At 38.2% G+C, this 41,865-nt stretch carries 37 protein-coding genes and 1 pseudogene (1 of these 38 only partly in view); 28 read left to right on the top strand and 10 right to left on the bottom strand.

The window, feature by feature from the left end; genetic code table 11:
- Window positions 1–254, top strand: a pseudogene (locus AC07VK_RS12120) (hypothetical protein); the annotation flags it as partial.
- A gap of 39 nt (window positions 255–293) precedes the next feature.
- Here the strand turns inward: AC07VK_RS12120 and AC07VK_RS12115 are convergent.
- Both AC07VK_RS12115 and AC07VK_RS12110 read right to left on the bottom strand, forming a co-directional pair.
- Window positions 294–446, bottom strand: a complete 153-nt coding sequence (locus AC07VK_RS12115) for a hypothetical protein (RefSeq protein ID WP_492960642.1) — start codon at window positions 444–446, stop codon at window positions 294–296.
- 3 nt (window positions 447–449) lie between these two features.
- Window positions 450–2,408 carry a KUP/HAK/KT family potassium transporter gene (locus AC07VK_RS12110; protein ID WP_492960640.1) on the bottom strand — a complete coding sequence of 653 codons (1,959 nt, stop codon included), beginning with the start codon at window positions 2,406–2,408 and terminating at the stop codon, window positions 450–452.
- 180 nt (window positions 2,409–2,588) lie between these two features.
- On the opposite strand from AC07VK_RS12110, the gene AC07VK_RS12105 reads away from it, so the two are divergent.
- The 13 genes from AC07VK_RS12105 to AC07VK_RS12045 all read left to right on the top strand — a co-directional run bounded on the left by AC07VK_RS12105 (window position 2,589) and on the right by AC07VK_RS12045 (window position 13,905).
- Complete coding sequence (locus AC07VK_RS12105) at window positions 2,589–3,119, top strand: T9SS type A sorting domain-containing protein (protein WP_492954900.1); 531 nt, start codon at window positions 2,589–2,591, stop codon at window positions 3,117–3,119.
- A gap of 75 nt (window positions 3,120–3,194) precedes the next feature.
- Complete coding sequence (locus AC07VK_RS12100; protein WP_492960638.1) at window positions 3,195–3,806, top strand: fumarylacetoacetate hydrolase family protein; 612 nt, start codon at window positions 3,195–3,197, stop codon at window positions 3,804–3,806.
- 3 nt (window positions 3,807–3,809) lie between these two features.
- Window positions 3,810–5,543, top strand: a complete 1,734-nt coding sequence (locus AC07VK_RS12095) for a M23 family metallopeptidase (protein WP_492960636.1) — start codon at window positions 3,810–3,812, stop codon at window positions 5,541–5,543.
- 180 nt (window positions 5,544–5,723) lie between these two features.
- Window positions 5,724–6,188, top strand: a complete 465-nt coding sequence (gene bcp / locus AC07VK_RS12090) for a thioredoxin-dependent thiol peroxidase (RefSeq protein ID WP_029274070.1) — start codon at window positions 5,724–5,726, stop codon at window positions 6,186–6,188.
- Window positions 6,189–6,245: 57 nt separating this feature from the next.
- A complete protein-coding gene (locus AC07VK_RS12085; RefSeq protein WP_492954897.1) occupies window positions 6,246–7,091 on the top strand; it encodes a transketolase in 846 nt (281 codons plus the stop codon).
- 88 nt (window positions 7,092–7,179) lie between these two features.
- Complete coding sequence (locus AC07VK_RS12080) at window positions 7,180–8,136, top strand: transketolase family protein (protein WP_057932755.1); 957 nt, start codon at window positions 7,180–7,182, stop codon at window positions 8,134–8,136.
- 91 nt (window positions 8,137–8,227) lie between these two features.
- Complete coding sequence (locus AC07VK_RS12075) at window positions 8,228–8,788, top strand: RNA polymerase sigma factor (RefSeq protein WP_025145705.1); 561 nt, start codon at window positions 8,228–8,230, stop codon at window positions 8,786–8,788.
- A gap of 33 nt (window positions 8,789–8,821) precedes the next feature.
- Complete coding sequence (locus AC07VK_RS12070; RefSeq protein ID WP_492960634.1) at window positions 8,822–9,478, top strand: hypothetical protein; 657 nt, start codon at window positions 8,822–8,824, stop codon at window positions 9,476–9,478.
- 7 nt (window positions 9,479–9,485) lie between these two features.
- Entirely contained in the window at window positions 9,486–9,926 is a 441-nt protein-coding gene (locus AC07VK_RS12065; RefSeq protein ID WP_477585859.1) for a hypothetical protein, read from the top strand.
- A 70-nt stretch (window positions 9,927–9,996) separates the two neighbouring features.
- Window positions 9,997–11,196, top strand: a complete 1,200-nt coding sequence (locus tag AC07VK_RS12060) for an aspartate aminotransferase family protein (protein ID WP_492960632.1) — start codon at window positions 9,997–9,999, stop codon at window positions 11,194–11,196.
- Between the two features lie 34 nt (window positions 11,197–11,230).
- Window positions 11,231–11,908, top strand: coding sequence for a response regulator transcription factor (locus tag AC07VK_RS12055; RefSeq protein ID WP_492954894.1), 678 nt, complete (start codon window positions 11,231–11,233; stop codon window positions 11,906–11,908).
- Window positions 11,909–11,993: 85 nt separating this feature from the next.
- Window positions 11,994–13,313, top strand: a complete 1,320-nt coding sequence (locus AC07VK_RS12050; protein WP_492954893.1) for a sensor histidine kinase — start codon at window positions 11,994–11,996, stop codon at window positions 13,311–13,313.
- Window positions 13,314–13,431: 118 nt separating this feature from the next.
- The gene (locus AC07VK_RS12045) at window positions 13,432–13,905 is read left to right on the top strand and encodes a hypothetical protein (RefSeq protein WP_492960630.1); all 474 of its coding nucleotides are present in this window, start codon (window positions 13,432–13,434) and stop codon (window positions 13,903–13,905) included.
- A 139-nt stretch (window positions 13,906–14,044) separates the two neighbouring features.
- On the opposite strand, the gene AC07VK_RS12040 is transcribed toward AC07VK_RS12045, so the two are convergent.
- From AC07VK_RS12040 to AC07VK_RS12025, 4 genes are all read right to left on the bottom strand, one after another.
- Entirely contained in the window at window positions 14,045–14,470 is a 426-nt protein-coding gene (locus AC07VK_RS12040) for a hypothetical protein (RefSeq protein WP_492954891.1), read from the bottom strand.
- Window positions 14,471–14,585: 115 nt separating this feature from the next.
- Window positions 14,586–15,272, bottom strand: a complete 687-nt coding sequence (locus AC07VK_RS12035; RefSeq protein ID WP_492960628.1) for an RluA family pseudouridine synthase — start codon at window positions 15,270–15,272, stop codon at window positions 14,586–14,588.
- 129 nt (window positions 15,273–15,401) lie between these two features.
- Entirely contained in the window at window positions 15,402–16,217 is an 816-nt protein-coding gene (gene panB, locus AC07VK_RS12030) for a 3-methyl-2-oxobutanoate hydroxymethyltransferase (protein ID WP_057932746.1), read from the bottom strand.
- A 92-nt stretch (window positions 16,218–16,309) separates the two neighbouring features.
- Complete coding sequence (locus AC07VK_RS12025) at window positions 16,310–16,504, bottom strand: hypothetical protein (RefSeq protein ID WP_492954890.1); 195 nt, start codon at window positions 16,502–16,504, stop codon at window positions 16,310–16,312.
- 35 nt (window positions 16,505–16,539) lie between these two features.
- On the opposite strand from AC07VK_RS12025, the gene carA reads away from it, so the two are divergent.
- The 5 genes from carA to AC07VK_RS12000 all read left to right on the top strand — a co-directional run bounded on the left by carA (window position 16,540) and on the right by AC07VK_RS12000 (window position 21,652).
- Window positions 16,540–17,652, top strand: coding sequence for a glutamine-hydrolyzing carbamoyl-phosphate synthase small subunit (gene carA, locus AC07VK_RS12020; RefSeq protein WP_492960626.1), 1,113 nt, complete (start codon window positions 16,540–16,542; stop codon window positions 17,650–17,652).
- A 225-nt stretch (window positions 17,653–17,877) separates the two neighbouring features.
- Window positions 17,878–18,642, top strand: a complete 765-nt coding sequence (locus tag AC07VK_RS12015) for an ABC transporter ATP-binding protein (RefSeq protein ID WP_116251357.1) — start codon at window positions 17,878–17,880, stop codon at window positions 18,640–18,642.
- Between the two features lie 77 nt (window positions 18,643–18,719).
- Entirely contained in the window at window positions 18,720–19,841 is a 1,122-nt protein-coding gene (locus tag AC07VK_RS12010) for an ABC transporter permease (protein ID WP_492954888.1), read from the top strand.
- Window positions 19,842–19,956: 115 nt separating this feature from the next.
- Window positions 19,957–20,913, top strand: a complete 957-nt coding sequence (locus AC07VK_RS12005; RefSeq protein ID WP_492960624.1) for a Fic family protein — start codon at window positions 19,957–19,959, stop codon at window positions 20,911–20,913.
- A gap of 55 nt (window positions 20,914–20,968) precedes the next feature.
- Window positions 20,969–21,652: an XAC2610-related protein gene (locus AC07VK_RS12000; protein WP_492960622.1), complete on the top strand. Its 684-nt coding sequence runs from the start codon at window positions 20,969–20,971 to the stop codon at window positions 21,650–21,652.
- Between the two features lie 286 nt (window positions 21,653–21,938).
- On the opposite strand, the gene AC07VK_RS11995 is transcribed toward AC07VK_RS12000, so the two are convergent.
- The 4 genes from AC07VK_RS11995 to kbl all read right to left on the bottom strand — a co-directional run bounded on the left by AC07VK_RS11995 (window position 21,939) and on the right by kbl (window position 25,301).
- On the bottom strand, window positions 21,939–22,514 hold the full coding sequence (locus tag AC07VK_RS11995) for a TetR/AcrR family transcriptional regulator (RefSeq protein WP_029274048.1): 576 nt from the start codon (window positions 22,512–22,514) through the stop codon (window positions 21,939–21,941).
- A 1-nt stretch (window position 22,515) separates the two neighbouring features.
- Window positions 22,516–22,926 (bottom strand): Rieske (2Fe-2S) protein, encoded by a 411-nt coding sequence (locus tag AC07VK_RS11990; protein ID WP_492954885.1) that lies wholly within the window; start codon window positions 22,924–22,926, stop codon window positions 22,516–22,518.
- A complete protein-coding gene (pheS, locus tag AC07VK_RS11985; RefSeq protein ID WP_029274046.1) occupies window positions 22,926–23,966 on the bottom strand; it encodes a phenylalanine--tRNA ligase subunit alpha in 1,041 nt (346 codons plus the stop codon). The genes AC07VK_RS11990 and pheS overlap by 1 nt, the downstream gene beginning before the upstream one ends.
- A 147-nt stretch (window positions 23,967–24,113) precedes the next feature.
- A complete protein-coding gene (gene kbl, locus AC07VK_RS11980; RefSeq protein ID WP_492954884.1) occupies window positions 24,114–25,301 on the bottom strand; it encodes a glycine C-acetyltransferase in 1,188 nt (395 codons plus the stop codon).
- A gap of 248 nt (window positions 25,302–25,549) precedes the next feature.
- On the opposite strand from kbl, the gene AC07VK_RS11975 reads away from it, so the two are divergent.
- The 9 genes from AC07VK_RS11975 to AC07VK_RS11935 form a co-directional block, all read left to right on the top strand.
- Window positions 25,550–27,997 (top strand): DUF5686 and carboxypeptidase regulatory-like domain-containing protein, encoded by a 2,448-nt coding sequence (locus AC07VK_RS11975; RefSeq protein ID WP_492960620.1) that lies wholly within the window; start codon window positions 25,550–25,552, stop codon window positions 27,995–27,997.
- 125 nt (window positions 27,998–28,122) lie between these two features.
- Complete coding sequence (trhO, locus tag AC07VK_RS11970; protein ID WP_492954882.1) at window positions 28,123–29,058, top strand: oxygen-dependent tRNA uridine(34) hydroxylase TrhO; 936 nt, start codon at window positions 28,123–28,125, stop codon at window positions 29,056–29,058.
- Between the two features lie 394 nt (window positions 29,059–29,452).
- Window positions 29,453–32,356, top strand: coding sequence for a triple tyrosine motif-containing protein (locus AC07VK_RS11965; protein ID WP_493046864.1), 2,904 nt, complete (start codon window positions 29,453–29,455; stop codon window positions 32,354–32,356).
- Between the two features lie 365 nt (window positions 32,357–32,721).
- On the top strand, window positions 32,722–35,745 hold the full coding sequence (locus AC07VK_RS11960) for a SusC/RagA family TonB-linked outer membrane protein (RefSeq protein WP_492960618.1): 3,024 nt from the start codon (window positions 32,722–32,724) through the stop codon (window positions 35,743–35,745).
- A 13-nt stretch (window positions 35,746–35,758) separates the two neighbouring features.
- Window positions 35,759–37,243: a RagB/SusD family nutrient uptake outer membrane protein gene (locus tag AC07VK_RS11955; RefSeq protein ID WP_492954879.1), complete on the top strand. Its 1,485-nt coding sequence runs from the start codon at window positions 35,759–35,761 to the stop codon at window positions 37,241–37,243.
- A gap of 20 nt (window positions 37,244–37,263) precedes the next feature.
- Window positions 37,264–38,088 carry a LamG domain-containing protein gene (locus AC07VK_RS11950; protein WP_492954878.1) on the top strand — a complete coding sequence of 275 codons (825 nt, stop codon included), beginning with the start codon at window positions 37,264–37,266 and terminating at the stop codon, window positions 38,086–38,088.
- A 66-nt stretch (window positions 38,089–38,154) separates the two neighbouring features.
- Window positions 38,155–39,819 carry a glucoamylase family protein gene (locus AC07VK_RS11945; protein ID WP_492954877.1) on the top strand — a complete coding sequence of 555 codons (1,665 nt, stop codon included), beginning with the start codon at window positions 38,155–38,157 and terminating at the stop codon, window positions 39,817–39,819.
- A gap of 14 nt (window positions 39,820–39,833) precedes the next feature.
- Window positions 39,834–41,201 carry a glucoamylase family protein gene (locus tag AC07VK_RS11940; protein WP_492960616.1) on the top strand — a complete coding sequence of 456 codons (1,368 nt, stop codon included), beginning with the start codon at window positions 39,834–39,836 and terminating at the stop codon, window positions 41,199–41,201.
- A 1-nt stretch (window position 41,202) separates the two neighbouring features.
- On the top strand, window positions 41,203–41,865 hold the beginning of the coding sequence (locus AC07VK_RS11935) for a discoidin domain-containing protein (RefSeq protein WP_492960614.1). It continues 1,083 nt past the right edge of the window; only the first 663 of its 1,746 coding nucleotides appear in the window; it begins with the start codon at window positions 41,203–41,205; the stop codon falls past the right edge of the window.

Genomic DNA, 41,865 nt, shown 5'->3' with positions numbered 1-41,865 from the left:
CCCAAGAAGAAGATACATTAAACAGGGCGACCGCAAGGGGCGCCCCGACAATTCCCGATATTGTTGGCGCATATAAATCAATAGTTTCTAATGCGTGCCTGCAATTATTTAAATCGCAAAACAAAACAATGGGAAAGCTATGGCAAAGGAACTACTATGAACACATTATTCGCGATGAAAGCGCATACAATAACATCTCGAACTATATTATAAATAATCCCACTAAGTGGGATGAAGACAAATTCCATCTATAAAACAAAAAATCCCCTTTCTTTAACAGAAAGAGGAATTGTTTATTTCTTCTTTATAAAGGCTAGTGCAGTAATCATCACCAGCCCCAATCCAGATGCAATCATATAGTTATTGGCATGATCGAGATGGTATAGCTTGGCTACAGGCCCGGCTATAAACAAACTCATTGCCAATATTAGAATCGCAGTTCTCATTAATTAAACCGGTAATCTATTTAATTCAATATCATCTGGAGTAACGAAAATTAACGGCACTTTCTCTACATCAACATAACTGCTATCCAGGCCAAAACTCCGCTCTTCTGATAAGCTTAATTTTTTAAGGATAAAGTAATAATCCATAATCTGTCTTTCATAGAAACTCAATTTGGTAAACTTAGATAAATGTTTTTCTAAAAGAACAAACCTGAAATCGCCTGCAATTTTATGTTTGTTTAATGAAGTGTATTGACTGGTAATGTCGATTTCTCCATTTTTCACGAGCTCTTCAACTACTTTACGATACAATAAATTTACACGTTGCTCAATCCTGAAACCTAATCTAAAATCAATCCTGATTAGTTTTCCTGGGATCAGGAACTCAACTTTATAATCTAAGGTATAAGGCTCGTCCATTACATCAACGTGCACTAACCAGTACACATCAGCACGTTTTGGTTCCTTTTGTATAATGGAATAAATAATTTTCGATTCGATCTCCGTTTTAAAGTTCGCACTGGTTAAATAAACCAGCTGAGACGAGTATTTCGGAACTGATTCATCTCCGCTCAGTTCAGTTAAAATCTCATAATAATCTTCAATTTCGACATATTTAACAAAGCGGTTTTTGATTTTGCGGGCTACAAACCAACTCCACATCACTGTAAACAATAACGAACCGATTAATACGGTTACCCAACCACCATGCAAGAATTTGGTTAAATTACTGATCAAAAATGTGCCTTCAATAATTACATAGGTAAAAAAGAATATCGCAACTAAATATTTCGGAAAACGTCTGCTTCTCAAGTAAAAGCTAACCAGAATGGTGGTCATTAACATGGCTATGGTGATCGATAAGCCATAGGCCGCATCCATTTTTTCTGCCTTTTGGAACAACAGTACAATACCACAGCAACCAATCCATAACATCCAGTTAATAGAGGGAACATATAACTGGCCTTTAGAAACCGATGGGTAAACAATTTTAATTTTAGGCCAAAGGTTTAAACGTACCGCCTCAGCAATTAGGGTAAAAGAACCACTAATTAAAGCCTGACTGGCAATTACTGCCGCCATCGTGGCCAGTATAACCATCGGAATTTGAAACTGATCTGGAACGATCTGGAAAAACGGATTCATTTTTGCACCTGGGACATAACTTCCACTGTTCTGCAAAATCCAAACGCCTTGCCCTAAATAGTTTAGAATAAGCGTTAATTTCACAAAAATCCAACTGATTCTGATGTTATTTCTACCGCAGTGGCCTAAGTCGGAATATAAAGCCTCAGCTCCTGTTGTACATAAAAATACGCCGCCCAGAATTAAAAACGCTAGTTTATTGGTAACCAGTAAATGAATGGCATAATAAGGGTTAAATGCCTTTAGGATAGTGAGATCTTTAACAATAAAAGACATACCCAATATACCCAAAACAGCAAACCAAACAAACATTACCGGCCCAAAAAGCTTTCCGACCAAATTGGTTCCAAACTGCTGGATAATAAATAGAACCGTTAAAATGCTTAATACAATAGGGATAACCCGCACATCGAACTTACTGGTTAAACCCTCAATTGCCGATGTTACGGTAATACTGGGGGTAATAATTCCATCTGCCAGTAATGCACAACCGCCTACCACAGCCGGAACCACCAGCCACTTCGCCTTTTTCCGAACCAACGAGAATAAAGAGAAAATACCACCCTCACCTTTGTTATCGGCCCTTAGGGTAATAATAACATACTTAATGGTGGTTTGTAGTGTTAGCGTCCAAATAATGCAGGATAATACCCCAAGAACATTTGTGGGGTTTATATCCTGTTTACCGCCTAAAATGGTTGTAAAAATTGCATTTAAGGTATATAATGGGGATGTACCAATGTCACCGAACACAATTCCTAAACTAATTAGAACCCCGCCGGCGGTTAACGCGTTGACATTTTTATGATTTGACACTTCGTTGATTATTTTAGTGCGGCAAAAGTAAACTAACTATAACAATTTAACAACCAAATTATTGTGTATTTTTAACACTATGAAATTTAAATTTTATTGTTAAATTGTGTTAAATTATGGGTTTTAAACAAAATGTTTAATTTCTTTGTTTTAAATTAATACATTTGCTATACCAATTTGATGAAACTCTACGCTAAGATAACGTTCCTCACAAAACTTGCATGCACATTATGCATCGTTTTACTGTGCGGCGTAAATTCTTGGGCGCAACAAGCTGATAGTATTCGCATTAGCTTAAAAAACAGAACAAAAAAAGTAAGCAGAATTCCTGAAATTAAAGCCAACATTACACCTTACAAACCACTTTATATGACAGTTAGTGGCTCTGGAATGTTCAATGCTTACTCCACAACTCCAAAAAATACAACGGTTGTAGCAAAAGATAAATTGTTAACCATCGTAAAAATATATCCAAATCCTGTAGAAGATCAATTAAATATTATCTTATCTATCGGAAAAGATGGCACGCAGACTACGATCAAAATCATCGATTTATTGGGAAATGAAGTGGCAACACTTTCAAATGAACGCTTAAATGCCGGTGAACAGACCAAAAGTTTCGTTATTCCAAGCAGGATTAATCCTGGTATTTACTTTTTAAGGGTTATTGCCGGTTCCGAAAGCCAGGTAAAACGGATCTCAGTTTTATAACACCATTTTCTTTTCTATTTTTGATTGATGTGGATTTAATTCCCGTCTATTTTATCATATTTCATATTCTTAAGAATGAAGATCATCGCCATTGGCCGAAATTATGCCGAACATGCAAAAGAACTGAACAATCCGGTTCCAACCACACCCGTAATTTTTCTGAAACCCGATACAGCTGTTTTAAAAGACAATAAGCCTTTTTACCTACCTGATTTTTCTGATGATGTACATTACGAATTAGAAGTAGTATTAAAAATCTGTAAAGAAGGAAAACACATCGCAGAAAAATTTGCCGCTAACTATTATGATGAAGTGGGATTAGGTATCGATTTTACCGCCCGTGATATCCAGGCCAAACATAAAGAAAAAGGATTGCCCTGGGAACTTGCCAAAGCTTTTGATAACTCGGCCCCCATCAGCACCTTTCATCCTAAAAGTGATTTTGAGGATCTTTACAACCTAAATTTCGAGTTGAAGGTAAATGGCGAAAGCCGCCAGGTAGGCCATACTAAAGATTTGTTATTCTCGTTCGAGAAGATAATCAGCTTTGTTTCTCAATATATTACTTTAAAAAAAGGCGATTTAATTTTTACCGGAACACCGCAGGGTGTCGGAAAAATAAATAAAGGCGATAAACTGGAAGCCTGGTTAGAAGGCAAGCAACTTTTAAATTTTGATGTAAAGTAACGAATGATTATAAACCCGATCCAGTACAAGTTAAAATTTTTAGTTTCGATCTGCCTTTTATTTGCTTCAACTTTTGTTCAGGCGCAACAGATTTACAGTACGAATAAATACCCGATTACAGATTTCAGACAACCTTTGGATATTAATCCTCCTGCCCTTGCGGGCTCTTTTGGCGAAATCCGCGGTAATCACTTCCATTCCGGAATTGATTTCAGGACCAATCAGCGCGAGGGCTACCCTGTTTATGCCGTTGCAGATGGATATATTTCGAGGTTAAGAGTTCAGAACAGTGGCTTCGGACAGGCACTGTACATCAATCATCCTAATGGTTTCACTACCGTATACGGCCACCTTCAACGGTTTGCGCCCAAGATTGCAAGCATTGTTAAAAACCTTGAATACGAAAAAAAATCATTTGAGATTGATGAGTTTCCCGATGCCACATTAATTCCGGTACATAAAGGCGAGATTATTGCCTGGTCTGGTAACCGTGGTAGTTCTGGCGGTCCGCATCTGCATTTCGAAATCAGAGATACCAAAACAGAAGAGACCATAAACCCGCAATTTTTCGGAATCATTATACCCGATAACATTCCGCCTGTTATTCATGGTTTGTATGTATACCGTTTAAATGGCAAAACCTTTAACGAAAATACACCTAAACAAGCCATCGGCATTAGTGGAGCAAACGGCAATTATAAAACCACTGCCCCTATCAGCTTAACTGGTGAGGTTGGTTTTGGCATCGTGGTAACCGATCGGCATAATGGTTTATCGGGCACCAACGGGGTATATTCGATCCAACTGGAGGTTGACGGCAAGAAAATATATACTTCTGCCCTCGAACGCTTTGCGTTTGAAGACAGTAAGGCCATCAACTCGCACATCGATTACCCAACTTATTTAAATACCAAAAGAAGTATTCAGAAAAGTTTTGTTGAACCCGGTAATCCTTTAAAAATTTACAGTAGTTTAGTCAATAGTGGTAGAATTAATTTCAACGATGGTGCTTCGCATCAGTTACGCTACATTATAACCGATTCGAAAGGTAACTCTTCTGTTCTGCCTTTTACTGTAAATGCCGGTTCAGCGCCTATTGCAGTACCAGTTATTCCCGCTGGTATAATTTATCCATACAATAGGGTAAATGAGTTTAATACCGATGATATTAAAGTGGTTTTCCCGCTGCGAACATTGTACGGCGATTTAAATTTCACTTATAAAAAGTTGCCTAAACCAACGGGAAATGCATGGTCGGCTGTACATCAGATTCACAATAAGTACACGCCCTTGCATATTGGTTTCGATATCTCGATCAAGGCTGATAATCTTCCGGAAAACTTAAGAAGCAAAGCCCTAATTGTAAACAGCAACGGTTCATCCCAGGGCGGGTTTTTCGAGAATGGCTATGTTAAGGCTACGCCAAAAAACTTCGGCAGTTTTTATATTGCTACTGATACCCTTGCGCCAAGGATAGTACCTGTAAATATTGCCGAAGGGAAAAACATGGCCGGTTTATCTAAAATATTTTTCAGGATCAGTGATAATTTATCAGGGATAAAAAGTTTTAATGGCTTTATCGACGGCAAATGGGCATTAATGGAATTTGACACCAAAACAGCAACGCTTTGGCATAGTTTTGACGAAAGAACAGCTCCCGGAAAGCATACATTGGAACTGATAGTAGTGGACATGAAGGAGAACACCCGAAAATACACGGTAACATTTTTTAGATAGGGACAAGATGTATAGCATTATTGGATTTCATGACCATATTAATATCAATTTTTCACAATTTAGACCAAGAAATGTTTTCTTTTAACATAAATTGAACAGTATAATAAGTTAAACTGTTTAAATTGCATGCACTATTAAGCATTCAATCATTATAACATTCAAAATTCAATCATTATACATATGGCAGCGTTAAAAGAAGGTGATCAGGCACCGGCAATTACATCAAAGGATCAAAACGGCATTGAAGTTTCTTTAAGCGATTATCAGGGCAAAACGGTTGTTCTGTATTTCTACCCTAAAGATGATACACCAGGCTGTACCGCCGAGGCTTGCGATTTCAGGGATAACTATCAGGGCTTACAAGCAAAAGGCATTGTGGTTTTAGGCGTTAGTGTTGATGATGAAAAATCGCACCAGAAGTTTGTTACCAAGCATAACTTACCTTTTACCCTGCTTGCCGATACCGATCAGAAAATTGTAAACGACTATGGTGTTTGGGCAGAAAAAAACATGTACGGCAAAAAATATATGGGTACGGTACGCACCACTTTCATTATAGATGGCGATGGAAAAATCACCCATATCATCAAAAAAGTTGACACCAAAAACTCAACGCAACAAGTACTCGATTTAATTAATAACTAATTATGATATAGCGGGTAAAATATTACCTTTGCTATGTAACAACAACCTCTTATTTTAATGAAACATACAATTAAAGAGCTAGAAGATATTGCCTCTCAAATTAGAAGAGATATCGTAAGAATGGTTCACGGATGTCAATCAGGTCACCCAGGCGCTTCGCTTGGTTGCACAGATTTTTTTACAGCTTTATATTTTGAAGTATTGAACCACAAAACAGACTTCACAATGGAAGGTGCTGGCGAAGATCTTTTCTTCCTTTCGAACGGACACATTTCTCCGGTATGGTACAGTACATTAGCTCATGCTGGTTATTTCGATAAAAGTGAACTGGCAACTTTCCGTAAACTAGATTCTAGGTTACAAGGCCATCCCACTACCCATGAGCATTTACCAGGTATACGTATTGCTTCAGGATCTTTAGGCCAAGGCTTATCGGTTGCCATTGGTGCAGCGTTGGCTAAAAGGCTAAATGGCGATAAATCTCTCATCTTCGCCTTATTGGGTGATGGAGAATTACAGGAAGGCCAAAACTGGGAAGCAGCAATGTTCGCTCCTTTTAATAAAGTAGATCATTTAATTGCATCTGTTGATTATAACGGACAGCAAATTGATGGTCCTACAAGTAAAGTTCTTGCCTTAGATGATTTACAAGCTAAATTCGAAGCTTTTGGCTGGCATGTAATCAATACCGACGGTAACGATATGCAAGCAATTGTTGAAGGCTTACATTATGCTAAAACACTAACCGGGAAAGGTAAACCAATCTTAAATTTAATGAGTACGCAGATGGGTGCTGGTGTAGATTACATGATGGGCACACATAAATGGCATGGTACAGCACCTAATGATGAGCAGTTGGCCGCAGCGTTAGCGCAATTACCAGAAACTTTAGGGGACTATTAAACTAGATTTGAGACAATAGATATGAGATTTGAGACAAATTGTCGCTGAATCTCACATCTAAAATCTCACATCTCATATCTAAGAAATAATGAAAAAATATACATATACAGAAAAAAAAGATACACGTTCGGGTTTTGGAGCTGGCCTACATGAGGCTGGAAAGAAAAACGAAAATGTGGTTGCCTTATGTGCCGATTTAGTTGGATCGCTTAAAATGGATGCTTTTATTAAAGATTTTCCTGAGCGTTTTACACAGGTTGGTATTGCAGAAGCAAACATGATCGGTATTGCAGCAGGAATGACTATTGGCGGTAAAATTCCTTTCACAGGTACTTTTGCCAACTTTTCTACAGGCCGTGTTTACGACCAGATCCGTCAATCAGTAGCTTATTCTAATAAAAACGTTAAAATCTGTGCATCACACGCAGGTTTAACCTTAGGCGAAGATGGTGCAACCCACCAAATTTTAGAAGATATAGGTTTAATGAAAATGTTGCCAGGCATGGTAGTAATCAACCCTTGCGATTACAACCAGACTAAAGCCGCAACTATAGCCATTGCAGAATACGAAGGTCCGGTTTATTTACGTTTTGGCCGTCCGGTTATCCCTGTATTTACAGATCCAGATCAAAAATTTGAGATCGGTAAAGCATGGATGGTTAATGAAGGAACAGATGTTACCATTATCGCTACAGGCCATATGGTTTGGAAAGCAATCGAAGCTGGTGAAAAATTAGCTGAATTGGGCATCGATGCTGAAATTATTAATATCCATACTATTAAACCATTAGATGACGAAGCCATCTTAAAATCAGTTAAAAAAACTGGTTGTGTGGTTACCTGCGAAGAACATAACAAATTTGGTGGTTTAGGTGAAAGTGTTGCACGTTTGCTAACTACCGAATTACCAACGCCACAAGAGTTTGTAGCCACTAACGATACTTTTGGCGAAAGCGGAACACCAGATCAATTAATGTCTAAATATGGCTTAGATGCCGTAAACATTGTTGAAGCTGTTCAAAAAGTAATTGGCAGAAAAAAATAGATTTTAAATTTAACCACAAAGACACCAAGAACACTAAGTATAACCAAACCTTTGTGTACTTAGTGTCTTTGTGGTTTTGTAATTATCATAAATGAAACAAGTTGAAGATTCGGAAATTCTCGCCATGTTCGCTGTCGAGCGCACGCGTAATGAAGCCTTTAACCTGTTGCTAAAAAAATACCAGCAAAAAATATACTGGCACATCCGTAGGCTGGTTTTAAACCACGATGATTGCGACGATCTTTTACAAGAAGTATTTGTTAAAGTTTGGAAAAACCTCGATAAATTTAGGAGCGATTCTCAACTTTATACCTGGATTTACCGTATCGCGACCAACGAATCCATCACTTTCTTAAACAAGCAAAAACAGCGGAACAATACACCTTTAGACGAAGTATCATCCGAGCTTGCCGATAACTTGGTTGCCTCATCTTATTTTAACGGCGATAAACTTGAGCTTAAACTGCAAAAAGCAATCCTTACCCTGCCTGAAAAACAACGGATTATCTTCAACATGAAATATTTCGACGATATGAAATATGAAGAGATTTCGGAAGTGTTAGGTACCTCTGTAGGCGCTTTAAAAGCATCATTTCACATCGCTGCAAAAAAAATTGAAGCTTTTATTACAAATGATGAAATAGACTATTAAACCTTTTCACTTTAATTGTATCATATATCTGTGATGAACGAAAATATAGAAAATAACGATTGGATAAACGAAGCCCCTGCACTTGCGGCAATGGGGAAACGCAATCCTTTCTCCGTTCCTGATGGATATTTCGAAAATTGTGATGAGGACATTTTTTCTGCTGTCTTTTTAGATGGATTGAAACAGAAAACCAGTGAAAATAATTTTGAAGTTCCGCAGCATTATTTTGAACATCTAACGGAACGCATTCAAACCCAAATTTCGCTGTCCGAATTGCCTAAAGCAGAACAGGCCTTTGCAGTACCTGAAAATTATTTCGATACGCTGCAGCATAGAATTACCGATACGATTGCAGCATCGGAGCCTAAAAGGGAGGCCAAAGTTATTCCTTTATGGAGGCGCAACATTGTTAAATACGCAAGCGCGGCCTGTTTCTTATTAATGGCTTCGTTTGGTGTTTATTTTTACCAGAATGGCTCAACTAGTGCTGTTCAGCAAACACAATCTGCAGAAGCAATAAACGAACAACTATTATATGATATTGACGAAAGTACGATCATCGATCATTTAGAAACGCAAAATACTACATCATCTAATATAAAAACTACTTCTGCGTCAGATACAGAAATGGAAAACTACATCTTGAGTAATTTCTCGTCAAGTGATTTATCTCAGGAACTAAATAATTAATACAGAAATGAAGAATTTACTTTTTGTTGCTTTAATGTTTTTATTACCCACAACCCTGTTGGCACAAAAGCCAAAGGGAGAAGAAATAGAATCACTTAAAATAGCTTTTTTCACTCAAAAACTGGATTTATCGCCAGAAGAGGCTAAGATTTTCTGGCCGATTTATAACGACATGCAGGCAGAACAAAATGCCTTGCGCAAAGAACGCATGCAGAAAATGATCTCTTTCAGAAAAACAACTGAGATAGATAATCTAACCGATGCGCAGGTGCAAAGTTTAATTACCAGCGAATTCGACTTCAAGCAAAAAGACCTTAATCTCGATAAAAAATATTACAACAAACTTAAAGCGGTATTGCCGATAAAAATTGTTGGAAAGTTTTACCGGGCGCAGGAAGGTTTTAAACGCGAGTTACTCAATAGATTTAAAGGCGGCCAAAGGCAATAAAGAAAAAGACTTACAGTAATGTAGGTCTTTTTTGTTTTAAAGCACTCTTTCATTTCCGTACTTTTGCACCATGCTTACCCAACGTCAGTTGTTTTTACAACACAATGCACAAACCTCTCCAGAGCCGCTTATGCTCGAATTTGTAAGGGCAAAAGGAATCTACATTTACGATGCGCAAAACAAAAAACACATCGATCTTATTGCCGGTATCGGCGTGAGTAATGTTGGTCATTGCCATCCTGCGGTGGTGAAGGCCATTCAAGAGCAGGCGGAAACCTATATGCACCTGATGGTTTATGGCGAATATGTGCAAACGCCTCAGGTAAATTTTGCCAAAGCCCTTGCCGATATCCTGCCCGACAGCTTAAGCTGCACCTACTTTTTAAATTCAGGAACTGAAGCGGTAGAAGGCGCCATGAAACTGGCGAAACGTTATACTGGCCGTAAAGGATTTATTGCCTGCAAAAATGCTTACCACGGCAGCACACAAGGTGCAGAAAGTTTAATGGAAAGTGATTTCTATTCTTCTGGCTACGGTCCTTTCCTGCCCCACGTAAGCTTTATTGAACATAACAACGTTGCTGATCTCGAAAAAATCACTTCAGAAATTGCCGCTGTTTTTATTGAGCCGATACAAGGTGAAGCCGGAATCCGGGTGGCAGATTTAAGCTATATGCAGGCTTTACGGGCAAAATGTACAGAAACCGGAACATTGTTAATCTTCGACGAAATACAATCTGGTTTTGGCCGTAGCGGTAAAATGTTTGCCTTTGAGCATTATAATGTTGTGCCCGATGTGCTGCTCCTGGCGAAAGGAATTGGTGGTGGAATGCCAATTGGCGCTTTTATCAGCTCGCTGAAAATTATGTCAGTTTTATCGCATACCCCAATTTTGGGTCACATGACTACTTTTGGGGGGCATCCGGTTTGCTGTGCTGCCGGATTGGCTACCTTACGTACTTTAGTTGATGATCATATTGTTGATGAAGTAGAAGAAAAAGGGCAATTGTTTAAACAGCTCCTTCAACATCCTGCCATTAAAGAAATTAGGGGAAAAGGTTTAATGTTGGCGGCTGAATTTGAAAATTTCGAGATCAATAAAAAAATCATTGATGCCTGCATTTTAGACGGTGTATTATCAGACTGGTTTTTACATTGCAGCAATTCTATGCGCATTGCCCCTCCTTTAATTATAACCAAAGAAGAAATTGAAGAAGCTTGTACGATCATCTTAAAAAATATTAACTTAGTTTTAGAGACTAAATCATAAAGCTGAAAGACTAAAGAACATTAACTAAATTAAAATGAACGTACTCATAGTTGAAGATGAAAAAAGCCTGGCGCTTGAAATGGATGAATTCTTGAGCAAAGAAGGATTTATTGTAGAGCATGCCTGGAAAAAATCTTCTGCGGAAGAAAAAATATTTGTAAACAATTATGATTTTATTTTATTAGACCTGGGTTTGCCCGATGGCGATGGCTTCGATATTTTGAAACAGTTGAAAGCCATGAAAGATCGTGATGATGCTGTAATTATCTTAACCGCCCGTAGTGCCGTTGATGACCGGATTAAAGGTCTTGATGAAGGTGCAGATGATTATTTACCCAAACCATTTTCGTTAAATGAACTTTTAGCGCGTATGCATGCCATTACCCGTAGAAAACACAAGTTGGAGAAAAATGAGGTAAACATTCATGATTTTTTGCTCAATATTCAGAATAGGACCGTTTCATTTGGTGATGAGAGATTAAATCTAACCAAAAAGGAATTCGAAATATTCAACTATCTGGTATTGAACAAAAACCGCGTAGTATCGAGAATGAGTTTAACTGAACACGTTTGGGGCGATATTTTAGAAGTCAATTCTGATTCTAACTTTGTTGATGTCCATGTTAAAAACCTGCGAAAAAAACTCGCAGCGGTGAGTCCAACGGATTGGTTCGAAACCGTAAGGAGTATTGGCTACAGGATTAATTGTTAGAGCGTCGGGAGTCGAAGGTCCGGAGTCAGAAGTTAAGATTCGATCTATCAATGAACCCAATTGAACCAATGAACCATTAAACAAAATGAAGTTACAGGTTAAGTTTTCTTTATACAATGCAGTAACAAAAATTGCCATTATTCTGGTATTGGGGGCTATCATTCTATTTTCGTTGGATAAACTTGCTTACAACCAATTTGACAACCGTTTAACCAAAAAGAAAAACAAAATCATTAAAAACTTAAACGATAATGAGATCGACAGCCTTTTAAACAAAGAACAATCCTTTACCGATTACAATATTTTAAAGGAAGAATTTATCGTTTTAACAGATATACCCGATAACCAGAAAGACTCTACAGCAAAAGTATTTACAGAAAAGCGGGAAATCGAAGGCGATATTGAGGTATATAGAATCCTCAATTATAAATTTTCTTATCATACAAACTGGTACAACCTGGAGATTGGAGAAACGATGACAGCGCTTCAATCCATTAAAAATTCGATCCGTTTTTACATGCTGATTGTGTTGGTTGCCGCCTTACTTATTACTTTGGTAGCAGATTTTACCTTCTCAAACTTTTTATTAAGGCCTTTTTATCTCATTATCGACAAAAAGATCAATCTGGTTGATGATCCTTCACATTACAATTACCAGAATATACCAACTACCACCAACGATTTTAAAATCCTCGATAATAGCATAAACTCTTTGATGCGTAAAATAAATACGCTTTTCGCTTTAGAAAAGCAGTTTATTGCTAACGTTTCGCACGAGCTGCTTACCCCCATTTCAATTTTAAGTACGCGCTTCGAAAATATGCTCAACACACCAGATATTCCGGTTGAGCACGAAAACAAAATCTACGCCTCTCTAAAAACCTTAAACCGCTTAAAGGTAATTATCAACAGCTTGTTGCTCATTTCTAAGGTAGAAAACAATCAGTACCTAAAAACCGAAGAAATTAGCCTCAAACAGGAAATCGATGATATATATGAAGATCTGGAAGATCGAATAGCAGATAAAAACATCAGTTATAACGCCCACCTTTCAAAGGATTTTCATTTTACCGGGAATAAAGCACTGATACATACCCTTTTAATCAACATTATCAACAATGCAATAAAGTATAATACTGAGGGAGGCACTATTACCATAACAGATAAAACCGAAGCTGAAAAATATATCCTCAGCATCAGCGATACCGGATCAGGTATGAGCGCGGCACTGGTAGAAAATGCTTTCGATCGGTTTAAAAGGGGAAATACCGAAGAAAACGGCTTTGGCCTGGGGCTGGCCATTGTGCAAAGTATTGCCCGATTCCATAAAATAGATGTTGATATTAAATCTGAAGAACACAAAGGAACCAGCATTTCGTTAATTTTTTTAAAATTCCCCTCATAAGCTTATTACATAGTGCATTATCTGGAATAAACTTAATTCCGATGTAAAGATCGGCACAGGGTGCCAAATCTTTTTGGCAAGGGCTTTGCTTAATAATAAAAAATTAATCTTTAAGAAAATGAAAAGCATCTTTCCGGTATTAGGCCTTACTGCTTTATTAATGGCATCATGCCAGGGTGGAACGGCAAAAAAAACACAGGCCAAAATAGATTCTACTATAGTAACCAATGCAACGGCAAGCCCCGATTCTATTCGGTGCTACCAGTACATTAAAAACCGGGATACGGCCACCATATCGTTAAAGACTGAAGAAAATAAAGTAACTGGGACTTTAGGTTATAATTTATACGAAAAAGATAAAAATGCGGGCACCATAGCCGGAATTGTTAAAGGCGATACGATAATTGCTAACTATACTTTTCAGTCTGAAGGCAAAACATCAATTAGGGAAGTGGCTTTTTTAAAAAAGGGTGATCAGCTAACAGAGGGATTTGGCGATGTACAGGAAGTAAAAGGAGAAACCAAGTTCAAAGACCTAAACAAACTAAAGTTTGATGGATCGATGACTTTTGACAAAATTGACTGTAAATAAAAGAGGGTGCATACTTAAGAAAGAATTGTCATCCTGAGCCTGTCGAAGGACACTTTAAAATATATTTAAGACGTTTCGACAGGCTCAACGTGACAGTTTCTAGTCTGCATTATGACCCAGTTTTCTTATTACTTTAAAATTACTTTAAAGCATCCTTAGCCGCTGTACTCCATTCTTCGCTTAACTTAAGCATATAATCAGAGTATTTTTGTATTTCATCTGGCTTAAGCTTACTTGCCCAGCCTGTTGCCTGGTTTGCCCAAGCCGTGTATTTATCGCTTAATGCTTTAATTTCTGTAGCATTTTTACTTTTCACTGCTGCAACATATTCGTCTTTAAGTTTAGCATATTCAGCAAGGCCTTTGTTTACCTCTTCACTTGAGAAAGTTGGAACTTCGGTTTTAACGGTTTCAGTTGTTTTTGTCGTTATTTTAGTAATGGTGTCTCCATTAGCAGAAATTTCGCTTGAATCTTTGGTTGTTTCCGTTTTTTTAGTGCTATCGCACGAAACCAATGTAGAAGCCAGTAAGCCTGCTGCAGCGATAGATAAGATGGTGTTTTTCATGACAAATTTGGTTTTAAGTCTTTAATAGACGAAATATGATGCCAAATCATAAAAAATCCGATCGAATACTTAAATATTGTGACCGGATATCTTAATTATATTAAATATTGTTGTGCTATAAGTTTTCGAAGCGTTCCCAAAAACCATCAACAGGTAATTTGGCAAATATATTTACAGGTTCTTTTTTAACCGGGTGTATAAACTGTAAACGGCGGGCATGTAGGCAAATGCTTCCTTTTCTGCTTCCGCGGGGATAGCCATATTTATTATCGCCCATAATCGGGCATCCCATTGATGAGAGCTGAACCCTGATCTGGTGCGAACGTCCGGTTAAGGGATCTACCTCCAAGAGGTAATAATCGCCAACCTTCGCCTTTACTTTGTAAGAAAGCTCGGCACGCTGACTGCCCGTAACCTCTGTATTGTAATAGGAAACCACATTTTTCTGCGGGTTTTTAACCAGCCAATGGATCAAAGTTGCCGACTCTTTCTCTGGCTTGTTCTTCACCACTGCCCAATAGGTTTTCTTTACTTCCCTATTTTTAAAAACGGCATTCATCCGTTCCAAAGCCTTACTCGTTTTAGCAAACAAGATTACGCCACTTACCGGCCGATCTAATCGGTGTACTACACCCAAAAAAGCACCATTGGGTTTATTGTACTTTTTAGCAATATACTTTTTTACCTGTTCATCCAAAGGTTCATCGCCGGTTTCATCAACCTGTACAATATCACCTGCCCTTTTATTTATGGCGATTAAATGATTGTCTTCAAAAAGGATGTCGTTATCGGTAATTGGCATCGGTTAGTTTATTGGTTCATTCGTCATTAGTTCATTGGACAAAGCAAATCGTCTATTGCTAAAGTCTATTGGTTAATTGTTTAAAGTTGGATGGTTTATCTACGTTTGAAAAAACTCCAAACTCCAAACTTAATACTGTTCTTTTTCGTTCGGGAAATCGTTGGCTTTTACATCACGGATGTACGATTGTGCTGCGCCTAAAATTTCATCGTATAAATTAATATACTGACGTAAAAAACGTGGTTTAAATCCTTTTGTTAAGCCAATCATATCATTTACAACCAAAACCTGCCCATCGCAGTCTTGTCCGGCACCAATACCGATAGTTGGAATATTCAGGCTTTCTGTAACTTCTTTACCTAAAGCAGCAGGAATTTTTTCTAATACGATTGCGAAACAGCCCGCAGCCTGTAAAGCCAAAACATCTGTTTTTAACTTATTTGCTTCTTCTTCTTCCTTCGCGCGGACTGTATATGTTCCGAATTTATAAATAGATTGAGGTGTTAAACCCAAATGCCCCATAACAGGTATTCCTGCAGTGATAATACGTTGAACCGATTCGATAATTTCTTCACCGCCTTCCAATTTAACACCGTGGGCACCCGATTCTTTCATAATTCTTATCGCTGAGTTCAAAGCTTCCTTTGAATTCCCCTGATAAGAGCCAAAAGGTAAATCGACAACAACGAAAGCACGTTTAACTGCCCTGATTACCGAGGCGGCATGGTAAATCATCTGATCTAGTGTAATAGGCAAAGTTGTTTCATGACCAGCCATTACATTAGAAGCCGAATCGCCTACAAGTAGAACGTCTAATCCTGCATCATCTAAAATGGTAGCCATCGAATAATCGTAGGCCGTTAACATAGATATTTTTTCACCACGTTGCTTCATTTCCTGTAAAGTGTGCGTGGTGATGCGTTTGATTTCTTTATGTACCGACATGGAATTTGTTTTGTGTTGCCAAAAGTATTGTTTTTTCTTTAATTAAGCTGAAAAGACCAAAGGTAAAAGACCAAAGCTATCTCAGGCAAAAATCATTTTTTATTTAAATCGTGTCTAACTGCTTTCAGCTTTAGTCTTTCTGCTTTTAGCCCCAACCTTATTTCACTTTTCTCTTTACATTTCCAATCTAAAACTCTATCTTTGTACCCCGAAATGGAAGGGATATATTCATCTTTTTTTGCACCCAGCAAAAACGGCTTTAATGCCGAAAGCCATTCTTTTTTCAACTCTTTTTTAAATCAAAATCCATATTGTAATTACCATGACTAACTACACCAAGTTACCTGCGATTTTATTACTGGCCGATGGCACAGTTTTTTACGGCAAAGCAGCCGGAAAAATTGGCACCACTACTGGCGAAATTTGTTTTAATACCGGGATGACAGGTTACCAGGAAATTTTTACTGATCCAAGTTATTTTGGACAGATAATGGTTACCACCAATGCGCATATTGGCAATTACGGTATCCACAAAGATGAAATCGAATCAGGTTCGATCAAAATTGCTGGTTTAGTCTGCAAAAATTACAACATCGTTTATAGCCGTAAAGAAGCAACAGAATCTATTCAGGATTATTTTCAGAATGATAACCTGGTTGCCATTTCTGATATCGACACACGTGCATTGGTTCGCCACATTAGAGATAAAGGTGCAATGAACGCGATTATTTCTTCTGAGATTACGGATTTAGAAGAATTAAAACAAAAACTGGCCGAAGTACCTTCAATGGAAGGTTTAGAGCTTTCTTCTAAAGTAAGTACAACGGAGCCTTATTTTTATGGCAACCCTGAAGCAAGCTTAAAAGTGGCTGCTTTAGATTTAGGTATCAAGAAAAACATTTTGCGCAGCTTCGAAAACCGCGACATCTACGTTCAGGTTTTCCCGGCTAAAACCACTTTTGCCGAAATGGAAAAATTCAGCCCTGATGGTTATTTCATTTCTAATGGCCCTGGCGATCCATCGGTTATGCCTTATGCAGTAGAAACAATTAAAGATATTTTAGCAGTAGATAAACCAATGTTCGGGATCTGTTTAGGTCACCAGTTATTGGCCGAAGCTAATGGTATTGGCACCATGAAAATGTTTAACGGTCACCGTGGATTAAACCATCCGGTAAAAAACATTATCAAAAATCACTGCGAAGTTACTTCACAAAACCACGGCTTTGGTGTAATTCCTGATGAGGTTAGAAACTCTGATAAAGTAGAGATTACCCACGTTAACTTAAACGACAAATCGATCGAAGGTATCCGTGTTAAAGGTAAAAAAGCATTTTCGGTTCAGTATCACCCAGAGTCTTCACCAGGTCCACACGATTCGCGTTACTTATTCGACGATTTTGTTGATGTAATGAAGGGCGATCTGGTTTGGTAGTATTAAGGTAGAAGGCTGGAAGGCGGAGGGCTTAAGGTAATAGACCGAAGCTTAAATACCAGCGCACAATAAACGATCTGCGGATTTGCGGCAAGAATAAGCTGCCAATCCGCAGATTTCTTTTATAACCTATTTCGCCTGCATAAAACATCATTTTACCGACATTTTCGGTTATCTGCGTCAAAATTCATTCTCAATTCATTTAAAGCTGCTTACATTCGCAATATGGAAACAAAAAAAGCCATTATCAGCGTTAAAAACCTGGTAAAAAAATACGATGATTTTGTGGCCGTTCAAGGGCTTAGTTTTGAAGTTTACGAGCATGAGATTTTTGGTCTGCTTGGCCCTAATGGCGCCGGAAAAACCACTACCCTCGAAATTATTGAAACCTTAAGGGATAAAACCTCTGGTGAAATTATCGTTGATGGTTTTTCTGTCGACAAACAGCCGCAGGATATTAAGCAGATTATAGGTGTACAGCTACAGGCAGCTGGTTATTATCCAAATCTGAATCTCATCGAACTGATCGAACTTTTTGCCGGTTTATATGGCGCCAACATCAAACCGATGGAAATGCTGGAGAAAGTAAATCTTCAGGATAAAGCGAAAGCCAAATACAAAGCACTTTCGGGCGGGCAAAAACAGCGTTTCTCTATAGCTACAACACTAATCAACCAACCTAAGATTATTTTTTTGGATGAACCCACAACAGGTTTAGATCCACAGGCCAGAAGAAATCTTTGGGATCTGATTATCGAAATCCGTAATGCAGGTACTACTGTTGTAATTACCACGCACTATATGGACGAGGCTGAGCAACTTTGCGATCGCGTTGCTTTCGTAGAACGCGGACAGATTATCGCGCTGGATACTCCTGATAATTTAATAGATAAATTAGTGAGCAGCGGTTTTGAACGTAAAAAAGAGGTTAAAAAGGCCAATCTGGAAGATGTTTTTATCAACCTTACCGGTCAGGAATGGAGAGAATAAGCCCCTAGCCCCAGAAGGGGGAACTTGAAACCTAGTGCTTAATACATTTTTAAAAAATAAAATCCAGCAGAACCAATATGCAAAAAGATATACACGAAAGAAATTCAAACACCCCTTCAGGGGCTGGGGGTTATAGTAATACCACAGCAACCCTTGCCCTTGCCAAAGCGAGTTTCAGATCGATTATGCGAAGCCCTTCGGCAGTGGTATTCACCCTTGCTTTCCCTTTAATATTTATTCTGGTCTTCGGATTTTTAGGTGGTGGCGGAACACGCATTGATGTGGGTGTGACCCCAGGCGCTGATGTAAATAACCCGGTGATGGGCATGTTGGAAAAAACAGGAATGATCCGCCTGGTTAAAGATAAATCGAAAGCTGAGTTCGACAAACTGTTAGAAAAAGGCAATGTTGACGCTATGATTGATGTGCATAGAAAAGTAAATTCTACTGCCTATTCGGTCAACGTGGTTTACACCTCCGCATCAAGAGATAAAGGCGGGATTTTAAAATCGGTTTTAAACAATATTTTTTACGATAAAACCTTAAAACCGACAGTAGCAGAGATAAAAGAAAGCACTATTACTGGCCGCGAATATAAAACCATCGATTTTATACTTCCCGGGCAGTTAGGCTTCTCGCTATTAAGTACCGGTGTTTTCGGAACTGCATTCGTTTTTTTGAGTCTGCGCCAAACCTTAGTAATCAAGCGGTTTTTTGCTACACCTGTTAAACGTTCGAGTATTGTAATCGGCGAAGGTATTGCCCGTATCGGTTTCGCCTTAATTGGCGCATTGTTTATCATCCTGATCGGTCATTTCTTTTTTGGCTTTACACTGGTCCATGGTGCGCTCACCGTTGTCAATATGCTCATACTGGCTACGCTAGGTGTAATTGTTTTTATGGGTTTTGGCTTTATCATTTCAGGCATTGCTAAAAACGAAAGTATGGTACCGCCCATCTCGAACATCGTTACTTTACCGCAGTTTTTACTATCAGGGACATTCTTTTCTATCGAGGCTTTTCCTAGCTGGTTACAGCCCATTAGCAGAGCACTACCCCTTACCTATTTAAACGATGCCATGCGCAAAGTGGCTTTTGAAGGCTTGGGCTTATGGGACGTTAAATTCCAGATTATGATCCTATTGCTCTGGGGCTTTGGCATTTATGCTGTTGCGGTGAAAGTATTTAAATGGGAATAACTAAATAAAGAAAGTTTTAAATGGTAGCAAATCAGCTATCATTTTTTTTGGACAAAAATCTTTAATATCGGATAAGTAAATTTTTAAATCCAACCGATAATTAATATATTTGGGTATGTGGGAATTCGATTTAAGCGATTTAAAAGAACTACTACCTCAAATAGATAGGTTGTACGAAAAAAAAGCCAGGCTAGAAACCTCAAGGCCATTGCCCAATAGCGCGCTATACCGTATCAAAGAAGACCTCACCATAGAATGGACTTACAACTCCAATAGCATAGAAGGAAACACCTTAAGCCTGAAAGAAACCCAAATGGTTTTGCAAGAAGGTATGACCGTTAAAGGCAAATCACTAAGGGAGCATTTCGAAGCCTACAATCATGAAAAAGCCATCGATTACCTCTATACCTTAGTCAATAAAAACTACGCGCTTAGAAGTATCGATATTTTGTCGCTTCATGGTTTAGTGCTCAGAAGTATTGAAGATGATTATGCCGGCCGCTTAAGAAATGGTGGTGTTCGCATTGTTGGTGCAAATTTTACACCACCCAACGCTAACAAGGTTTCTGATCTGTTAGATGAATTAATTGGCTTCATTAATGATAACCCATTAGGATTAAATGATATCCTGTTGTCTACTATTTTTCACCATAAATTGGTTTGGATTCATCCTTTTTTTGATGGAAATGGCCGTACGGTGAGGCTTGCCATGAATTTACTGCTCATGCGAAATGGCTTCCCACCCGCTATCATCCTCAAAAACGACAGAAAGAAATACTATGAAGCACTTAACCAAGCCAACAAGGGTAATTACCATAAGCTTTGTTTGTTAATGCTGCAGGCCCTGGAGCGCTCGTTAAACATCTATATAAATGCATTGCCAGGAAACACGTACGGAGATTACGAACCCATATCGCATATCGTTTCGGAACCTGATGTTCCGTATGGGCAAGAGTATGTGAGTTTGTTAGCGAGGCAGGGTAAAATAGATGCTTACAAAGAAGGCAGAGATTGGCTCACTACAAAATCTGCAGTACAAAGCTATATCAAAACCCGCAAAAGAAAACGTTAACCTTTTTTAACTTTTTACAGTCTGATATTGATGTAATTTTACCGAAAAATATTTAATGAAAAGTTTGATTATCTTTTGCAGTATTTTATTGATTGCCAATACTTCGAAAGCACAGTTTAAATTCTTGGCCAATAACAGCTCTGAACAATACAAGGCCAAAATTTTTGTTGATAAATGTGAAAATAACGCTTGCAGCGGAAAAGCGACAATTATTATTTACGATAAAGCCACAGATAGAGAAGTAGACACCTTCCATTCTGAAGATCTGGATTTTGGCTTAACTGAAAACCAAAATGCCAAACTTGGATGGCTCGATTTAGGCAAATACCAAACACCATTAATTTTTGGTGATTTTAATTTTGACGGCTCAGAAGACATCGCCATAAGAAACGGTAACAATGGCGCTTATGCCAGTCCATCTTACAACATTTATTTATCATCAAAAGAAAACAAATTTCTACTGAATAAAGAACTTACCAAACTGGCCAGCGAAAACCTGGGTATGTTCGATATTGATAAAAAAACAAAACAGGTTTCTATTCATCAAAAAGATGGATGCTGTTTTGACAAAACCATCAACTATAAATATGACACCAAAAATGTGCTTTACGAAGATTCATCGGTAATTGAAGATTCGAGTATTGCAGATAACGTTACGGTGATTACGCAAAAACTTGTTGATGGAAAAATAAAAAGAACTGTTCAAAAATTTAAGATGAAAGATTATTATAATCAGTAAGTTGAATTTTTAACCACAGATGTAGGCAGATAAACACTGATTTCTGCATTCGTTCCCTTTTTATCTTCTTCTAGTGATAGCGTTTCGCTACGACATACCAATAAGTTTATTTTTTAGTGTCTTAGCGGGATGCTAAGACCAGACTCAGCGCTATCGGGTGCAATGCAGCCGAGAACCACGAAATGCTCAGCGAAGCTAAATCTATCTGGAGAGCACTTTTGATTTAGATCTCTCCGCTCCGCGATGCTCCGGTCGAGAACGAACCTGTTATTAAATATTGTTCAATTTAAAGCGCTGCTTTTACCAAAAAAGGCAATATTTCTTTCTGGAAACTTACAAAGTTCTTACGAACGTCAGAGTCGCTAACTGAAGTAAATGCAAATGAAAATACGATGCTCTTACTGGCTTTCAACAGAAAGGCCAATCCTTCTCTTCTTGCGGGGTTATTCTTAAAGTTATCCAATTGCAGGTAAGCGGCCAATAACAATGCCTCTAGCTGATCTGATAAATGTTTTAAAAACTCCTGTGAGTTTGCATTTTCACGAACAAAATCCCACCCGATAAACTCATTACAAGCCGTAAAAGATAAACGGCTGGTTTTCATCACCAATGCTTTTAAATGTTCTTCTTCTGATGCATAACTTAATTTATTATGCAGGATTTCGTGAAGATTCTGATCAAGGTAATCCATCAGGATACTATCCAGCACCTGTTCTTTACTTTCGAAATATTTGTAAATCGTTGCTTTGGCAATACGTGCCTTTTTAGCAATTTCGTTTACACTGGTTTTATGATAACCGTATTTTCTAAATAGTTCTTTGGCAGCCTTTTTTACTGTTTCTTTTATTTTTTCAGCTTCCATTTTAATTGCTTACGTGTAATAGTGTATTGCCCTGCAACGAAATATTATAGGCTTTTAAGCTTCTTTCTGCAGGTGCTTTTTGCGGACTTCCATCAAGCAGTGAAAATTTTGCGCCCGAACATGGATCGGTTGCGGTAAATCCACTGTCATCGGGCACTACTTTACAAATTTTCTCTGGATTTACGGTACTGCAACGATCAAATACGACATAACTGTTGGATGATATTCTCACAATAATTAAACCGCCAACACCCCGATCAGCAACTAGCATAACATTATCTTTTTGCTTAATGGAAAACTCTTGAAGTGTTACATTATAATTCACAGGCACGTCAGGAATGTAACCTTCATCTTTACCACAGCCTGTGGCAATTAAGAATACAAACAATATGCTATATAAATACTTCATCATTAAATTAAAGCAGATTTAAATTGCTTTAAGAAACGTGCATCGTTCTCAGAGAACAAACGCAGATCTTTAATTTCGTATTTCAGGTTGGTAATACGTTCTATTCCCATTCCAAATGCAAAACCGCTATATTTTTTCGAATCGATACCACAGTTTTCCAAAACATTGGGATCTACCATACCGCAGCCCAAAATCTCTACCCAACCACTGTATTTACAAAATTGGCAGCCTGCTCCTTTACAAATAGTACATGAAATATCCATCTCTGCAGATGGCTCTGTAAACGGAAAATATGATGGACGGAAACGCACTTTTGTACCTTCTCCGTATAATTCCTGAACGAAATAAAATAAGGTTTGCTTTAAATCGGCAAATGAAACATTTTCATCAACATACAAACCTTCTACCTGATGAAAAAAACAGTGTGCACGTGCAGAAATGGCCTCATTACGGTAAACACGGCCTGGCATAATTGCCCTGAATGGCGGTTGGCCCTGCTCCATCATGCGCACCTGCACGGAAGAAGTATGCGTACGCAGCGCGATATCGCCTTTTTCTCCACCTTTTTTAATGAAGAAAGTATCTTGCATATCTCTTGCCGGATGCTCTTCAGGGAAGTTCAGTGCAGAGAAGTTATGCCAATCATCTTCAATTTCAGGGCCTTCTGCTACTGTAAAACCAAGTTTAGCAAAAATCTCTACAATTTCGCGGCGCACTAAAGCTAAAGGGTGGCGCGAACCAATCTCGAAACCTTCACCAGGTAAAGTTAAATCTTGTTGTGCGTTCTCAGTTTTTACCTCGGCACTTTCTGTAGATTCTTTTAAGGTGAGGTATTTTGATTCGGCAAGTTGCTTAAACTCATTTAAAACTTTACCTAAGGATCTTTTTTCTTCAACAGAAACAGATTTGAATTCGTCGAAAATCTCTTTGATTACGCCTTTGCTTCCTAAATATTTGATGCGGAATTGCTCTAACTCGTCTGCTTTTTCAGTTACGAAAGCATTAATTTTATCGGTATATTGTGTTATTTTGTCCTGTAACATGGCTTCAAATATACGGCAAATTATCCAATAATTTCAGGGTTGATGAGTTCAAATAATCTGTTTACAATACCATTATAAAAGAAAATGAACCCATAAACTATAAAAGCCGCTTAAGCGGCTTTTATAGTTATCGTAGATATATAGGTTTTAAATTACTCCCAATTCTTTCCCTACCTTGGTAAATGCAGCAATTGCTTTATCTAAGTGATGTTGCTCATGCCCTGCTGATAACTGCACACGAATTCTCGCTTTGCCCTGAGGCACAACCGGATAAAAGAACCCGATTACATAAATACCTTCTTCTAACATTTTAGCTGCGAACTGTTGTGCAATTTTTGCGTCGTACAACATTACCGGAACAATTGGGTGGAAACCTGGCTTGATATCGAAACCAGCTGCAGTCATTTTTTCACGGAAATACTTCGTATTATTTTCTAATTTATCTCTTAACGACGTGGTTTCACTTAACATATCCAATACTGCGATAGATGCACCCGCAATTGCTGGCGCTAGGGTATTAGAGAACAAATAAGGACGTGAACGTTGACGCAACATATCGATAATTTCTTTCTTACCAGAAGTGAAACCGCCAGATGCACCACCTAAAGCTTTACCCAAAGTACCGGTAATGATATCAATACGGTCCATTACGTCGAAGTGCTCATGTGTTCCGCGGCCGTTTTTACCGATAAAACCTGTACAATGCGATTCATCGATCATAATCAGGGCTTCATATTTATCGGCCAGATCTGCAATTTTATCCAGTGGAGCAACCGACCCATCCATAGAGAAAGCACCATCGGTAACAATAATCCTATGCCTGCAATCTTTGGCTGCGATCAACTGTTTTTCCAGATCTTCCATATCTGCATTTTTATAACGAAAACGTTGTGCTTTACACAATCTAACACCATCAATAATTGATGCGTGATTTAATTCATCAGAAATAATGGCATCTTCTGCATTAAACAAGGGTTCAAAAACACCACCATTGGCATCAAATGCCGCAGCATATAAAATTGTATCTTCTGTACCTAAAAATTTGGAAATTTTAGCTTCCAATTCTTTGTGTACATCTTGTGTGCCACAGATAAAACGTACTGAAGACATTCCATAGCCATGATCGTCTATCGCTTTTTTAGCCGCTTCTATTACTTTTGGATGAGAAGAGAGTCCTAAATAATTATTTGCACAAAAGTTAACTACTTCAGCACCGCCGGCCACTTTAATGTCGGCACCCTGAGGGGTAACAATAATTCTTTCGCGTTTAAATAATCCAGCGTTTTCGATTTCTTCAAGTTCTTTCTGAAGAACAGGTTGTAATGTTTTATACATGGCCTTTTTATATGGTTGATTTTTCGCCCAAAGTTATAAAAAAAAGTCTTTACAGACCTAAAAAGGCAATTTTAACAACATATTTTAGAGACAAACGTTTGATTAGTTGGCTAATGGTGATTACATTTATATTATTCTGAAAAAAATTAATATTATCCCATTTTTTTTCAATCTTAACAAACTTTAACACCCCCCTATATGTATAGTCTTAAAAGTTATTCGATATTTATAGCTTACTAATCCAATTTATGATAAGAATTTGCGCGCTCCTATTTTTTTGTGGCCTCACCAATTTTGTTTTTGCTCAACAATTTACCATCACGGGAATAGTTAAAGATACCAACGGACAACCTGTTCCATTTGCATCGGTTTATTTAAAAAACACCACTACCGGTACATCTGCAAATGTTGATGGGAAATATTCGATGAAGTTAAAATCGGGACAATACACACTAAATTTTAGGGCTGTGGGCTACAAACAGCAGGAGCATATCATCAACCTTACCGACGATATTTCGCTCAATGTAACCCTAACATCTGAAAGTTATACTTTAGAAAACGTAAACATCAGGGGAAATGCCGAAGATCCGGCTTATGCCATTATCCGTAAAACCATTAAGCAGAGAGAAACACACTTAAATGAAGTTAAGGAATTTAGTTGCGATGTTTATATCAAAGGCGTCCAACGTTTAAGGGGTGCCCCTAAAAAGTTTTTCGGTCAGGATATCCAAAAAGTTTTGGAACTCGATACCAATCGAAAAGGCATCATTTATTTATCAGAATCGCAGAGTAAATTTAATTTCAGAAGGCCTAATGATGTGCACGAAGAAATGATTTCATCAAAAGTTGCCGGAAGAAACAATGCTTTCAGTTTCAATAAAGCATCTGATCTCATTATTAATTTTTATGATAATTACCTGCTCGAAAACAAATTAAGTACCAGGGGCTTCATTTCGCCAATTGCAGACAATGCCCTTTTTTACTATAAATACAAATTGCTTGGCGAAACCAAAGAAAACGGAGAACTGATCCACAAAATCGAGGTCATCCCCCGTCGCGAAAATGACCCTGTATTTAGGGGAATTATTTACATTATTGATGGCAGCTGGAGAATTTACAATACCGATGTTTATTTAACCAAAAAATCGGGGATCAACTTTATCGATACCTTAAACATCAGCCAACAATTTACCAAGGTTAAGGAGGTTTATATGCCTACCGCCATCAATTTTCAATTTGCGGGTAATGTATTAGGATTTAAAATTGCAGGCTATTTTGTTGGTGTTTATAGCAATTACAATGTTGACCCTAAGTTTCCTAAAAACTTTTTCAATGGCGAAATATTAAAAATAACCGAAATGGTGAACAAAAAAGATTCTGCCTACTGGACAAACAATAGGCCGATTCCTTTAACAGGTGATGAAAAGCTTAATTACGTCAAAAAAGATAGTATTGCTAAATTAAAAGAATCGAAAAAGTACCTCGATTCATTAGAAAAAGACAACAACAAGTTTGGTATCGGCAAATTGCTGCTTAGGGGATATAGTCTTAATGACCGCTATGATAAGGAATATTGGTCTTTCGATCCGGTGCTTAAAGCCATATTTTACAATACCGTAGAAGGTTTTGCGGTAAAATATGGGGTTACATATAGAAAAGATTTTGAGAATAGGAGATCTTATTCTATCCGGCCTGAACTGAGGTATGGTTTTGCCAACCAAAAACTTACCGGAAGTTTAACCGGAAGTTACTATTACAATCCGCTTAAAAGGGCCAGTGTAGGTGCATCGTTCGGAAATGGCATTTTTGACCTAAACAATCTGGGCTCAATGACTGCATTAGGCAATACCATTAACTCATTACTTTACGAAAAAAACTTTTCAAAATTTTACGAGAAAAGCTTCATTAACATTAACACAACCAGAGAACTGGCAACAGGATTACAGGGAAGTGCAAGTGTAGATTATAGCAGGAACAAAAATTTAATCAATAACTCTACATTTAAGTTTATCGATGCCAAGGATAGGGAATTTACGTCGAACAATCCTTTTAGTCCAACTGTAGAAACACCACTCTTTCCTACGTACAATTCATTAAGTGCAACCGTAAGTTTAACTTACACCATCGGTCAGAAATACATTACCCGTCCTGATGGCAAGTTTTATACCGAATCTCACTTCCCTAGGATTACAGTTTTATATAAAAAGGGATTTAACAACGTTTTAAATAGCGATGTTGATTACGATTTTGTAAAAGCAGAAATTTATCAGGATAGAATTAGCTTAGGGTTATTGGGTTATAGCTCATTTTTGGTTGGGGCAGGAAAGTTTCTTAATAATGCAAAGATGTACTATCCTGATTTCAAACATTTTTCAGGTAACATATCTACCATCTTCCCTCCTAATATCAGGAAGTTTCAATATTTAGATTTTTATCAGTTCAGCACCAACCAGCAATACTTCGAAGCGCATTTAGAGCATAATTTTGCAGGCTTTTTCACAAATAAAGTGCCGTTATTGCGTAAAGCTAAATTAGAAGAATTTATTGGGGGTGGTTATTTGTCTTCTCCAGAAAAAAGAAATTATAAAGAATTTTATTTCGGTTTCCAGCGCCTGGTATTAAGGGCCAGTTATGGCTTTGCCTACGACGGTGCCCGCAAATTAACACAAGGATTTAGAATTGCTTACACCTTATAATAAAGTGTAAGGCGTAGGGTAAAAGGCGTAAGCTAACGCCTTCAACCTTAAACTTTTTAGCCTTCAACCTTTTTTACTATCTTTGCCCCGCTTTAAACGCCGTTTGCAACGGTATCAACAGCGTTATGAAAAAATATCAAACACTACTTTACTATTGCTATAGTTACATAGCAGAGGCAGAACAATTTGCTGCCGATCATCTTAAATTTTGTAAATCATTAGGTTTAGTTGGCCGTATTATCGTTGCCGATGAAGGTTTAAACGGCACCGTTTCTGGCACTGTTGAGGCTTGCGAAGCTTACATGAAAACTGTACATGCCGATGAAAGGTTTGCAAAAACAGAATTCAAAATAGATGATGTTGAGGAGCCTTCGTTTCTGAAAATGCACTGCCGTTATAAATCAGAAATTGTGCATTCTGGTTTAAGAGATACCTCGATCATTAATCCGAACGAAAAAACAGGTAAACACTTAGAGCCTGTAGATTTCATGAAAATGAAAGATGATGAGGATGTGATTATCCTGGATGTACGCTCCAATTATGAGCACAATCTTGGTAAATTTAAAAATGCATTAACACTCGATATCGAGAATTTCCGCGATTTCCCTGAACAGATTAATCAACTTGCCCAATATAAAGACAAAAAAATACTAACGTATTGTACAGGTGGAATAAAATGTGAAAAGGCATCTGCATTGCTTTTACATCATGGCTTTAACGATGTTTACCAATTACATGGTGGCATTATTAAATATGGAAAAGAAGCAGGCGGAAAGGATTTTGAAGGCAAGTGTTATGTTTTCGACAACCGCATTGCTGTCGATGTAAATAAGGTAAACCCCACCATTGTTTCGGTTTGTTATAATTGCGGTAAAACCACCCCTAAAATGATCAACTGTGCTAATCCTGAATGTAATGAACACATTACCCAATGTGATGAATGCGGCGATCAGCTTCAGGGCTGTTGCTCAGTTGAGTGCACTACCAATCCACGCAAGCGCCCTTACGATGGCACAGGCTATTATGTAAAGGTTCCGCAGCCTGTAGTTGTGAAAAGTTAGGTTTTGGGTTGGATAGTCCATAGTTGATTGCAAAGTTTCAATTGTAGCGATTATAACACAATAAGTTTTTTTGGAGCGCAGTGTCATTGCAAACAACAAGGGTTCCGTCCTGCTGTACGTTTTACTTCGCCAATGAAGAATTGGCTTCGTGCCACTGCCATCAGGGCTAGTTGGCGAGTTCCGGTATTCTATCCTTAATTTACTTAACTGCTTAATGTTTCTTAACGCCTCAATGCTGAAAACAATCGACCATTATAATATTGCATAAAACGATCTCTTTTAATAGGTCGATTGTTGATCGTTTATCAAAAGCCTTCCTCTTTAACTAATAGTCATGAACTATAGGCCACTAACGATCGACTATTAAACAATTTTTCATTTACTTTGTGTATTAATGGCTTTACCTATTAACCATTTTATGCTAAACTATTTCCGGCTCCTATTATTATTATCCTGCTTCGCAATAAATACCTATGCATCAGAAATTAAAAGCATAGGCGTTCCATATATAGAAAATTATCCAAAATCTGTCTATTCATCAGGAAACCAGAACTGGAGTATAGCAAAAGATAAAAATGGCGTAATGTACTTTGGCAATGCTGAAGGACTTTTAACTTTCGATGGCCGCTACTGGCAGAAATATCAGATGCCCAACAGGCAAATTGTTAGATCGGTCGCGACAGACGATAAAGGAAGAATTTATACCGGTAGCTTTGGTGAATTTGGCTTTTGGTCAATTAAAAGCAACCAGTTAACCTATAGCTCACTTACCAATCTTTTACCAAAAGGAATAAAAATCAATGATGAAGTTTGGAAAATCTATGTAGACCAGGATAGGGTAATCTTTCAATCTTTTTCGAAAATATTCCTCTATAAAAACAACAAAATCGAGGTTGTAAAATCACCATCTTCCTTTCTGTTTCTTCATAAGGTGAACAAAAGGTACTTAATTGAAGTACTGGAAAAAGGTTTGTTCGAACTCATTGGCAACAAGTTAATTCATATTCCAAACAGTGAAAAACTTGGCAAAGAAGGAATTCTTTCTATCCTTCCTTATAAAACCAGCGGCCTCATTATCGGCACCAGTAAGAACGGATTGTTTACCTATGACGGAAAAGATTTTACACCGCTGAACACACCAGCAAATAGTTATCTTAAAACCTACCAGCTTAATAATGGGGTGAGTTTATTGGGTAAATATTTTGCTTACGGTACTATCCTTAATGGCCTGATCATTATTGATGAGAATGGAAGGGTTGTGCAGCGGATCAATAAATCGAGCGGTTTACAGAACAATACTGTTTTAAGTTTATATGCTGATAATGAACAAAATCTTTGGACAGGTCTTGATAATGGGATCGACCGCATAGAACTTAACTCTCCTTTATATTTTTATTTTGATAAAACAGGTCAGTTTGGCACTGTTTACTCCAGCATTATCTTCAACAATAAAATTTATCTCGGTACCAATCAAGGTTTATTTTATAGCGAGTGGTCGCCAGATAACCTACTGCCATTTAATTTTCGGTTAATCGCTAATTCGCAAGGCCAGGTATGGGAACTCGCCATTATCGATAATGAGTTGATCTGTGGGCACAATAGCGGCACATTTAAAGTAAACGGCGATAAAATCGATTGGTTATCAAGATCAGCTGGTGGCTGGACGATTAAAAAGTTAAACTCGAATCCAAATTACCTAGTTCAGGGCACTTATACCGGGCTTTCGCTTTTTACAGAATCTCCAGCGCTGGGATTAAAGTTTGCTACAAAAATTGCAGGCTTTGATGCCCCATCCAGATATGTAGAACAGGATAATAAAGGAGATATCTGGGTGGCGCATGCTTATAAAGGGTTGTACAAATTAAGCTTAAGCACTAATTACACGAGTGTAACCAGCACAAAATATTTCGATGAAAAAAACGGGCTCCCTGGCAATTACAACATCAATATATTCAACTTAGAGAACAAAATTGTCTTTTCTTCTGATGCGGGTTTTTATACTTACGATGAATTGAGCAATAAGTTTACCAAATACGAAGCACTTAATAAAGAACTCGGCTCTTTCGAATCATCCAATAAAATTATTAGCGCAGGAGGTAAAAAATATTGGTTTATTAATCACGGCAAAACAGCACTGGTTAACTTTAGCGAACCTGGTAAAGTAGAAATAGATTCGAATCAATTCAGCATTTTAGATGGCAGGATGGTGCAATATTATGAGAATATCAGCCGAATCAGTAATTCCATTTACCTGATCAGCGTTGATGATGGCTTTGTAATCTACAATCCTACGGCTCAACTGAATTTGCAGAAGCAAAAATTGCCTTCCGTACTGATCAGGCGTGTAGAAGATATTACCGATAAGTTTTCGCTCATCAGCGAAGCTGGAAATAGTGAGGAAGCAACAGAGATCCAAAACAGCCGCAACAATATCCGCATTTCTTATGCATTGCCCTATTACCGCCAGGCTAAGGTTAAATATCAGTTTTATTTAGAGGGATATTCTAAGGCCTGGTCTGATTGGAGTTATGCCACAGAAAAAGATTTCACCAATTTAAGTGCCGGGAACTATGTTTTTAAAGTTAGGGCAAAAATCGATGATACTTCAGTAAGCGGGGAAACCGTTTATTCGTTTATCATTTTGCGGCCATGGTATCTAAATAACTGGGCCATTTTGTGTTATGTTGTTCTTTTTGTGGTGGTGTTAATTCTGGGCAAAAAAATCTACGAAAGAAAATTACAGCGGGATAGCCAAAAAATTAGCGATCGTTTACAGGCTGAGCAGGAAGAGATTCTTAGGCAGGAAACAGAGATCAACGAAAAGCAGATCATCAAGCTGCAAACCGAAAAATTACAAGCCGAATTGGCCTCGAAAAACAGAGAACTCGCCAACTCGGCCATGACCCTCGTTTATAAAAACGAACTGCTTCAAAAGCTAAGTGATGAAATCACCAAATTAAAGGATGAGAATGGTAAAAAACTCTCAGATGATCAGACCCGCAAAATCCAGAAAGTAATTAATGATGGAATGAATGATGAACGTGATTGGCATTTATTTGAAAATAGCTTTAACGAGGCACACGAGAGTTTCTTTAAAAAATTAAAGGCACAACATCCGGATCTTGTTCCGAATGATTTAAAACTGTGTGCTTACCTCAGAATGAATATGAGCAGTAAAGAAATGTCGTCACTGTTGAACATTAGTTTAAGAGGAGTTGAAATACGCAGGTATCGCTTGCGTAAAAAGCTCGAAGTACCGCACGATAAAAACCTGACAGAGTTTTTAATGGAACTTTAATCTTGCCGCTAGAATCAAATTAAAGCGGGCAAAAATTGCTCGAAGCAGCCTCGGGAACGTTTGCACAAAAAACGGTTTTTGAGGCTTTTTCATGTTATCTTACCCAATCGGCACTACATCATTACCTCTCAAGGCAAGCTTCGTGGCCCCACAAAACACTTAGTGTTATTTGTACACTTGTGCATATATTAATGTGATGTTAAAATCTAAAAAACTGCATTTTTAGGCTAAAATGGCATTTGGTTTTATTGAATGAGATACCCCACAGTATCAGATGATGTATTAATGTAGAGGTAAAATCACTTGCACATCAACAAAAACAACCCCACATTTAACTAACAATTAAACTAAATTTATAATAAAGCATGAAAAGAATCTTTACAAGAATCTCTGTTCTCGCTGCATTTTGTTTGCTAACAATTAACGTAGCATTAGCGCAAAACATTACCGTAAAAGGTAAAGTAGTTGATGGGGGTGACAAAACTCCCCTACCAGGCGTATCTATTTTAATTAAAGGCACACAAACTGGTACGCAAACAGATGTGAACGGCAACTACTCCCTTAGCGCGCCGGCTAATGCCACACTGGTATTTAACTTTGTAGGCTATACAGCATTTGAGCAAGCTGTAAATAATCAAACAACCATCAATGTATCAATGGCTTCATCAACACAACAATTAGAGCAGGTTGTAGTTGTGGGTTACGGTACGCAGAGAAAAATTGATGTAACTGGATCTGTAGCGACTGTAAAAGGTGAGGACATTTCAAAACAAGCATCAGTTAACGCTGTAAGTGCACTACAAGGTAAAGTTGCGGGAGTTTCAATTACGAATAGCGGTGCACCTGGCTCATCACCAAGAATTACTATCCGTGGTACGGGTACAGTATATGGCAACACAGGAGTTCTGTACGTTGTGGATGGCGTTTGGTTCGATGATGTTAGTTTCTTAAATCCTGGAGATATTGAGAACTTAAGTATTTTGAAAGATGCATCATCACAATCTATTTACGGTATTCGTGCTGCGAATGGCGTGGTATTGATCACTACAAAAAAAGGTAAAAATGGCGATCCAGTAATCAGTTACAATGGTTCCGTTGGTTATAAAAAGGTTACTAATCAAATCGAGATGACTAATGCAACTGAATATGCAACCATCATCAATGAATTGATTAAATCTAATGATGCAACTGCCGCTCCGCTATTCTCAGATCCTTCAAGTTATGGAGAAGGCACTAATTGGTACAATCAAGGCTTTAGAAATGCTTTGCAAACCAATCATCAAATCTCGGTAAATGGTGGTACGGAGAAAACAACATATAATTTCTCTCTAGGTTATACCAATGAAGATGGAATTGTTAAAACGCAGAATTATAAGCGTTATACGGCTAAGCTTTCAAATGATTTCCAAGTACTTAAACCATTAAAAATTGGCTATACAGTATCTGGAACAGCGATTAACACAAACGATATTAGTGATGGTATTTTCCGTCAGCTATATGCTGCAGGTCCTGTTGTACCTGTTTACTATGCTGATGGTAGTTATGGTGATGCGAATGACTTTGGATTAGGAGGAGGTAATAACTTCAATCCTCAAGTAACATTAGATTATTTCAATCAAAAATCAAAAAACTATCGCATTACAGGTAATGTTTATGCTGAATTAACAGTTGCTAAACACTTTATTTTTAGAACAAGTGCAGGCGGCGATTTTGGCCAAAATGAAGTGAGAGCTTATTCTCCAGTTTATCAAGCAACGCAGGGGCAAAGAACTACTCAAAGTACTTTGAACATCAACAGAGATGAGAACAGAAACTGGATTCTTGAAAATACTTTAACTTATAAAAATACTTTTGGAGATCATAATTTAACTGTATTACTTGGGCAAACTGCTCAGAGAAGAAAAAATTATTTTGTCAGAGCTACAGCTTTCGATGTTCCATACAGCAGCGACGGGGATTTATATCTTGCCTTAGGTACTGCATCAACGCGCCGTGTTGAAGATGGTGGAAGTTTACTAACTTCAGCTTCTTATTTTGGAAGAGTAAATTACTCCTTCAAGGATCGTTATCTATTAAATGCAACCATTCGTAGAGATGGTGCATCACAATTCTTTAATGGAGGCGACTTATGGGGTAACTTCCCTGCAGTTGGTGCTGGCTGGATAATAACAGGCGAAAACTTCATGAAAAACCAGAAAGTAGTTAACTATTTAAAACTGAAAGGTTCGTGGGGTAAAGTTGGTAACGCGGGTGTTCCTGTAAACCCAACAACATTAACCGTTGATCAAAGTGGAAAATTGGTTGCTTTTTTTAATGGTGTTGGATATACTGGTGCAAATGTAAACTCGATCGTTCCATCATTTTTAAACTGGGAGCGCACCGTAGGTACGGATATTGGTATTGAAGCTAAATTCTTGAACAATCGTTTAAGTATTGAAACTGGTTTCTACAATAAAAAAACTGAGCAAGCAATTTTTGATATTAACGTATTACAATCAATTGGAACTTCAAGTGGTAAACTAATTGGTAACCAGGCAGATTTCCAAAATCGTGGCTTCGAATTTTTAGCAACTTACGCAGATCAGGCTAAAAACGGTTTCAGCTACTCCATCAGCGGTAACGTTGGGATTAATAATAACAAAGTATTATCTGTTATTACAGGCTTAAATCCTATATATGCAGGTGGAGCTGGTATCGCCAACGGTGCCTTGGCTACCCGAACAGTTCAAGGTGGACCAATTGGCGCTTTCTTTGGTTATCAGGTAGCAGGTATTTTCCAAAATGCAGCTGAAGTTGCGGCTTCTGCGCAAAAAACTTCTGCAAAACCAGGTGATTTTAAATACGCTGACGTGAACGGTGATGGCGTTATTGATGGAAAAGATCGTGTAGTACTTGGTAATCCTAATCCTAAATATAGCTATGGCTTAAATGCAACATTTGGTTACAAAGAATTTGATCTTTCACTAGATGTTCAAGGCGTTGCTGACGTTGATGTTTACAATGCAAATGTGGCCTATCGTTTTGGTAACGAAAACTTTAGTAAAGATTTTTATGATAACAGATGGCATGGGGAAGGAACCTCTACAACTTATCCATCTGCTAATGTTGGATCAACAGCTAATGCAGCTCCAAACTCATTCTATGTTGAAGATGGATCATATATCCGTTTAAGAAATGTTCAATTGGGTTATACATTGCCAACGAGTTTAATGACGAAGTTAACCTTAAGAAAAATCAGAGTTTTTGTTGATGCTCAAAACGCCATTAACTTATTCGGATACAAAGGATTTACTCCAGAAATAGGAGGAACACCGACAAACGCAGGTATTGATGCAAATGTTTATCCATTATCTGCGACGTACAGATTAGGTCTTCAAGTTACTTTCTAATACCGATAAAGACATGAAAATTATTAATAAAAACAACTATATACAAAAGCTTGGGCTAATTGCTTTATGCTCAACCATTTTGATAAGTCCTGCATGTAAAAAAGATTTTTTAAATGTAGATCCACAAGCGCAACAACCTGCTGTAACATTTTGGAAATCGCAGGATGATGCTACCAAGGCAGTAAATTCCATTTATGGTAACTTAAGAACCTGGGAAAATACAGCTTTTCCAGCATTAGCGGTTGAAAGTATCCCTGGTGATGATGCTGAAAAAGGCAGTTCAGTGAATGATGCCAGTTATTTGAACAATTTCGATAACTATACGGCCTCATCAACTGAAGGTCAATTCGGTGGCTTTTGGACCGGGCAATACCAAAATATTAATTTGTGTAATCAGGTATTGGATAACATTCCTGCGATAAACATGGATGCAAGTTTAAAAGCTCGCTACCTAGGCGAAGCTAAATTTGTTCGTGCCTATTCTTATTTTAGATTAGTAAGAGCTTTTGGTGATGTTCCTTTGCGTTTAAATGTGCCAAAAGATGCTACTGAATTTAATATTCCCCGTACACCTAAAGCACAAGTGTGGGCCGCGATCGAAAAAGATTTAGACGATGCAGCAGCTGCATTGCCGCAAACGTATCCTGCTGCCGATAGAGGTAGAGCAACAAAAGGTGCTGCTTTAGCGCTACATGCTAAAGTTGCTATGTATTTAGGCAAATGGGATCAAGTACTTTCATTAACCAATACTGTAATGGGCATGGGTTATGATCTTTTCCCAAACTATGAGCAGGGTTTCCGCTTAAACAATGAAAACAACGTTGAATCTGTTTTTGAAATTCAATGCGAAATCAATCAAAGTATCCCGGGCTCAGCCACCTCTCAATATAGCCAAGTTCAAGGTGTTAGAGGGTCTGTTGGAGGATGGGGCTTCAATGTGCCAACAGCAACATTAGCAGCAGCTTATGAGACAGGCGATGTGAGAAGAGATGCTACTATCATTTTTAGAGGCGAAACTACTCCACAGGGTGATATTATTGCAGCAACTGGAGATAATCCGATGTATAATCAAAAATCTTACGTTCCTTTCAGCTTAATTATTACAGGTGTAAATGAAGGCGCTCAACAAAATGTTAGGGTACTTCGTTTTGCAGATGTTTTATTAATGAATGCTGAAGCAGCTAATGAACTGGGTAATGCTACATTGGCTAAAACATCTTTAAACAAAGTTAGGGCGCGTGCCCGTGGTGGCGTAGCAGGTGTATTACCCGATGTTACTACGAACGATAAAGAAGCACTTCGCCAGGCAATTTGGAAGGAGAGACAAGTTGAATTCGCAATGGAATCAGACCGTTATTTTGATGTGATCCGTCAAGGTCGTGGTACTGCCGTATTTGGTCCTAAAGGATGGAAAGCAGGCAAAAATGAAGTTTGGCCAATTCCGTCGACTGAAATTGATTTAAGTGCAGGAACACTAACGCAAAACCCAGGTTATTAATCGCTTTTAAAATTATAGAAATGAAAACAAAATATTTTTTATTGATGGCTGCGATAACCTTAGGATTATCTTCTTGCCAAAAGGAATTTGATCCTGAAAGCTATGCTCCAGCTTTAAATATTGGTGGTTATACCAGTGCAAAACAGGTTGCATCAAATAGCTTGGTAGCCTATTGGGCTTTTGATGGAAGTTTGATTGACAGCGTTTCTAATACTGTGGGCGTAAACACAGGAACATCATTCGCTCCTGCTGTTAAAGGCCAGGGCTTACAAGGTGCTTTAAATGGTTATGTTATATCTAATACACCTACTGCTGTTCAGAATCTAAAAAGTTTCACGCTAACCCTATGGGAAAAAATGCCACTGAACGATAAGGGAATTGTCGGTCTGGTTGATGTATCTAATTCAACTGCCTTTTGGGGAAACATGACAGTGTTCTTTGAAAACGGTGGAACAGCAGCATCAGGAAATTTGAAATTCCACCTAAACAATGCAGGTTCTGACAACTGGTTAGGCAATTATGCAATGACTAGTCCTTGGGATAAATGGAATCAAATTGCGTTAAGCTATGATCAAACAACCTCTACTTACAAAGTTTATGTAAATGGCTCAAAAATCGCGACGCAAATAATAGCGAATAACGGACCATTAGTATTCCAAAATGCCAGTAAAATGGTTTTTGGTACTGTTCATTTTCAAACTACCCCTAGCTTAACAACAGCTACAGGGAAACAAGATTGGGCCAGTTATTTAGTAGGTCAGTTAGATGAAGTTCGCATCTACAATAAAGCTTTAACGGATACAGAAATTAGTTCATTACAAAAACTAGAAGGAAGAGGAAAATAACTTTTCTATTCTGATAGCCAAAATTAAAAGGGCTGCCAAATGGTGGCCCTTTTCAACTCTCCTACTATGAACAATAAATATTTTTATATTTTAATCTTATCAATTGTTTTTTTTGCGTGCAAAAAAAGCGATACACCTTCACCAATTGATCCCCCCGTTACACCAAGCTCATTTTCTTTTAGTGATTTAAAAGTTAATGATACTTACAATGGATTTACCTATTATGGTATAAATAATAGCCCAATTATTAAAATCACATTTTCATCACCAATTAATGCCACTTCAGTTGGTGCTAATGTTACCCTTAATGATGATGCTGGAAATTTAGCCGCATTCACATCCAAACTAGAGAATAACGATAATACAGTTGTAATTACGCCATCGGCGCTGCAACCTATTACTAAATATATTTTAAATGTCAATACCGGCCTATTGTCGAAAACCGGGAACAAGCTACTTTCGGCCATTGTGGTAAATCTGATTACTGCTGTTGATGATGCAGACAAATTTGCACGCATCGGCGACGATGAACTTTTAACGCTCGTTCAAAAACAAACATTCAAATATTTCTGGGATTTTGGTCACCCTACAAGCGGTTTGGCAAGAGAAAGAAATACATCAGGCAATATTGTTACATCAGGCGGCTCTGGCTTTGGGATTATGGCATTAATAACTGGTGTTAACCGTAATTTCATCAGCAGAGCGGATGGTTTGGCAAGAGTACAGAAAATGGTATCCTTTTTAAAAACTGCCGATCGTTTCCATGGCGCCTATCCACATTGGTTGGATGGCAATACCGGAAAAGTAATTCCGTTCAGTACAAAAGATAATGGTGGCGACCTTGTTGAGACTTCATTTTTAATGGCGGGCCTAATTACCGCCCGTCAATATTTTAATGGAGCTGATGCAGCAGAAACTGCATTACGAGCTGATATTAATACCATTTATAACGGCGTAGAATGGAGCTGGTACAGAAAAGATAACAGTAATACACTTTATTGGCATTGGAGTCCTAATTATAATTGGGACATGAACCTGCCCATTAAAGGCTGGAACGAGTGCTTAATCACTTATGTAATGGCTGCAGCATCCCCTACTTTCTCTATTCCTAAAGCAGTTTATGATAATGGCTGGGCACAAAATGGCGCCATGAAAAATGGGAACACCTATTATGGTGTCCAACTTCCTTTGGGTACAGCCAATGGTGGCCCATTATTTTTTTCTCATTATTCTTTCCTGGGTATTAATCCAACAGGTTTAAGCGATGCTTATGCCAATTACGAAACACAAACTAAGGCACACACACAGATCAATTATAACTACTGCAAGGCCAATCCACTTGGAAACTATGGGTATAGCGAAAATTGCTGGGGTTTAACGGCTAGCGACATTCCAAACGGATACACCGCTAGTGCACCTGGCAATGATGTTGGTGTAATTGCCCCTACCGCAGCTTTATCATCTTTTCCGTATACGCCAACAGAATCGATGCAGGCGCTAAAATATTTTTATTATAAACTGGGCAACAAAACCTGGGGAGATTATGGTTTTTACGATGCTTTCTCCCTAAAAGATCAATGGTTTGCTTCTTCTACTTTGGCCATAGATCAGGGACCAATTGTAGTAATGATCGAAAATTATAGAACCAAATTAATCTGGAACTTATTTATGTCGGCTCCCGAAGTTAGAACTGGCATGAAAAACCTTGGATTTAGTAGTCCCAATCTTTAACATTATACAACAAAATGAAATTTATATTCCGAAACTTCTTTCTATTATCACTTACCCTTTTCACGCTGTCATCATGTGCGCAGCATGAAACCTCATCATATCATTCCGATCTTAAAATCAAGAAAAACCTTTCTGATATTGAATTATTAGATCTGGTTCAAAAACAAACCTTCCAGTATTTTTGGGATGGGGCTGAACCAACATCAGGTGCCGGTAGAGAGCGTTTTCATGTGGATAACGTGTACCCTGAAAATGATAAGAGTACAGTAGCAACCGGTGCAACTGGCTTTGGCCTGATGGCTATTTTAAGTGGGATCGACAGGGGTTATGTGACAAAAAAAGATGGATTAGACCGTTTAAATAAAATATTGGATTTTTTAACCAAAGCCGATCGCTTTCATGGTGCATGGCCACATTGGATTAATGGCGAAACCGCTAAAGTACGCCCATTTGGAAAAAAAGACAATGGGGGTGATTTAGTTGAGACTTCTTTTGTTGCACAGGCCTTAATCTGTATTAACGAATATTATAAAAATGGTACTGAACCTGAAAAAACATTGGCAAAAAAAGCTGATGAACTTTGGAAAGGAATCGATTTCAACTGGTACCGCAATGGCCAAAATGTGTTGTACTGGCATTGGTCGCCAGCGTACAAATGGGAAATGAACTTTCCCGTTAAAGGTTACAACGAATGTTTGATTATGTACGTTATGGCCGCCTCATCCCCTACGCATGGCGTCCCTGCAGAGGTTTATCATGAAGGCTGGGCAAGAAACGGGCAGATTAAAACTAATTTCAACTTTTATGGTCATCCCTTTACATTAGATTATCAGGGTCAGAAAAAATCGGTTGGTCCTTTGTTTTGGGCGCATTACTCTTATCTGGGTTTAAACCCGAAAGGATTGAAAGACCGTTATGCCGATTATTGGGAAAATAATGTAAACCATACCCTTGCCATACACGATTACTGTGTAGCCAACCCCAAGAAATTTAAAGGTTACGGCGAAAATAACTGGGGCTTAACGGCCAGTTATTCGGTAAAAGGTTATGCAGCACACAATCCTCAGGAAGATTTTGGCGTAATCTCCCCTACTGCCGCTATATCATCAATCCCATACACGCCAAAAGAATCGATGAAGGTAATCAGACATCTTTACGAAGATCTGGGGGATAAAGTTTGGGGAAAATATGGTTTTTACGACGCCTTTTCAGAACAGAACAATTGGTACCCGAAAAGATATTTAGGTATTGACCAAGGCCCAATGGTGGTGATGATCGAAAATTACAGATCGGGCCTGCTTTGGAAGCTGTTTATGGGGAACAAAGATGTTCAAAATGGCTTACAAAAATTAGGTTTTGAACATCCGACTTTAAAAAAATAAAATGAGAAGGCTGATTACAACAATAACTATTATAATCTGCACGGCTTCGGCATTTGCACAAAATCAAAAAACATATTGCAACCCAATCAATGTAGATTATGGTTATACACCATTCGAATCTTTTACCGAATGGGGAAAACACCGTGCCACTGCCGATCCGGTGATCGTAAATTATAAGGGCGACTTCTATCTTTTCAGTACGAACCAGTGGGGTTATTGGCATAGCGCCGATATGCTGAACTGGAAATTCCACGAAAGAAAATTTCTCCGTCCATGGAATAAAACAAAAGATGAATTATGTGCACCAGGTGTAGGCATTATTGGCGATACCATGGTTGTTTTCGGGAGTACCTATACTAAAAACTTCACGTTATGGGGAAGTACCGACCCTAAGGGGAACAAATGGTTCCCATTGGTTGATTCTTTAGAAATTGGTGGCTGGGATCCTTCCTTTTTTACCGATGACGATGGCAAATTTTACATGTACAACGGAAGCAGTAACAATTACCCCATGTACGGTGTTGAATTAGACCGTAAAACCTTTCAACCTAAAGGCACCCGCACGCCAATGTACCTGCTTGAAAGCTGGCGATATGGCTGGCAGCGTTTTGGCGAATATATGGACAATACATTTCTGGATCCCTTTGCCGAAGGTGCATGGATG

The organism is Pedobacter sp. GW821-FHT01D05 (assembly GCF_059422505.1).
The sequence above is the reverse complement of the archived record's forward strand: the minus strand, read 5'-3'. Positions and strand labels throughout refer to the sequence as shown.

Coding starts and splice junctions, on each gene's coding strand:
- AC07VK_RS12115 (WP_492960642.1), bottom strand. CDS start 446: ATGAGAACTGCGATTCTAATATTGGCAATGAGTTTGTTTATAGCCGGG.
- AC07VK_RS12105 (WP_492954900.1), top strand. CDS start 2,589: ATGAAACTCTACGCTAAGATAACGTTCCTCACAAAACTTGCATGCACA.
- AC07VK_RS12100 (WP_492960638.1), top strand. CDS start 3,195: ATGAAGATCATCGCCATTGGCCGAAATTATGCCGAACATGCAAAAGAA.
- AC07VK_RS12095 (WP_492960636.1), top strand. CDS start 3,810: ATGATTATAAACCCGATCCAGTACAAGTTAAAATTTTTAGTTTCGATC.
- bcp (WP_029274070.1), top strand. CDS start 5,724: ATGGCAGCGTTAAAAGAAGGTGATCAGGCACCGGCAATTACATCAAAG.
- AC07VK_RS12085 (WP_492954897.1), top strand. CDS start 6,246: ATGAAACATACAATTAAAGAGCTAGAAGATATTGCCTCTCAAATTAGA.
- AC07VK_RS12080 (WP_057932755.1), top strand. CDS start 7,180: ATGAAAAAATATACATATACAGAAAAAAAAGATACACGTTCGGGTTTT.
- AC07VK_RS12075 (WP_025145705.1), top strand. CDS start 8,228: ATGAAACAAGTTGAAGATTCGGAAATTCTCGCCATGTTCGCTGTCGAG.
- AC07VK_RS12070 (WP_492960634.1), top strand. CDS start 8,822: ATGAACGAAAATATAGAAAATAACGATTGGATAAACGAAGCCCCTGCA.
- AC07VK_RS12065 (WP_477585859.1), top strand. CDS start 9,486: ATGAAGAATTTACTTTTTGTTGCTTTAATGTTTTTATTACCCACAACC.
- AC07VK_RS12060 (WP_492960632.1), top strand. CDS start 9,997: ATGCTTACCCAACGTCAGTTGTTTTTACAACACAATGCACAAACCTCT.
- AC07VK_RS12055 (WP_492954894.1), top strand. CDS start 11,231: ATGAACGTACTCATAGTTGAAGATGAAAAAAGCCTGGCGCTTGAAATG.
- AC07VK_RS12050 (WP_492954893.1), top strand. CDS start 11,994: ATGAAGTTACAGGTTAAGTTTTCTTTATACAATGCAGTAACAAAAATT.
- AC07VK_RS12045 (WP_492960630.1), top strand. CDS start 13,432: ATGAAAAGCATCTTTCCGGTATTAGGCCTTACTGCTTTATTAATGGCA.
- AC07VK_RS12040 (WP_492954891.1), bottom strand. CDS start 14,470: ATGAAAAACACCATCTTATCTATCGCTGCAGCAGGCTTACTGGCTTCT.
- AC07VK_RS12035 (WP_492960628.1), bottom strand. CDS start 15,272: ATGCCAATTACCGATAACGACATCCTTTTTGAAGACAATCATTTAATC.
- panB (WP_057932746.1), bottom strand. CDS start 16,217: ATGTCGGTACATAAAGAAATCAAACGCATCACCACGCACACTTTACAG.
- carA (WP_492960626.1), top strand. CDS start 16,540: ATGACTAACTACACCAAGTTACCTGCGATTTTATTACTGGCCGATGGC.
- AC07VK_RS12015 (WP_116251357.1), top strand. CDS start 17,878: ATGGAAACAAAAAAAGCCATTATCAGCGTTAAAAACCTGGTAAAAAAA.
- AC07VK_RS12010 (WP_492954888.1), top strand. CDS start 18,720: ATGCAAAAAGATATACACGAAAGAAATTCAAACACCCCTTCAGGGGCT.
- AC07VK_RS12005 (WP_492960624.1), top strand. CDS start 19,957: ATGTGGGAATTCGATTTAAGCGATTTAAAAGAACTACTACCTCAAATA.
- AC07VK_RS12000 (WP_492960622.1), top strand. CDS start 20,969: ATGAAAAGTTTGATTATCTTTTGCAGTATTTTATTGATTGCCAATACT.
- AC07VK_RS11995 (WP_029274048.1), bottom strand. CDS start 22,514: ATGGAAGCTGAAAAAATAAAAGAAACAGTAAAAAAGGCTGCCAAAGAA.
- AC07VK_RS11990 (WP_492954885.1), bottom strand. CDS start 22,926: ATGATGAAGTATTTATATAGCATATTGTTTGTATTCTTAATTGCCACA.
- pheS (WP_029274046.1), bottom strand. CDS start 23,966: ATGTTACAGGACAAAATAACACAATATACCGATAAAATTAATGCTTTC.
- kbl (WP_492954884.1), bottom strand. CDS start 25,301: ATGTATAAAACATTACAACCTGTTCTTCAGAAAGAACTTGAAGAAATC.
- AC07VK_RS11975 (WP_492960620.1), top strand. CDS start 25,550: ATGATAAGAATTTGCGCGCTCCTATTTTTTTGTGGCCTCACCAATTTT.
- trhO (WP_492954882.1), top strand. CDS start 28,123: ATGAAAAAATATCAAACACTACTTTACTATTGCTATAGTTACATAGCA.
- AC07VK_RS11965 (WP_493046864.1), top strand. CDS start 29,453: ATGGCTTTACCTATTAACCATTTTATGCTAAACTATTTCCGGCTCCTA.
- AC07VK_RS11960 (WP_492960618.1), top strand. CDS start 32,722: ATGAAAAGAATCTTTACAAGAATCTCTGTTCTCGCTGCATTTTGTTTG.
- AC07VK_RS11955 (WP_492954879.1), top strand. CDS start 35,759: ATGAAAATTATTAATAAAAACAACTATATACAAAAGCTTGGGCTAATT.
- AC07VK_RS11950 (WP_492954878.1), top strand. CDS start 37,264: ATGAAAACAAAATATTTTTTATTGATGGCTGCGATAACCTTAGGATTA.
- AC07VK_RS11945 (WP_492954877.1), top strand. CDS start 38,155: ATGAACAATAAATATTTTTATATTTTAATCTTATCAATTGTTTTTTTT.
- AC07VK_RS11940 (WP_492960616.1), top strand. CDS start 39,834: ATGAAATTTATATTCCGAAACTTCTTTCTATTATCACTTACCCTTTTC.